The following is a 57,671-nucleotide window of genomic DNA, read 5'->3' on the forward strand; positions in this document are numbered from 1 at the left end:
GTATCAAACAGATAGAAAAAGAAGAGGCTACAAGACTAGAACATACACAGAATGGTGGTGAAGATATTGAGAGAAGATATCAAAGAACGTATTGAAATGATAAAAAGAGGAGAGGTGCCAGTAGGGTATAAGCAGACAAAACTTGGAATAATTCCTGAAGATTGGGCTATAAAGCAGATTGAAGACTGTCTGGAGCGTGTAGATAATCCTGTTAATGTTGAGTCAGACGAAGAATATTGTCAAATAGGAATTCGATCCCATGGAAAAGGTCTATTTTATAAAGAAGCTGTAAAAGGAAAGGATTTGGGCAATAAAAAAGTTTTCTGGATTGAACCAGATTGCTTTATAGTAAATATAGTGTTTGCTTGGGAGCAAGCGGTTGGAAAAACCACTCAGTCTGAAGTAGGGATGATTGCTTCACATAGATTTCCAATGTATAAGCCAATAAAAAATAGGGTGCTAATTGATTACCTTGTTCAATATTTTTTAACCCAAAAAGGAAAGGATGTTATGGAATATGCATCTCCAGGTGGTGCGGGGAGAAATAGAACATTAGGACAGAACAGATTTATGAAAAGTTATATTGTTTGTCCGAGCTGCAGCGAACAAGGTAAAATAGCTGAAATCATGAAACAGTGCAATGAATTAATCGTATTATATGAAAATCTTATTGAAGAAAAACGAAATCAAAAGAAATATTTAATGAAAAATTTGCTTACAGATAAGAAGTGTTTCACTGGTGGTAAATTTAATTGGAAAAAGGTTAAGCTTGGTAAATTGATATATGAGATAGATGAAAGAACAACTGAAAATGGTGAGTATCCTGTTTTAACATCTTCAAGAAAAGGTATTTATTATCAGTCAGATTATTTTAAAAAGCAGGTAGCTAGTGAGGATAATACAGGATATAAAATCATTAACAACGGAGAATTTACCTATAGAGCAATGAGTGATGATGGTAATTATACATTTAATATTCAAAATATCTGTGATAAAGGATTGGTAAGTCCGGCATATTCTGTGTTTTCAGTGGACGAAAAAGAGGCTGTTGCTGGATATGTATATTATATGATGAATGACAATTCGTTTAATAGATTTTTAAGAGTTTTACAACAAGGGGGGACAAGACAATCATTGAATTTTAGGAAGTTATGTGAAATTGAAATCATTCTTCCGAGCATTACTCAACAAAAAACTATAGCCCGAGTCCTTTCTGGCGCAGACAAGGAAATTGAACTACTAGAGGAACAATTAGAACAAATTAAACTAGGGAAAAAAGCCATGAGGGAGCTGCTCTTAACAGGAATTGTAAGAGTAAATGAATATTAGAGTGGAGGTGAGTGGATGGATAGCAATCTTTACTTAGAAGACAATATTAGCAAATATCCAGCAATTGAATTGTTAAAAGAACTAGATTATACATACATTTCTCCTGAGGAATGTATGTTACAGCGTGGAAGCAAATATCAGGTACTTCTTAAAGGAATTCTTCGGAATCAGTTGCGTAAGATAAATCGTTTTGAATTTGGTGGTGTGGAGCAGGAATTTTCTTCTGCCAATATTGAACGAGCTATGGATGATTTAGATGAGCCTTTATCGGATGGTTTGATTAAAACCAGTGAGAAAATATATGATGCACTTATGCTAGGAAAGAGTTATCAGGAAACAGTCGGTGGTGGAAAGGTTTTAAGTTTTGATTTGAAATATGTTGATTGGGATAATTTAGGAAACAATATATTTCATGTGACAGAAGAATACTCTGTGATCAGTAGTGATGGCGAGCATACAGCTCGCCCGGATATTGTTCTATTTGTAAATGGCATTCCTTTTACTGTAATTGAGTGTAAAGCACCGCATATTGATGTTGTGCAGGGAGTGGAGCAGATGATCCGGAACCAGCAGGAAGGTTATATTCCACAGCTATTCAAATTTGTGCAGATTGTTATGGCTACTAACAAAAATTTCGTAAAGTATGCTACTACTGGTACACCCAAGAAGTTCTGGAGTGTATGGAAAGAGGAGAATCAGGCTTTTTTAGATGGGGCTAAAAAGAAATATATTGTAGACAGAACTCCAACAGTGCAAGACGAAAATATTATCTCTCTTTTTACAAAAGAGAGATTAATGGAACTGACAAAGTACTTTGTGTTATTTGATGCTAATGTAAAGAAAGTATGCAGATATCAGCAATACTTTGCTATAAAGGAAATTATTAGAACCATTAATTCCTATGACACTCTTGGTAATCGCCAGAGCGGTGTTATTTGGCATACTCAGGGTTCAGGAAAATCATTGACAATGGTAATGTTGGCAAAATACATACTGTTGGAAATGGGAAAGTTGGAACCGAGGGTTGTTATAGTTACTGACCGTAAGGAGTTGGACAAGCAGATTGCCAAAACCTTCACTCATACCAGATGTAAACCGGCAAGAGCCTCAAGTGGAAAAAACTTGATTGATATTATTCATGAGGGAAAAGCAGATATTATCACAACGATTATTAATAAATTTAATACTGTTGAAAACAGCGGATTAAAAATGCCAGGCAGGGATATCTTTGTACTCGTGGATGAAAGCCACCGTTCAAATTATGGTGAATTAGCGACAAAAATGAGAGTAGTATTCCCAAATGCCTGCTATATCGGATTTACCGGAACACCGCTTATGAAAAATGAAAAGAATACTATGACGAAGTTTGGTAAGCTGATTCATAAGTATACAATTAAGAATGGTGTAGATGATAAGGCAATTGTACCTTTGATTTATGAAGGCAAATTTGTGGAACAGAAAGTGGATGAAGAGAATATTGACCTTTGGTTTGAACAAACTACAAAGAAGCTGAATAATAAGCAAAAGATCGATTTAAAGAAAAAGTGGAGTAGCATGAAGCACTTGGCTTCCACAGAAGCGCGAATCAAAAGAATTGCACTGGATGTGAATAATCATTTTATAGAAGGATATAAAGAAACTGGTTTTAATGCTATGCTTGCTACTAACCGAAAAAGAGATGCTGTTTCTTATTTAGCCTGCTTTGAACAGTTTGGAGACTTGAGGTGTGAGGTCTGTATATCCGCTCCTGATATGCGTGAAAGCGTGGATGATTTTTATGAGGGTACAGATGACAAAGTAATCGCTTACTGGAATAAGATGATGAAAGGATATGGAGATGCAGATACTTATGAGGATTCAATTAAGAACCGTTTCATTGACCGTGAGATTGATATTTTGATTGTATGTAGCAAATTTCTGACCGGTTTTGATGCTCCATTATGTCAAGTTCTTTATATTGATAAGGAACTAAAAGAACATGGACTCTTGCAAGCTATAGCTAGAACCAACCGTTTATATGATGGAAAAGATTATGGTTTGATTGTGGATTACAGGGGACTCATTCAGAAACTGGACGATGCCATGAATATGTATAGTGGCGCTGGATTGGAGAATTTTGAAGCAGGTGACCTAAAAGGTACAATTGTTGATATTCTAAGTGTTGTAGGAAAACTGCGCCAGTCATTTACAAGACTTGATGATTTATTTTTTCCTGTAATGAATAAGAAGGATACAGAGGGGATAGAAGTATTTCTGGCTGATGATAAGAAGCGTGAAGAATTTTACAATCTGCTTTGTGAGTTTGGCAAGAGTCTTTCTGTGGTATTAAATTCAGAAAAGGCATATGAAAATATGCCAAAGGATGAAAGAATCCACTATCATGAAGTCTTTACTTTTTATTCCAAGGTAAGACGTTCAGTAAAGATACGTTACAACGATGCAATTGATAATAGTGAATACGAACAGCAGATGCAGAATTTGTTGGATACGCATATGTCAGTTGTGGGATTAAAACGGATAACAGATCCAGTGGATATTCTGAATCAGTCTGATTTAGAAAAAGAATTGGAGGAGCTAGGAACCTTGCGTTCTAAGGCAGATGCTATACATTCTAAAATGACTAAAAGCATTAGCGAGAAATATGATGAGAATCCAGCATATTACGACAGCTTTTCTAAGAGAATAAAGGATACATTACAGCTGTACAAGGAAAAGATAATTACTGATGCTGAATATCTTACCAAAATGCGTTCTATTATGGCGGATTATGCAGCAGGTGTATCTGATGTGGAATATCCAGAAAAATTGAAGTACAATGTACATGCGCAGGCTTTTTATGGTGTCATTGGTGCAATATTAAATGATGAAATAGATAAACCAAGTAATGCTTATATGGTAGCAAATGGAATAAGTTACCAAGCAGGAACTAAACAAACCAAGCAGGATTTGATAGCTGATATTGCTATTGAAATAACGAATATTATAGAAAAGCACAGTATGGTCGATTGGTCAAATAACAAGACTGTCCATGATAGAATTGCTCAGGATATTGACGATCTGTTCTACATCTATGAGTGTACAGGGAAATTTAAGTTACCATTTGAAGTTATTGATAAGGTGATTGAAAATGTAAAGACTACAGCATTAAGGAGATTTAAAGGCTGATGATATTTAATTCAGAAATGAGAAGAGTTCCTTGCGAAAGTAAGGTATTAGAGTATCAGGTTACAAGGAAGGCAGTTAAAAACATTAATCTAAGAATAAAGCCTGATGGAAGAATTCTGATATCTGCTAACCAAATAGTACCGGTAGAGTTCATTGATGATTTTGTTCAAAACAAGCAAGAATACATTATCCGAGCCTTAAAGAAATACGAAGAAAATCGGAAATATGCAGCTTCCGTTCCAAGGCAATATGTCAGCGGAGAAAATTTTGACATATTGGGAAGGAGTATGCGATTGAAGGTAGTAGAAGAAAACTATGAAGTAGTTTGGACTGACGGTGTATTTATATTTCTTTCTGTTAAGAATAAGGATGATCTGAAGCGAAAAGAAAGGCTGGTAACAGACTGGCTAAAAAATCTTCAACTGGAGACATTTGAACAGATTTGCAAGGAAATCTACCAGATATTTAAAAAATATGATGTTCCATATCCACAATTGAAAATAAGATATATGACATCTCGCTGGGGTTCTTGTCAACCTAAAAGAGGTGTTATAACTCTTAATAGCAAGCTGATAGAAGCACCAAGAAACTGTATCGAATACGTTGTGCTGCATGAATTCGTACATTTCATACATCAGAACCATTCCAGAAAATTTTATGAGTTTGTGGCAATGCTAATGCCAGATTGGAAAGAACGGAAGATGGAGTTGGAGAAGAGAACGTAGAAAGAAAATGGAAAAAGAAAAAAGTATGAATTTTCAATACCCTGACCGAAGAACTGAAATTTGCGGCAATATTGGATATGAAATTTTGTGAAGATCGTTTTATGTCGAATATATTACATATCTAAGATATAGAAAATATAACGATGTATTAAAAAACTCTCAGATAGGTGGACCTGTTTTTCTGACAAAGAACGGCAGAGAACGATTTGTGGTTATGGATATCGAGGACTATGAGCATGAGAAAGTAGAGAAAAAACTACTGTTGAGATTGCAGGGAGCGCGAGAAGCTGTAAAGGACGGAAATGGTTGATTATCCTAGATGAATGAAAGTAACCGTAGGAGAATAAGTCATTATGAAACTACGGATTAACTCATTGGCTGCGGTGGACTTGAAAAACATTAATGAATATCTATGTCCAATTTAAGAATATATAGCAGCGCCCAAGCACAGTTACTGTATTGGCTACACGGGTCAGTCTTGAGACGGATTATATGTTGTCACACTAATTATGTAGTGCTATATAAAGTGGGAAAAGGATGTATTTAGATTTAATGGTTGGTGCATAGGTTTCAAGATATTATGAGTATATTTAATTGATTGACTAAAGGGGAAGGAATGAAAAAATTTATGGATAAGTGGAAAATATTTAGACAAAAGAATATTATTGTTTCGTTAGTAGTGGTGGTTGCTGGCTTAATTTGCTTAAGTATTTCAAATGATTATGTTCAAAGCATAGGTTCTATACTTTTAATTTCAGGAATATATTCCATTATCGAATCATATTATTTGAAAAAATCTATGATAGATGTGGTAATAGAAAAGGTAAAGCTTGATAATAGTATAAATGAGACTGGCTTGTTAGAAGTGGGGGCTAATTTAGGTGATATACATTATCAAGATTATTTTAAATCTGCAAATGCAAACATAGATATCTTACATGTATATGCGAGAACGTGGACTAATACCAACTATGATTTTATCAAAGAAGTGGTTGTACATAAAAAATGCAAGTTAAGGGTTGTCTTGTTAAATCCAGATTCACCATTTATTCCTGCTTTGGAGAAACATTATGAATACTCCGTAGGAGATTTGGCGAAGTACATCAATGAAGTGACACAGCAATGGAAAAGTCTTGCTAAAATAGTTGAAGAAAAGCATAAATTTTATACAGATAAGGCATATAGAAGAGCACATAGAATTTCATATAAAACAAAAGAGTATGGAAGTGTTGAGTTATATTATCATAATGGTCAACCTGCTAATTCATTATATCGGATTGATGATAATCTGATTACGGTAAGTACAAAAACTTCAAAAGATAGAAGTGTTCATATTCCTTATATGATATATAAAAAGAATAATAATGCTACTAGTATGTATGATATGTACTTATCTGAAATGGACAAGGTAATCGAGGAAGCTAAGAAAGTTAATTTATTAGGTGAAAATGAGGAACAAGTATGATGATGAATGTAAATAAGGTTGGAGAAGATTTATCAATAGAAGAATATGAAATGATATATAAAGATGGCAGTGTCGCAATAGATACTGAAACGACGGGCCTTAATTTTAAAAAGGATGAATTATGTACCATACAATTATATTCGAAGAATTGTATGGTATTAATTAGATATGATAGTACAACTAAATATACTAACTTGATTAAAATTTTGGAAGACTTAAAAGTTAAAAAAATCTTTCATAATGCTGTATTTGATGTTTCCTTTTTAATGAAAAATTTAGAAATTAATCTTATTAACAATATTATATGTACAAGAATTAGTTCTAAATTAGTTAATGGATTAAAACATAACAATTCGTTAAAATCGTTGTTAGAGGAATATTTAAATATTGATATTAGTAAGGAGTTTCAAATATCTAATTGGAGTGTAGAAACTTTATCTCAAGGTCAAATAGATTATGCGATGAACGATGTACGATATTTAAATGAATTATGGGAAAAATTGAAATGCAAATTAGAACAAGAACAATTGTTGTCTATGGCACAGAAGATTTTTGATTTTGTTCCTATATATGTTTTACTTCAAATGAAAGATATAGATAATATTTTTATTTATTAACAACAATTAATAGTGCGCTTGTGGCATTTATTTGAAATGAAAAATCTGATGAACCGTTTTGAATGTAAAGTTGATGAATAATATAACACTGAAATACAACCATTTTTACAGTGTTAAGGAAAATAGTGCTGAATTGAATAAAAATTTTGGGCCCGCAAAATCCTATATATAAAGGTTTACGGGCTTTCTTTATGTTATTTGTGATTTATTGAATATAATTATATATTCGATGCCTCCACCATAATACAGTAAGTCGTCCGAAAATGGCTTTTGTTTGAGATTGTAAATATCGGAATATTTAAAAATAATTTCGATATGATTTTTTTAAATTAAATCTTCAACAGCTTTTGAGATATACTTTGACGATCGCTTACTGAAGGCAGTATTACGAGTAAACAATTATGGAGTATTTTGTATTTCTTTAAACGCTGGCGGAACAGGGCTTAACTAACTGCCTAAATATGGTAATTCATTTTGACCATTGGTGAAATGTTGCGGTTCAGAATCAAGCTATCGACAGAGTACATAGCTCGGGTTAAAAAACGTGGTAAATGTTTACAAATTAATTACCAAGGGCACCAAAGAAAATATTATGAAAATTTAAGGGAAGTTAAAGGAATTGGGGATCAAGTTTTAAGTGAGTAGGGATGAATATAGGAAGCTAACGAGAAAAGAAATTACTGGATTAAATAAAATATATTTAAGATCAGTAAAATCATGTAATTTTCGGAAACTTTAAAAATTCACAATTTAATCACACCTCTTGGGGACACTATTTATAAATCAGTGCACTTGTTGTTTTTTTGGAAAGAGAGGATGCAAAATGAACAAAGCTAAGTTAAGTAGTTTTGCTATTGCCGGAGCGATTGGACTTGCAAGTCTTAGCCCGATTACAACCGTAGCAGCTGAAACAAAAATGGAATCAACAACACAAACAGAAATTAAGACTGACTGTAAAGACTGTAAAGATAAAAAAGCTGAATATGATAAGAAAATGAAAGCAGCAAGAGAAAAATGGAATTCCTTAAGTCAAACGCAAAAGGATGAAGTGTATGCCTTACTGGAAAATAATATGAAAGAGAACAACAAAGTTCTCGATAAATTGGTAGAGCTTAAAGTGCTTGAACAATCTGATGTTGATATTATTAAAGCGAATCAAGCAACAAAGTATCAAAAGATGAAGGAAAGAGGAGAATTTCCTCTGCTAAGAGGTAAGGGTATGGACAAGAATCATACACGTTAGATTTTAGTATCTGTAAATGTAGAAGAGTCAACAATAAGTGTACTGATTTTTTATTGACAGAACTACTAATAAAAGTTGCGATTGGATATGGTATATACATTGTACACTGTAAAAATCGTCTATTAACAGTGAAAAAATCAAAACTTGATGTGAGGAAGTAATTGTATAAAAAATAGTATCGGTGTAGGAACGGCAGGAATCAAATTTTGGGGTTCCTGCTTTTTTTAAAAATAGAAAAGCATTAGAAGCGTTAAGAAAATAGAAAAGAAAGTTAAATGCTGTAACTCTTGCAAATGAAAATAAAATAATTTTGTTATATTCAACTGTTTACATACATTAAGTTATATTGATTAAGCATAGCAATCTATAGGAATAATAAATAATAATAACCTAAAATAACGTTGATAATATTCCGATAAACTGCTATAGTATGTAGGAAAGAAGGTGAGATGAATGGAATATATGTCAGTGAAAGAGGCATCCTTAAAATGGCATATCAGTGATCGAAGAATTCGTGTATTATGTTCGGAGAGAAAGATTTTTGGTATAATAAAAGAAGGTAAAAATTATAGAATACCTGTAGATGCTCTCAAACCAGTGGATGGAAGAACATTAAGAGGGAAAGATATCCCACGGGAATACAAGGAAATATTTGCACGGATTGATGCAAAGAAGGTAGAGTTACAAAAAAGAAGGGTACTTACTCAAGGGGAATTAGAACGATTTAGAGAAGAATTTTTAATTGAGTTTACCTATAATTCTAATGCTATTGAGGGCAATACCTTAACCTTACAGGAGACAGCATTGGTGCTGGAAGGTATCACTATTGACAGAAAACCATTAAAAGATCACCTTGAAGTAGTAGGTCATAAAGAAGCTTTTCTATATGTGATGGATATGGTTTCAAAACAAGTTCCAATATCAGAAAAGGTAATAAAAGAAATTCATTCATTAATCTTAGTGGATAGACCTCATGATCGAGGTGTATATCGCCAGATACCAGTAAGAATTATGGGTTCAACACAGATACCGGCACAGCCATTTTTAGTTCCGATACAGATGGAAGAATTAATGATGAGACTCAATAAGATGCATTTGATTGAACGACTGGCAAGATTTCATATGGAGTTTGAACGAATCCATCCATTTATAGATGGAAATGGCCGTACGGGAAGATTATTAATGAACTTAGAATTGATGCAGCAGGGTTTTCCGCCGATCAATGTGAAATTTACTGATAGAAAACGATATTATGAATGTTTTGCTGATTATCATGAACATAATAATGCGAGTAAAATGATTATTATGCTTGCTGATTATATGGAAGAGGAACTAGATGGATATTTAACAATTTTAAGGTAGAAGTGTTTGATTAGATATATTTAATTTATAAACTTGTAGACGTGATATGTAAGTATGAACTCTATTAAAAGAAGAGGAGAAATTATGGCAGATAAGAATACAAACAAAAACGAGAAAGCCCTCACAGGACAACCCGCGGAGAATCAAGAAAAAACTCACAAACGACGGGAACGATACAAAGGAACTCATCCAAGAACCTTTAAAGAAAAATACAAAGAAAGACAACCTGAAAAATACTCGGATACCATTGAAAAAGTAATTCAGAAGGGAAGTACGCCTGCTGGTATGCACATCTCTATCTGTGTAAATGAAATCCTAGAGTTTCTGCAAATTAAACCTGGACAAAAAGGGTTAGATGCAACCCTTGGTTATGGTGGTCATACGAGAGAAATGTTAAAATGTCTGGAATCCCAAGGGCATATGTATGCGCTTGATGTTGACCCGATAGAAATTGTGAAAACAAGAGAACGTCTAGAAAACCTAGGGTTTGGTCCAGAGATTTTAACCATAAAACAACTCAATTTTGCTAACATAGATGAAGTTGTAGAAGAAGCAGGACTATTTGACTTTGTATTAGCGGATTTAGGAGTTTCTTCGATGCAGATTGATAATCCAGACAGAGGATTTTCCTTTAAGACAGACGGGCCATTGGATTTGCGATTGAACCCTGAGAAAGGTATCTCTGCGGCAGAACGTTTGAAGAGAATCTCACTAACGGAGTTACAGGGAATGTTGATTGAGAATTCCGATGAACCTTATGCAGAAGAAATCTCAAGAGCGATTGTAAATGAAATCAAAAGAGGAAATGAGATTGATACGACGACGAAACTTCGTGTCCTTATTAGTAAGGTACTTGTATTTATACCGGAAAGTGAACGAAGGGAAGCCATTAAGAAGTCTTGTCAAAGAACCTTTCAAGCATTACGAATTGATGTAAATAACGAATATGAAGTGTTATATAGCTTCCTCGAGAAACTCCCGAATGTACTTGCGAAAGGTGGACGAGTTGCAATCTTAACCTTTCACTCTGGAGAGGATAGACTTGTGAAGAAGTCCTTTAAGAATTTAGAACGAGAAGGCATTTACGATGAGGTTTCTGATGAGGTAATTCGTCCATCTGCAGAAGAATGCAATAGAAACCCACGTGCCCGTTCCACGAAGATGAGATGGGCTATTAGAGCATAATTCACCATTGGTTACTTCGTATACTCTACCTATGGCCGGTTGAAATGAGCGTTTGTTTGACGATAATAGTTACAACAGATACAAACATATGATATCATGATTTTATTACGAGTTAAAATGTCAGCTAAAAACCTCGGAGATACCGCATTATTATGGTTCTCCGAGATTTCTTTATACAATATCACATACTGTGAATACTTTTTTCAATAGCTTACGATTTTAATATACAGACCTAAGCAATTAAAACTAACATGATTAATAAGCTTTCTGTATTCTGTATAGCTACCACCACTTATTCACCTTTATAAATCACTTAAAATACTCCTTAAGCGCACTCCCAATAAACACAGAAGCCCCTTCTCCATACAAGCTATCATTCGCTTTGATAATGTTCTCATCATGAAGATGCCCCTCAATGGCCAAATCCCAAAAATTCTCACCCATATCAAATCCCTTATTAACTTCATGACTCAATAAAACCATTTCTTTTACCAATTCCTGAACCTCTTTAGATGCAACATCCAGTGTTAAGTCTTTCGTAAGCTTTTTATTTATCTCTTTTGACTTAGCGAGATAATCATTTTTATCATCTTTTAAACTCTGCAGTTTTTCCATTGTTTCAGGGAAGTTTTCTAGATTAGCTTTCATGGCTTCTATATATTTTTCAATGCTCCCATACTGTTGTATTGCCATTTTGGCAATCTCACTTTCTTTGTCTTTAAAATTCTCTAACATCGAGTCAAAAGCTTCTATACTACCCCAGTGTTTTACTACTTCATCTGTGTGATCTGATTTAAACTGATGTAGTGCTTGAAAATAGTCACTCATATCGAATTCCTCAAAACTCATACATTGTTCTCCTTTTTCTAACTTTTCCAATAGAGTTAGTAACCGGTCAAGTCTATCTCTCTTGGCACGAATTAATTCCTTTTGCTTCTTATAAGCAGTAAATTTATCATATTGTGGATTATCCATGATCTGCTTGATGTCCTTTAATGGAAAGTCCAGTTCTTTAAAAAATAGAATCTGTTGCAGAGTTTCAAGTGACATATCATCATATAGTCTGTAACCAGCGTCTGTAACAACGCTTGGTTTAAATAAATCAATTTCATCGTAATACTGCAAGGTTCTTACGCTGATTCCAGTTAATTCAGCTACTTGTTTTACTGTTTTCATAATTTATCACTCCTAACTCTGTAATAAGATAATGTAAGAAATATTTGCCGGCAGTTTCTCATTTCTGGATTATCTTTAAGAACATAGTACTCTATCACGGAACGTGAGAGTCAATAGTCTTTTATAAAACTTTTTATAAAACTCGAGTAAAATGTAAAGGTAAATTCTTGATTACGCTGCTAAGTTTGTGATTGACGATTTAGTTTTCCACTGAAATAATAAATCTGGTTTTTCACATATCGATCAATAAGAACTGTCATTAAAAATAGTTATGTGTTATGATAGGGTGAACTATTGCTTCATTCTATCACCCTATATTGACAGCCATACGAGATTTCATTATTCTATTATATATGAAATAAAGAGCGATAGTAATAGGTATATTAATAGGTGTAACAATGATATAATAGAATCGTATAAAATGAGAGATACATAGAATCTTCATAAGTAAGAAGTTTAAAGGAATGGTCAGCATGCAAAAGCAGAAACAGATTTCAGAATCATTACAATTAGGGATAATATTAGCACTTTCGGGTGGATTTATGGATGCATACTCTTATGTATGCCGTGGAAAGGTCTTTGCAAATGCTCAGACTGGTAATATTTTATTATGTGGTGTTAATCTTTCAGAAGGAAATTGGCAGCTTGCACTGAAGTATTTTTGCCCAGTCATAGCGTTTGCACTAGGACTAATACTTGCCAATGTGGTACAGTTTCATCTAAAAGATAAAAAAGTTATTCATTGGAGGCAAATTACAATTCTTTTTGAGGCTGCAGTATTGTTTCTTGTCGGCTTTATGCCTCAGAGTGTAAACCTATTGGCGAATAGCATTACTTCATTTGCTTGTGCAATCCAGCTAGAAAGTTTCCGAAAGATTAATGGAAATGGGATTGCTACAACTATGTGTATTGGAAATCTACGTTCTGCAACGCAATCCATTTGTGAATTTCTATATACGAAAGAGAAGAAAGCGGCGATCAGAGGAGTATTGTATTTTACAATTATAGGATTCTTTGTAGTAGGAGCTATTCTTGGGAATGTAAGTGTTAAGTTACTACAAGAAAAGGCTATTATTATCAGTTCTTTGTTCTTATTAGTTGGTTTTATCATGATGTTTTTTAGTGGGGAAGAAGAAAAAGTAATAGATTGAAATCATTGAGTGACAGTATCAAAACACCTATTAATAGTTAAGAAAGTAGAGAATATTAGGTTAATATATTCTTATATAGAAAGCTCATCAAAAAAAATATGACGAAAACAGTCACTTTTTTTGATGAGCTATATTAGTGCACTGGGTTTCAAGATAATGATTTATATAACTTACACAGTAGTAGTTTCTAAACCTTACAAGTTACACACTACAAAGAAATATTCTATCAAGAGTACCATGTTGTATACCCATTTGAATTCTTGCTGCATAATCTTTCGCTGCCTTAGCAAAATAAATCTGTGCGATATCATCCTCCAGTGGTAAAACTATCGTTTGAATCAACAGCTTTATTTTCTGTTCCATAGCACGAGCATCATCCCCTTCAAAATAAGCTTTTATCAAATCACAGTCGCTATATTTTAAAAGCAGAGTTTTTAATGGTTTTTTAGCAATGCAGCGACCTACTGCATTAAGTAAAACAGGGTAAGATAGGTTATCAAAATAAAGGGTTTGATAATCAGGTAAAATGTTTACTAATAGATTTCTAATTGAAAATCGATCAAAACAATGTAAGAAGTGTTGTTCTATGCGAATACCTTTTAGGTATGCTGAAATTAAATCAATTCCACAAAGATTAGGAAAATCTATGATCAGTGGATAGTCTAAGGTAAGTATATGGTCTTGGGGTTGAAATCTGGCGTCATAGCGAGTGAAGAAAGCAGGCATCCCCTTTAAAATAGTATCAATGTAATTCACGCAACCGTAATCTTCAAAATTTTCTATGATACTATCATGGAGATTTTTTGCTTCTTTCGTCTTTTCTATCACGAGAGTTAACCCTCGTTCATATAACAATGTAAGGTTTGGTTGATTTTCATCTACTAATGAATAATCGTTTTCAGCTTCAGCTTCATTCAAGCAATAAATAACAGCTTCCATAAGCATTCTGGCTGTCTCATACGTAACAGAGCTACTTTCTTTTGAAGTATATTTCTCGGTTAGCTTCGCCACAACTGGAAGCAAATCTTCTATTTTATATTCCATGTTAACTCCGTTTCTTCGCGAAAATTTACGCATATCAAATTTAACTAAGGATTGAAAGGTACAAACTTATGAAATACAAGCTAGAGTATCTGTACTCTGTCTTTTCGTTAGAGCATATTTCTACCTACCCTATTCTTTCATAACCATTACACATCGAAAGTTTGTACTGAGAAGAATATGTTACAAATCCATTCATAAAAGGGAAGAAAGGTTTTTTATTACATGATTACCTCCAGCACAACTCCCTTAATACTTCGAGATAGAGGTCCTTATCCCATCTTGCTTCTTCTGAAAAATGCTCGTACTCATGAGAGCCACCAGTCTTTTTATAACCTTCATATCCAGCTCGTATGGCGGTACAAAATCTCTCAAGGCAGGTACCGGAGAGATAATCAATATCACCAAAGCATACGGATTCAAACTGTTCTTTCATAAATGTAATTAATTCGTCGTCGGTCAATTTATCTTCGGATTCATTTTTAAATTCATAGAATATATCCTGAAGCTCTTCTAAGAGTTCTAGATAGTTATCTTGGCTAATGTACTGTGAATCACAAAATGCGAAGATTAGTTTGTCTAAGATACTATTATTAAATTCCACTCGTTTGTGTTTTCTAAGGCTATCATTTCTACATACCATTAATTCTTCCGCTTCCTCATTCGTTAAAATTAGTCCAAATTGCTCCGTTTTATCATTGCAGGATATAAGCGTTGACAGTTCGTTTTGCTTATTTTGTAATAGAATTAATTCAAAAACATTACTATCCATAGAACACTCCTTTCGATTGTAGTAGCTCATTATACGGCGACTGTAAAATCATTACAAGTCTTGTAAAAAAAGTGTTTTTGTGGTATGATATAGGTAGTAAGAGAGGTAGAATAAAAGTTCTATCTCTCTTTTTATTTAAAAAAATATGGAGGTTGAGGACCAACTGCGGCTGTACGTGATGAGGGAACTAGCTACTAGCTATCACTAAATGCCGGTATCCGATGAAATTAAAGTTAATAATAAAGAAATCCATATATTTAAAGAAATACTATCCAAACATCATTATAGTTATACGGTAAAGTATGGACCACCGATGGCTGTTATCGTAACTTAGTTAAACTAGATGAGATGGAAAGTAGGATTCTTAGCACTTGAATTGGCTACGAAGTTATAAATAAACTTGGACATGTGAGGAACGTGGCAAAAAGAGCATACTAGTTAGTGAAAAGGTATATATATAGGATGAGAATTACAATTTATCTACGGTCTTTGATTTGCTGAAAAGATTTTTCAATGATTCATTCGCCAAAAAAAGGGGGTGTACTCCATCAAAGAAATTCCTTTGTGGACGAAAGAGTACGTAGAAGAGTTATTTATACGTCGTAATACAAAGGATAAGAAACAGTTAAAAAACAGTATACTTTATTTTCTTACATGCACAATATTAGGGATTGCCGTTGGATTAATTGCAAATAGGACTTTGCGTTCGGAAGTGAATTCGAAGTTTTGGTTCATCGCGATTCTTTTTATATGGTTGGATAGAATTTTATTAATTGTGATACACGAAGCAGGACATTTCGTTGGAGGAATCATAACCTCTTATCGTTTTCAATCGTTTCGTGTTTTTTCTTATTGCATTGTTAAAGAAGATAATAAATATAAGATTGAGAAACGGAAGATACCAGGTACAAGTGGACAATGTTTGATGAATCCCCCTCCTAATTGGACTTTGGATTCTCCGTCTTTTTTATATCATGCAGGTGGAGGAATAGCGACCCTTCTTGCGTCAATATTTGCTGTTTTACTTTTTAAACGAACTTCATCACCACTTCTTCAAAATATATTATTTGTTTTCTTTAGTTATGGGATGATTGTAACTATTCTTAATTTAGTTCCATTTCAACTACCAGGATCAAATAATGATGGTGCAAATATATTAGCTATAAGAAGAGATAACACAGCGAAGGAAGCTTTTTTTAAGCAATTGGAATGTAATGCATGGCTTTCTGAGGGAAGAAAATTAGAAGACATCAGCGAGGATTATCTGAAACTTAGTGAAACTGCGGTATGGTCTGAGCCACTAAATTATTATCTAGAATGGATATTGTATAGTAAGTATCTAAAGGAAAGAGAAATTGATAAAGCAGAAGAGTTGTTAGCGAGAATGGAAGAATCCTATCACAATATGCTACGAAGTAAAAAGATTAGAATTGATAGTGAACGGCTATATCTACTAATAATTTGTCAGGCTGACCCGGATTGCATAAAAACCTTTTATGAGAACGTGGCAGAAAAACTAAGGATGAATAAAATGTGTACACCCGTACTTCGTACATTAATTACTTATGAAAGATACTCAAAGAATAATGCATGTGTGCTTGCACAATATCAAAGGATGTTTTATCGTGCAATGGAATTCTCTGCTTGCAAGCAGGAAGCTGAAGTTGATTACATATTAACATTTCAGGAGAAAGAAACTAGTGATACGGAATACAAGGAGTAGTGATTATGAAACTCATGAACTAATACTTGCAAGGAATATAAATAGGAGTGCCACATTATAGCTAATTCATAGCTATGGAGCGGCACTCCTTTTTTATTATTCTACGGTAATCATCCCTTTTACTATATCAAGGGCTTTTATCTTCACCATTTCCTGAAGTTTATAATTCTTACCATAGATTTCTACCTGATTATCAAAGTCTTCTTTTGTTTGACCTTGAGTTTCTAAGTAAGCAATATAATCGTCTTCTGTTACGGTTACACCTTCTTTTTCAAGGATAGCCTGATAGATTAAAGCAGCTTTTACTTGTTTTTCTGCTGGCTCTATTAAGGACTTATCGTATTCCTTTTCAGACACGCCAGTATATTCTTCAAAGCTTTTATAAGCTGGTGTACCTAAATTTTCAATATAATATTGATTCATAGAGTTATAGTAGCTTTGTTCACTAAATTTCAGAAGGCTCTTAGATTGTTTCACATACTTTTCTGGATAACTTGTAACAGTAGTGTTATCTGCTAAATACTTCACGATATAATTAGTTAAGTTAGTAGCATAATTTGTATCTTTTAAGTATTTCTTGTAATCTTCAACATTCGATGCTTGCTCAGATAAATTTTCTTTTACAAAGGCATCTGTAAATTCAGGAACATCATAAATTCCATTAATTTTAACCTTAAACTCTGCATCTTTCCCAGCTAATTCTTCATTTTTATAATCACTTGGGAAGGTTACTTTTACAGTTACCTCATCACCAATCTTATGGCCGATTAACTGTTCTTCAAAACCCTCAACATAAGTTTTAGATCCGATTTTTAAATCAGTTCCTTCTTCGTTTGTATTGCCACCTTCAAATTCTTTGCCGTCAACAGTACCAACATAGTCTATGTTAACAATGTTACCATTTGCAATAGCAGCATCTGTTTCTTTATTTAATGTCTTTTTCGCTTCTACTGCTTTCTCAATATCTTTCGCAACAGATTCATCACTGTATTCTATTTCAGATAATGGAGCTTTGATTGTTTTATAATCCACTAGAGTAAGTAAAGAGGATGCATCCACCCCATCGATAAACCCTTTGTCATTTAATTGTGCACTGAAATTGCTGTTAGGTGTAACTCTCGTTGCTTTGCGATGAATACTATATCCAATATAGGATACTAGACCAACACACAACACAGCGACAACGCAGATTGATACAATCTTTGAAATTATAGCATTTCGCTTCATTTGTTCAATTTCTTTTTTTCGAGCTATTTTTCGTTCCTTGCTCATACTCATTACGGGTTCTTTTTCTTTTTCCATGTTATCCTCCCTTTATGCTTCCCTTCATACGCGCGACTCCCCTTATGGTTTTTTTAGAATCGGGACAAGGTATGAAATACTTGTACTTGTAATTATACCAAATATTTATGTATGATGTGTGAATTTTTTATAACAAATTTTATAAGATTGTCTCGAAATATAGAAAATATGTAATTTCTTCGGGTAAATCTGGTATTTAGTTTGACACTCACATACTTTAAAAATATGATTTATGAAAAAATATTTTGGATATAAAATACAAAAAGTAACAAAAATTATAAAAATAAAATTAATTTATGACATGGACACCCAATATATGTAAAAATATCTTAAATTATTAAAATTATGGTAAAATATTAATGAAATATTTGTTATTTTGTGTTATATTAAAAGTTATATTAAATCAATTAGAGAAAGGATTTTATATGAAACGAAAGATGCTGGAGAAATTAAGTCACATGAGCTTGGCAAAAAAGATATCTTTTCTGATTGCTAACCTTTTGGCAGTCGTGTTTATTTTGTTTATCGTGGTATCCTCATTGATTTCTGGTCTGTCGATTGAAAAATCGGTACGAGGTGAAGTTTCTGTATTATCAGAAAAAAATGCATTAAAAGTTCAAGGGATATTTGATGATGCAAGCAGCGTTGCAGACATTATTTTAACCTATGTGGAAAAACAGTATATTAAAAGTTTAGCATTATCGGATATTGATAAGTTGCCACTTTATCAGGGGCAGGTATATGATAATAAGTTGTCAAAGATGGATTATGAGACAGAGAAATTTCAAAAAGTTCAATCATTAATTATCCGACCATTACTGGTGTTGGAGTTATGTTTGAACCATATGAATTTGATTCTAAAATTAAAAGTTATAGTCTTTACATAAAACAAGGATATCTGGAAGCAAAACCAGGGACATATGGTGATTATGAGAAATACTCTATTCAACCTTATTTTACCGAAGCACATACCAACTTAAAACCTGTTTTTACCGATCCCCAGGATTATAATGGAGTTACTTTTATATCTGCAACCTATCCAATTGTAATAGAGGGTGATTTTAAAGGGGTTATCGTAGTTGATATTGATATTACTAATTTTGAACAGTTAAAAATTCAAAATGATAATTTTAGTAGCATGTATACTACCATCTATAATCCGCATGGCTTAATAATTTACGATAGTGAGTCTCAAGTAAATACCGGGGATGATTTAGCAAATTACTTGGCAAGTGAAAAAGACCATAATAAGATGTTACAAAAATTTGAAGGTGAAGAAGCATTTACGATACAAACAAAACAAAAAAATGGCGGAAGCGAAATTCGATTTTTGTATCCAATCCAAGCAGGAAGTGAATGTTGGTGGGCACAGACATCGATAAGTATAATGGATATGTATAAGAGTGTTATAGGGACTGTAATTATACTGACTGTATTTACTTTAGCAGGGCTTCTTGTCATTACTTTATTGGTATCAAGATCGATGAAAAAGAGACTGGCACCGATTCAAGGTATTGTTGATGCTGCTGAAAAAATAGCACAAGGTGAATTTGATATTATAGTAGAGTCTAAGGATGATGATGAGATTGGAAAGCTTGCTAAATCATTTACAATGACAGCAAATACACTAAACCTAATTATTGATGATATCAATTATTTGCTTAATGAAATGGCAAAAGGGAATTTTGTAATTGAATCCTCTTGTAAAGAGAATTATGTAGGTGGATTTCAACCAATCCTAAAATCAGTGGGTCATATTAGTCGCCAATTAAGTAATACATTACATGAAATTAACGAGGCAGCCGATCAAGTGGCATCAGCTTCTGGTGCAATGGCGGATGGTTCTAGTTCTTTAGCCGAAGGATGTACAGACCAAGCAAGTTCCGTAGAAGAATTGGTTGCTACAATAACAAGTTTGGAAAATGATATTGAAGAGAATACAAATAATGCACTAGAGGCTAGTAAGAAGATGCAGAGAATTGGCGAAACAGCACAGGAAAGCGGAGTCAAGATGAATGAGTTGACACTCGCAATGGAGAAAATAAGCCAAAGCTCTGGTCAGATTGCTGAGATTATTGCTACGATTGAAGGAATTGCAGAGCAAACAAATCTATTATCTTTAAATGCAGCAATCGAAGCAGCAAGAGCAGGGGAAGCTGGTAGAGGATTTACGGTAGTAGCAGAGGAGATTCGAAAGTTAGCAAATCAAAGTGCGCTAGCAGTTCAATCAACAAGAGAATTAATAGAAGCAGCTCTCAGTGAGATAGAAAATGGAAATGCAATCACTAGTCAGACCCATGAATCATTACAACAGGTAGAAGTTGGGGTTATAGAGGCAATTTCATTAACAGAAAGTACCAAGGACGCATCTATTTCACAAGCCCAAGCTATGAAAGAGATAACTTCTGTCGTAGAACAGATATCTGTTGTTGTTCAGAATAATTCTGCTACAGCAGAAGAAAGCTCCGCAACAAGCGAGGAACTCTCAGCACAAGCACAAACATTGGCAGACTTGGTTGGTAAGTTTAAGCTTCGAAATGACTTGTAAAGTATTTGAAGTAAAATGAATTAAGAATATTTATTAATGAGATGTGGTAGTAAGTTTTATTACGCACATCAAAGGCAGGAATAAACGGATTACTATGAATTATCATAGAAATTACGTTTTCCTGCCTTTTTTGTTGATTCTCTCCGCGGGTTGTCCATTCACCCTATGGGTTCAAAGGCTAAGTGCCTTCACCCGGACAAAGTGTCTTTGGTTTAAGAAGAAAACAGAGAGACCTAGAGTGGTAACCCCACTTTGCGCTTAGGTTTTTGTTGCGAATTAAATAGGAATTATTCTATAATAGAGGAGACAAGGATTGTAAGTAAATGATAAATAAAATGCTATATGGGATTCGTTATTTTAGGAATTGGGGGGATTATATGAGAAATGTATTTTACTATAATACAATAATAGGGTAATTACGTATAGTGGAAGAAGATAATGTTATTGTTGGTGTATCAGGCTTTGATGGAAATAAATCAGAACAGAGAAAGGAAACTGAACAGAGAAAGGAAACCGAACTGATAAAAAGAACCTATCTGCAAATACTGGAGTATTTTGAAGGGAAGAGAACCACTTTTGATGTGCCAATCCGATTCGAGGGTACTAGCTTTCAAATGAAAGTTTGGGAAGAACTAAGGAAAATACCTTATGGAGAGACCAGAAGTTACGGTGAGATTGCAAAGCAGGTTGGTGTACCAAAAGGTGCACGTGCGGTAGGTGGTGCGAATCATAACAACCCAATTCTAATTATTGTACCTTGCCATCGTGTGATAGGCTCTAGCGGTGCATTAGTTGGTTTTGGAGCGGGTATCCCTGTGAAAGAGATGTTATTAAAGCTAGAAAATCAAGAAAAGTAACAATATGTTAACTAAAAGGAGCAAATCCTAGAAGTGCAGAAAGGAAGACACCAATGACAGAAGAGTTAGTAATCCGCATGGCAACGATTTTAGATGCTCCAAAGCTTCTAGAAATTTATGCACCTTATGTAAAAGAAACAGCGATAACATTTGAATATACCGTTCCAACAATCCAGGAATTTGAATCAAGAATAGCGAAAATCTTGACTCGTTATCCATATTTGGTAGCAGAAAAAGAGGGAGAGATACTAGGATATGCCTATGTGTCATCTTTTAAGGATCGAGCTGCATATGATTGGGCGGTAGAAACAACAATTTATATAAATCAAAATCAAAGAGGCAGTGGTGTCGGTAAAAAGTTATATTTAAAGTTAGAAGAGATTGTAAAAAGGCAGAATATTATAAATATGAATGCTTGTATAGCATATCCAAATCCAGGTAGCATTGCTTTCCATGAGCATCTTGGATATAAAACGGTGGCACATTTTACAAAGTGTGGTTATAAGCTAGATCGTTGGTATGATATGATTTGGATGGAAAAAATCTTAGAAGAACATCCGGAAAAACCAAAGGAGTTCATTCCAATTACTAAATTATCTATTGAATAAGCCAAGGATAAGTTAGTATACCGAATCATTCCATGAATTAAGCAAACTTTGGTTGTCAATTATGCAACGGTTAGGATATAGTGATTTATTTAGCGGTGACTTTTTAAAAGAGGCTTTGTTACATGTCACAGAAGCAACACCTTTTCGAGGACCTAATATTTATCGTAAGGATAGATATGGTTACCACAATAAAGTTAGCGGTGAATTATCTTGGTTCCATGGAAAAGAAGAAATCTATTGCGAGGATATATTAGTCTTTGAATGTATTTATCATGGTGGAAAGATTCGCTAGTAGCTAAAATTCGTTGCATGAACGAAGGCGACATTAGCGATATTACATACATTAAAATTGAAAAACTTAATAAAAATGCTTTTATGAAAGGCAAATCATTTTCTCACAGGAGGTAATTGTAATGAAAGAAATAGTATTATGTGACAATGGTGAATATTTAAGAGTTGCTAATTTATGTGAAAAATATAATCTTAATGTAGATATTGATGCATTCCATGATCCTGAATATCTTAATACTTATCCAAATGAAATAGAAAAACAATTAGAAACGTACAAAAATATAAAAGTCTGCTCAATCCATGGTTCTTTTACCGATTTGTGCTTTGGAAGTAAAGACAGTCTTATAAGAGAGGCGACAAAAAACAGATTTGAATATTCATATGAAATATCTCGTAAATTAGGTTGTAAAAACATAGTTTTTCACCATGGTTATGTACCTGGAACAAGTTATCCCCCTAATTGGGTTAAAAGAAGTAAAATATTCTGGGATGACTTTTTAAGAGATAAAGATGCTGAAACAGTTTTTTATATAGAGAATCAGCTTGAACATACTCCTGACTTGATTTCTGAAGTAGCATCAACAGTAAATGATAGTCGTTTGAATATATGCCTTGATATAGGTCATGCTCATTGCAATTCAAAAACATCCGTTTTAGATTGGGTTAAAAAACTTAATAAACAAATAGGATTTGTCCATTTACACAACAATTATGGACAACAAGATGAGCACTTAGGGTTTGAAAAAGGTACAATTGATTTTTTAGAAATCTGCAACGCTTTAGAGGAATATGCTCCAAACTCAATTTGGGGAATAGAATCAAATATAAATGATATGGAAAGTTCAATAATTTGGCTTATAGAAAATAATTTCTTAAAAGCAAAAGTTTAAATATGATTTACTCTGTATTTAAAGCACAATTTTAATGTTTTGAGCTATTATAAAATAATCCATTTATTTTTACCATATCAGCAATTTAGTCTAACAGAGCCAGAATAAAAAATCCTAGAAACAGTAAAGGTGGAATGTTCACCACATAACTGTTTTCAAGGATATTTATTCTTTACAAGGAAAATTACATTAAGTAAGCTTTTCTTGTTTCGGTAATTGTTTCATTAGATCAAATTGTCGAATTCCAAACCTTATACTGTGTCCACATCTTAGCTGGGCGTACCCAAAACTCATCATCCGATGGAATGCCAAGAGGTTGAAAAGCTGTCGACGCTAGGTATAGGCTACCAGAACAAATATAGCCTTCGCCATACTCAGGTTGTGATTTACATATACCGATGTTGTCTAATACCGGATTTGCCATAAGCAACATTTTGTGTAAAAAATCTTTACATTCATAATTAGTTTGCTCACCCTCTGTTATTTTTTCTTTTACCAGTAAGTACGGCGTAACGCCGTCGGAATATCAAAGTGAGCATAAAAATAATTCAACTGTGTAGTAAGTACGTTTTGGGCGTTAATACGTTTAACGCACTTAAAAAAGTTATATATTTAAAATATTATGATTGATAAACGTAATTTATTATGATTGTATGCACTTCTTGAGTAGAACACTTTATTTAACTCGTAAAGATTTCTTGTTATAGTACACCTTATTAAGATTGTATGGATTTTTTGGTAACATTACTTTATCAAGCTATGTGCATGATTTTCTTGTATTTTCGAATACTAATTTTAGAATCGCTTTTATGAAGCATTCTATTCATCCAATTATATATTTAAATTGATAGTTAGGTGAATGGTCATTCTTAACAAAAAGGTAGTTTTCTGTTTTTGTTGAAAGGAGGGATTCTTTGTGTCGAATCGTTTAGAGAAGTTAGATCCCAAGGTGGAAGAGCTTATGAGTACACACCCTAACTTAAGAAAAGCACCAGCGAATATCACGAATCATGTAGAACAGGAGCCTGGAATGATGACAAAACAGGGTTCTAGCTACGGTGCAAATAATAAATGTGCACCAGATAACAATATTTTTTATGAGGATAGAAGCAATCACCTATGTAGTAAAGGCGATTAGCTAACACGCAAAAGAATCTTTAGGTAAGATAAAAAGACCTCTCAAATCCGAGCTTTATATAAAACTGGGATTAGAAAGGTCTTTTTTTTAACTTATTACTTGTGATCCTTTTTCCTCATATGCCACTAAGACAACATCACTGCCAAACATATTTTTTATTTCATTTTCAAGATCAGTAATTTTTTTTCTGCAATCCTCTGTGATACTAGCCATTTGATAAGCTTCAAAATCTTTCATGAGAATCCTCCTATGTTAAGATTTACCTTAGAATTATTCTCCAATTTTGAAAGATTTATTCTATAACAGCATTCTTAAGGATTACAATGCGTTTTAATATTACAAACTGATGTTACAAACTGATGTTACAAATTGATATACAAAACTGATATACAAAACTGATATACAAACAGATATTATAAACCAATATTATAAATTAGCCTTTTGCCCCTTAGCTCCGCGCTTTCTATTACGCACTTTCTTGGCAGAGAGCTCTTTTCCTTGGAACTCAAAGAATTCAGTCTCAGGAAGGGCAACAGTAACATAAGCAACTTTATCCTTCTTCTCCAGAGTAATTCCTTTCACTCCCTTACTGGTTTTCTTTAACTCAGATACTTCAGTTAATGGGAAACCTAGAGATAGACTGTCTTCTGTTAACAGAATTACTTTGGAATCTGGGTTTGATATTGTATGGGCACTTAAGCAGAAAACGGATACCACATGATCGTTTTCTTCTAGTTTTGTTGCAGATATCATTGCACGATTGGTTTCAAATTCAATACCGGATACTAATTTTATAAAACCATTTTTCGTTGTGAAAAGTAATTGTGATTCAAATAAATCTTCGAATGCAATGTAGAGCAGGATTTCTTCTTTATCTACCTTACATAAATTATGAATTAAGGTACCTTTATCTTTTATTTTACATTTCGGTATTTTTTCCGCCTTTACTTGATACATGTTACCTTCTGCTGTAAAAAGACATAATCGGTCGGTATTTTTCATTTTAATGATATGAATAAAGTCCTTTAAACTGTCCTCGGAAACACGAGAAAAACTGGTATTATCGACGGATTTTGTATAGCCGAATTTGTCAATTAAGATATAAATATCCTCTACTTTGATTTCTTCTACGTATTCTGCAATTGCCATATTGGCAAGAACGGTATGTCTTGGAACGTTAAATTGCTTTTTGTATTCTTTTAAGTTACTTTTGATGACTTTAAAGAGCTCTTTTTTGTTTCCTAAAATACTCTGATATTGTTCGATGTTATCCAACAAACTTTGATTCTCTTCATGTAGTCTAAGTATCTCAAGACCGATCAATTTACTTAAAGGCATTGCAAGAATCGCATCCGCTTGTCGTTCTGTAAAATCGAGTTTTGCCGCTTTTTTTCTAGAAGCTTCTGTTTTAAAATTAATTTCTTCGGTATTTCCATGAATCAAACAATCCTTTGCCTGTTTAATGGAAGAGGAGCCACGTAGGATTTCGATAATTAAATCAATAACATCTGTTGCCCTAATTAAACCATCAACGATTTCCAATCGCTTATTTGCTTTATCTAATAGGTGTTCGTATTCTTTCGTATAGAGTTCTTCTTGAAAAGAAACAAACTCACCAACCATATTTTTTAGCTGGAATACTATTGGCTGTTGCTCTTTTACTGCTAGAAGGTTTACTCCATACGTATCTTCCATCGAGGTTTTTTTGTAAAGACCGTTTAATAGGTTATCGATATCACGGTCTTTTTTTACTTCAATTACAACACGAATACCTTCTTTTGAGGACTCGTCTCGAATGTCAAAAATCTCATCAAAGACTTTATCTTTCATCAAATCCACAAGGTTTTCGACTAATTTGGTCTTATTCCCCGCTACGGTATATGGAATTTCTGTAATTACAATGTTTTTTCTACCATTGTCAGAAGCCTCGATTTCAGTCTTTGCACGAACCTTTAGACGACCTTCTCCGGTTTCATATATGTTCTTAATATCTTCGCTATTAATAATTGTTCCACCGGTCGGGAAATCTGGACCTGGAATATATTTCATCAACCCTTCGGTAGTAATATCGGGATTGTCAATATAGGCTATGACACCGTCAATAACTTCGCTTGGATTATGAGGTGGAATATTGGTTGCCATACCAACTGCGATACCAGTAGTTCCGTTAATTAATAAATTTGGAAGCATCGCTGGTAAGACAGATGGTTCTTTCTCACTTTCATCAAAGTTTGGTACAAATTCGACGAGCCCCTTTTCAAGGTGGTCAAGTAAAGTCATCGCACCATCGGATAAACGTGCTTCCGTGTAACGCATTGCCGCTGCACCGTCACCGTCAATGGAACCAAAGTTACCATGGCCATCGACAAGAGGGATTTGCATCGAATAAGGCTCTGTCATATGAACGAGTGCATCATAGATAGAGGTGTCACCATGAGGGTGATATTTACCCATCGTATCTCCGACAATACGAGCACTTTTTCTGTGTGGCTTCTTTGGATCAAGTCCAAGCTCTATCATGGAATAAAGGATTCTACGTTGAACAGGTTTTAAACCATCACGTACATCAGGTATGGCTCTAGCCATGATAACACTCATCGCATAGTTACGAAATGAGGTTTTCATTTCTTCAGAAAAATCCAACTGTATTATATTTTCCGTTTCTTTTTTCATTTTAACTCCAATCCGCATGCTCTAGCACGCATAAAATTTGGAGGCTGATAAATCATTTTCTATTTTTCAACCTAATTACAACTCGCGTGCTTTTGCACACATATTAATTAAGATAACTCTCAATCGTGTGGCTTAGCACACGGACTAATCAAGAGTTTAAAAGCTATTCTATTTTTAAACCTAACAACCATTGCATCCTTTTCCTTCAAGGCGTAATCAAACCACTCATGGGCTTGCAAGAAAAGGTATGCCAAAGTAATAAGTGCAAAAGCTAGATATTAGTAGTGTTCCTAACGTTATTTTAATGAAGTGGTATTCTACTTAAATATCAAGTTTTGCATATTTAGCTTCGTTCATGATAAATGCACGACGTGGAGGTACATTATTACTCATTAGCAATGTTGTAGTTTCGTCTGCATCGACAGTATCTGTAATGGATACCTGTGCCAATACTCTTGTTTCTGGATTTAAGGTAGTTTCCCACAACTGCTCTGCATCCATTTCACCAAGTCCTTTGTAACGCTGGATATGAATTATTTTATGCTTGGTTGTTTTTCGAAACTTGTCCAATTCAAAATCATTGTAGATATATTCGAACTTCTTTTTCTTCTTTCCTTCCGAAGTCTCATATTCTACACGGTATAGTGGTGGAAGACCGCGATAAATTTTCCCCTCCATAATAAGTTTAGGCATAAATCGATAGAAAAAGGTGAGGAGTAGGGTACTAATATGTGCTCCGTCGACATCGGCATCGGTTAGGATAATAATTTTATCATAACGTAATTTTGAAATATCAAAATCATCACCAATTCCACAACCAAAGGAAGCAATCATGGACTTAATTTCATTATTTACTAAGATCTTTTCTAACGTAGCTTTTTCAACATTAATGATTTTACCACGCAGCGGAAGAACTGCTTGCGTACGACGATTTCTTGCTGTCTTTACGGTACCTCCCGCGGAATCACCCTCTACGATATATACTTCACATTCCTCTGGTTTTTTAGAGGAGCACGAAGCAAGCTTACTCTTGGTATCAATATCATTTAGTTGCTTTAGCACAGCGCTACGTGCTTTGTCACTGGCCTTTCTGGCCGTGTAGGAGCGCATGGAGTTTTCTAAAATAGCCTTTAAGATCTCCACGTTTTTATCGAAATATCTGGTTACTTCCCCTGAAAAAACATCCTCGACTGCACCTTTTGCATCGGTATTACCAAGCTTTGTTTTGGTCTGTCCCTCAAATTGAGGATCAGGATGCTTTATTGATATGATGGTTACAAGTCCATTACGAATGTCCTTGCCATCAAAATTTTCGTCCTTTTCTTTCAGTACGCCAAGTTCTCTCGCATATTGATTCATGACACGTGTTAAGGCGGTCTTAAAGCCGGTTACTAGGGTTCCGCCATCGACAACATTGATACGGTTACAATAAGCATTAATTTGCTCTGAAAAACTATTCGTATACTGAAGCGCAACTTCAACTTCGATGTCTCCACTCTTTCCTTCAATATAGATAGGTTCTTCGTGAATTACGGAAGCCTCCCTGTTAATGTAAGAAACAAAACTTTTAATACCGAACTCTTCACAATAGGTTTTCTTAAACCCGGTATTCTGATCGTAGAATACAATAGATAGGTTCTTATTTAAAAATGCTACTTCTTTTAGCTTTTTTGTAATGGTTTCTGCTTTAAATTCAACTGTTTCAAAAATAGTTGGATCAGGATAGAAGGTTACTTTTGTGCCGGTATCGGATTTGTTGCACTTTCCAAATACAGGTAACATTCCGCTCTCAAGTTCTACACATGGATGTCCACCATGTTCATATTCATCACGATATATTTTCCCGTCTCGTCTAATTTCAACGATCATACGAGCTGAAAGTGCATTTACAACGGAAGCACCTACGCCGTGAAGACCTCCAGATACTTTATACACGGAACTACCAAACTTACCGCCAGCATGGAGTATCGTATAGACAACTCGTGCAGTAGGTATTTTTTTTGTTGGATGAATGTCGACAGGTACTCCTCGACCATGATCAGCGATGGAGATTCCGCCATCTTTTAGTAAAGTAATCTCAATCTGGTTACAAAAACCCGCTAAATGCTCGTCAATACCATTATCAAGAATCTCCCATATAAGGTGGTGTAGACCTCTTGTACCGGTGCTACCGATGTACATACCAGGTCGTTTCCTAACGGCTTCTAAGCCTTCCAGTACTACAATTTGACTGCCATTGTATTGCTCCATAGTAAATTCCTTTCTATTTCAATATTCCTATTACTTTTAAATATATCAAATCCGTTAATGCGGACAAGGGGTGTAATAACGAAAAAATAGATGTGTAATCACATCTTTATCAAAGTATTATAGCATAAAACATCTGTTCTTATCAAGCAAAGTAAGTATAGTTTGTGTGTTACTAAGATTTTATCATAACCTAAATTTACCAGATATATTTTAAAAATTCTATGTTACGATAACTAAAGTGCTTTTATAGCAAAACAGGATAAAAAGTGATGATAAACGTAAGAAGCATAATTTTTTCGTTAAAATGGAAAAAGTATGTAAATAATAGAAGAAGGAACCCAATCGAAATTTAGGAAGAGTGCTTAAATGTAAGTAAAAACGCCTAGATTTCCTATTGAATAAGGTTTACAAAGGTTATATAATGAATTTAATGTAAAACTTTTGTAGTATCATAGGGATGTATGGAGGAAATACGGATTTCCTGCGGAAATTCGTATCCGATAACTTAGAATAGGATTGTAATGAGGAGGAAGTTCAATTGGCACAATGTAAGGTTAGTATAATTATGCCGGTTTATAACGTAAGTCGCTATTTGCGGGGCTGTCTGGACAGTATCGCCTCTCAGACCATGAAGGAAATTGAACTTATCGTGGTGAATGACGGAAGTACGGATGATAGTTTAAGTATATTAAAGGAATATGAAGCACAGTATCCAGAATGGATACATGTGTATACCACAGAGAATCGTGGTGTTAGCCATGCAAGAAATTATGGTATTGAACGTGCATCCGGGGAATATCTTTTGTTTGTTGATAGTGATGATTTCGTTGAACCAGAAATCTGTGAGAAATTATATGAAAAGGCAGCGAGAGATGATAATGATGTTGTTATCTGCCGTTATAACGATGTCTATGAAAATGCAGATAGTGAGATGCTAACTGTCAAACAGGGAAAAGCATTCGAAATCGTGATTGGTAGAAATTTTAATATTCATGAAACAAAATTTGAATTGACACATATTTCTCCATTCCCATGGGACAAGCTTTATCGAAGAAATTTATTTGAGACCATTCGTTTTCCTGAAAAGTTACGTTTTGAAGATCTTGCGATTATGTACTGCTTAATGACAAAGGCAAAGAGTATCGGAGTCATCGAAGACAGACTTTATAACTATCGTAGAGCTAGTGAAGGAAGTTTTCTAAGTAATTTTAGTGAAGGAACCTTAGATATTGTCACTTCGTTAAGACTTTTTTTGAAGCAGATGAAGGAGCAGGGCAATTATGAAGAATTTAAAGAAGAAGTCGAGTACATCTGTACAAGACATCTTTTAGTTCGTTATGATGCTATTTTTGATACTGCGACAAAAGGGAAATTGGACATAAAGAAGGAAATGATTGATAACTGTGTGGACTTCTTTCATGAATATTTTCCAAAATGGAGAGAGAATCGATATTTACTATATACTGCATCTGGAGCATCAAGAAAAAAGATGAGAAAGTATACGAGCAGAGGAAAGATGATTCGATCCGCAACATTATGTGAGTATACCCCAGTGTTTGTTACGAGTATTTTGCGTAAAAAGAAGAAGATACAAGGGAAAATAAAGAAAAAATGGAAGAAGTTCTCGAAATCAAAGAATAAGTTTCGTTTTATCTATAACCGTATCCCAGGAATCAAATTACTTCATCTTCCAAACGATGTTAAGTATACCATGTTCTATGAAAAACTTGCTGTGAATGATAATGATGTGCTATTTGAATCCAAACATGGTGATGATATTGCAGGTAATATCTTTATGATGTTACAGGCTATGGGGGATGATAAGTATCGTGATTTTCATATTATGGTTACCCTAAAGGAAGGAAATATCAGCTCATACAGTGCATTGCTTACACGCTACGGGATTGATTATGTAGATATCATTACCACAGATAGCAAGGAGTATCTAAAAGTTCTTGCAACTGCAAAATATCTAATAACAGATACTAGTTTTCCACCTTATTATATCAAACGTCCTGAGCAGGTATACTTAAACACTTGGCATGGAACTCCATTAAAGGCGATGGGACGTATTGTACCAAAGAGAGAGTATGCGCTTGGTAATGTTCAGCGTAACTTTTATTTGGCAGATTATCTTTTATACCAAAATAAATTCTCCAGAGATATTTTCGTGGAGGATTATATGCTTGCGCCTTTATTTCAGGGAAAAGTTATGTTATCTGGTTATCCAAGAAACTCCGCTTTCTTTAATACAGAGCGATATGAAGCAATTCGTAGCGAGCTTGGTGTCCAGGACATGCAGGTCATGGCTTATATGCCAACATGGCGTGGTTTATTAAATAAAAAGGAAAATAAAAAGCAAGTCTCTGAATTAATGAATTATTTTTATGAACTGGATATGTTACTTCGTGATGACCAGATACTTTATGTTAAACTACATCCATTTGTAAAATCGGAAGTTAATTATGACGACTTTACACACATTGTGTCATTCCCAGAAGAATATGAAACTTATGACTTCTTAAATGCTACGGATTTATTAATAACAGACTACTCCAGTATTATGTTTGACTATGCCGTATCGAAAAAGAAAATTATTTTATTTACTTATGATCGTGAGGAGTATCTAAACGACCGAGGCATGTATTTGGACTTAAATGAATTGGAATTCCCAATTGCGGATACCGTAGAACAGTTGGTGAAAGAAATTAAGAAAAATTCCACATATCCGAAGTTCCATGAAGAGTTCTGTAGTTTAGACTCTGCGGATACTGCGGAAGAAGTATGTGAGACATTATTCCTTAAGAAAGAGCCAAACTTCTCGTTAGAACCTATAGAGAGAGAGAATAAGAAAAAGGTATTAATTCTTATCAGTGGTCTTAGAAATAATGCAACCTCAGAGCAATTAATGGAGCGTATTAACGAATTAGATACCGACCGTTATGATATCTTCCTTTGTGCAAAAGCCTCCACGATTCGTAAGGCTACTTCCGTACTTTCTAAGTTAAGGGATGAAATTAACTATATTCCGTTAATGTTTGATGTAAACTATACGATCAAAGACCGTTTGGCTTGTGTTAAGTCCTTTAAATTTGGTTATAGTTCTAAGAGAACAGAAGGTTTAATCCGTCAGTTAGCAGAGCGTGAAAGAGTAAAGTACTTTGGATCTATTAATTTTGATATTGTAATTAACCTATCTTCTTTGGATAAAATTTTGTTCCATATGTGCAAATCCTTTGATGGAGTAAAGATATTCAATATGAAATCATTTGAATATAAGAAATATACACAGAACAAAGAATATTGTAAGTTTATGGATTACTTCCTGAATCGTTTGGACGGTTATGATTATGTTACGGGTACCAAACAGATTCTTAAGTTAAATCAGGCAGTATTTGAACAAAATCAGGTAAAACACCTTATTGACGATGAGCCAAAGCTTGAATTACCAGAGTTATTAAAGGAGGTTGATAGATAATGAAGGTAGGAGTTGTAACATTTCATAATGCACATAATTATGGTGCGAGCCTTCAAACTTGGGCTCTTCAAAAAGTATTGAAAAATCTTGGGACAGAGCCGGGTGTAATTCATTATCATCCTGAAATTATTGATAAGCTTTATGTTGCACCTAAGCTAGATACTACAAAGAAGAAGTTAAAATATTTGCTTAAGAAAGAATATCGTACCCGTATTCAGACACAGATATATAAAAACAAACGTTATTCAAAGTTTATTCGTGAAAAATTTCATCTGATTGGTGATTATAAGACATATGAAGAGCTATTAAATTCCAATTTATCTTTGGATGCATATATCACTGGAAGTGATCAGGTGTGGAACAGTGATCATACAGGAGGGTTTGACCCTGCCTATACTCTTGATTTTGCAAAACCTGGGGCTAAGAAAATTTCTTATGCAGCCAGTGTAGGAAGAGAGTATATTCTGCCTCAATATAGAGAACAATTTCGTCAGAGTCTTGAAAGCTATACTTCGATTTCGGTTAGGGAAGCTAGTGCAAAGCCAGCCATTGAAGCTCTGACTGAAAAACCAGTAGAGGTTGTTCTTGATCCAACCTTATTACTTGAGAGAAAAGATTATGAGGAATTAAAAAAACCTGGTAAGTTTAAGGGCCGTTATATTTTGGTTTATATGATGGAGTCAAATAAGGAACTTGTTCAGTTTGCAAATCGTCTATCTGTTGCAATCGGTCTTCCAATCATTCAAAGAAAATTACCTGGGGTATTTCGAAATGAACTTGGTTCTTATTACGAGGATACGGCTGCTGAATTTTTAGGTGAGATTGAGAAGGCAGAGTATGTGCTAACAAATTCCTTTCATGCAACGGTATTCTCTTTAATATATGAAAAACCATTTATCTCTATGCTCCACACGAGTACTGGAGCAAGAACGAGCGATTTGCTTAAATCAGTAGGGTTAGAGTCGCATCTGTTGTATCATATCGGAGATTTTCATGACATGAATCAATTTAAGATTGAGGATGTAGACGCGTTAAGACAGAGAATACGTGAATTAAGAGAATCTTCTATTAACTTCTTAAATCGCGCGCTAAAGAATAATTAGTAATGGATTCTTGGAGGTAGCTATGAAACGGTTAACGGCAATTGTACCTTGTTTTAATGAAGAGGAAGTTCTTCCGATGTTTTATGAGGAAATCATGAGAGTCGCAGAATGTTTGAAAAATGAAGTGGAATTCGAGGTATTGTTTGTTAATGATGGTTCCACCGATGGTACGTTACAGGAAATCCGAAAATTGAGAGAAAGAGACAAGCGGGTTAAGCTTGTCTCCTTCTCGCGTAATTTTGGGAAGGAAGCGGCAATGTACGCTGGCCTTGAACATTCCACCGGTGATTTCGTAGCTATTTTGGATGCTGATTTACAGCATCCACCTAAAATGTTAATTGAGATGTATCATGGAATTGTATTGGAAGGATACGATAGTGTAGCAGCAAAACGTGTCACAAGAGATGGAGAACCAAAGCTCCGCTCTTTTTTCTCTAAAAAATTCTATAACGTTTTATGTAAGTTAAGTAAAATTGAGATTGTAGAAGGCTGTGTAGATTATCGTCTTATGACGAGACAGATGGTAAAGGCTGTTTTATCCATGAGTGAGAGGAATCGCTTTACGAAAGGAATCTTTGGATGGATAGGTTTTCATACCAAATGGATCGCTTATGAGAATGTCGAGAGGGCAGCAGGGCAAACCAAGTGGTCTTTCTGGAAATTATTTAAATACTCTCTGGAAGGAATCATAGGGTTTTCAACAGCACCTCTTGCGATGTCTTCGATATTAGGACTTGCTTTTTGTGGTTTCTCCGTTTTGGCTATTATTTATATTGTTATAAAAACAATAATCTGGGGTGATCCAACAAGTGGTTGGCCATCCTTAGCTTGTATCATCTTGATGGTAAGCGGAATCCAGTTATTCTGTATGGGTATTTTAGGACAGTATATGGGTAAAACTTATATTGAAGTAAAAAATCGCCCAATTTATCTCGCAAGCATTGTAGAGACAGAAGAAGAACAAGATGATATATTATGCGAAACTAATCAAAAGTAAGATGATATGATGACGGAGACTAATCAAAAGCAAGATGATATGTTGTCAGAAACTATATCAAAAGCAACAAACAAGGAAATAACGAGAGTTGATAATAAACGACAGGATTAGGGATTAGAAAGGAAGGGCAAATAAAATGAAGAAAGTAATTACCTACGGTACTTACGATTTATTGCATGTTGGGCATATTAATTTGCTAAGAAGAGCGAAAGAATATGGAGATTACCTCATTGTAGTATTATCTTCGGATGAGTTTAACGCATTAAAGCATAAAACCGCTTATCATTGCTATGAAGATAGAAAAACAATTCTGGAAGCAATTCAATATGTAGATGAAGTAATACCAGAATATAATTGGGAACAAAAAATCAAGGATGTTGTAGATAATAATGTCGATGTATTTGTTATGGGAGATGACTGGAAGGGACAATTTGACTTTTTAAAAGATTATTGTGAAGTCGTATATCTACCAAGAACAGAAGGAATTTCAACATCAAAGATTAAGAATGATTTGCACAAGTAGCAAAATTTGTTTAAGGAAGAAGTAAGTTACAAAGAAGCTTTTGCTGGTATTGTAGCTTAGTTAACATGATTCAAGGTTAGAATATCAAAAGGTTAGAACAAAAAAGATAATTATATTAGTAGTAGACTTAATGTGCGCTTAAATAAGCGCAGGAATAGGAGTGTTAATGCTACGAAAAATCATGAAAAAGGGGATATTGGCTATATACAGAATCCTAAGATTTTTACCACTCCAAAAGAGAACCATATGCTTTATGAGCAACTTAGGAAGAAGTTATGGTGGAAATCCAAAAAGTATTTATGAAGAAATGGTACGAGAAGGACTCGATCAGGAGTATCGTTGCATTTTTTTCCTTGAAGATACGAATACACCAATTCCTGGAATAGCATGGAAAGTAAAGCTTTCTCGTTTTCGATATTATTATTTCTTAGCTGTAGCTGGTATCTGGGTGAGCGATACAAGATTTCCGAACTACATAAAAAAACGTAAGGGTGTTACCTACCTACAGACATGGCATGGTACACCATTAAAAAAGTTAGCTTTAGACATGACGTCATTAGCTATGGCTGGTGAGGAAACCTTAGATCAATATAAAGAAGAATTTAAGAAAAATTCTGCAACATGGGACTATCTTATTTCTCAGAATCCATTTTCCACGGAAACCTTCAAAAGAGCATTTGACTTTCAAGGGGAAGTATTAGAATATGGGTATCCAAGAAATGATGTCTTATTTCAAAAAAACAATTCTTATGACATTGACCAGATAAAAAAGAAACTAAATATACCTAGAGATAAAAAGATAATTCTTTATGCGCCAACATGGAGAGATAATGAATACCACGATAAAGCAAACTATAAATTTAATGCTCCACTTGATTACGATTATTTATACGAGCAATTAAAAGATGAGTATGTAATATTGCTAAAGTATCACTATATGGTAAGAGAGAAGCTTTCGTTGGGGCAATACCGAGGATTTTACAAGGTAGTGGAACAAGAGATTGATATTTCAGAATTATATCTTGTATCGGATATGTTGATTACAGATTATTCTTCCGTTATGTTTGATTATAGTTTGTTATACCGTCCAATGCTTTTTTATGTATATGATTTAAAGGAATATGAGGAGAAACTTCGAGGCTTTTATTTTGATTTTGTGGAGGAAGCTCCTGGGCCGTTGTTTACTTCCGTGGGAGAACTTGTTTCTATGATAAAGAATTATTATCCAGAAGACTACACCGATAAATACAAATCGTTCTGTGATAAATATCATTCATTTGAGAATGGAAATGCAGCGAAACGTACGGTTAGACTTCTAACCGCAAAGGGAATGAAATAATAGCTGTGCTATGTTAGATATTAGTATATAGAATGCTTTTCCTATTTAGAAAGAAGGGGCTGTTGTTAACAGTACCTTCTTTCTGTTCGTTCAATATGGAGAAGAGTGCTTTATCTGCATGATAAGAAAAAATTCCAGAAGTGTATTATCACTTGTAGAATGATTCGTAAAATGAATGGTAGATATCAATATAATCTATTTTACATAGGTTAAGAAGATACTTATAATGATACTGAGTATTTTGTGAAATATTGTGACATTATAAAATAGATTACCATAAAATGGAGAGAAGAATGTAAGAATCAATGATATGCTGTAGAATAGTGTAGTTTCTAGACGGTAATACAAGTAGATGATTTAGAAAACAAGTTTGCTTCTAGGAAATCTTTCAACAGCTTAAGAGGTGCTAAATATGCACAGAAAAGAGGTTATAGATGAAAGAACCGTTTGTTACGCTTGATAAAGTGAAAGAAATTGTTAATACACATAGTACACCGTTTTATATTTATGATGAAAAAGGGATTAGAGAGAATGCTAGAAGATTAAAGGAAGCATTTTCTTGGAACAAAGGGTTTAAAGAGTATTTTGCAGTTAAGGCAACACCAAATCCGTTTATACTACAGATTTTAAAGGAAGAAGGTTGTGGTAGTGACTGTTCTTCTATGACAGAGCTTACGCTAACGGAAGCTGTTGGAATTACTGGAAGTGAAATTATGTTTTCCTCCAATAATACACCAGAAGGTGAATTTACAAAGGCCAAAGAGTTAGGTGCTATTATCAACTTAGATGACTATACCCATATTGATTTCTTAAACGAAGAGTGTGGAATACCTGAAACCATCTGTTGTCGATATAACCCAGGTGGTGTTTATGAAGTAAGCAATGGTATTATGGATAATCCAGGAGATGCTAAGTATGGTTTTACAAAGCAACAGCTCATCGATGGATATAAAAAATTAATGGAGTTAGGTGCGAAAAACTTTGGTATCCACTCCTTCTTAGTAAGTAATACCGTTACCAATGATTATTATCCTGCCTTAGCAAGAACTTTATTTGAACTTGCAGTGGAGCTAAAAAATGAAACCAATGCGAATATCACGTTTATAAACCTATCGGGTGGAATAGGAATACCTTATTTACCAGACGAAGAGGGAAATGATATTATGGTAATTGGTGAGGGTGTTCGTAAGGCTTATGAAGAAATCTTAGTACCAAATGGTCTTGGTGATGTTGCTATTTTTACAGAACTCGGACGATTTATGCTAGCTCCATATGGCCACCTTGTAACGAAAGCAATCCATGAAAAACATATTTATAAAGAGTACCTAGGCGTTGATGCCTGTGCGGTAAACTTAATGAGACCAGCGATGTACGGAGCTTATCATCATATAACGGTACTTGGTAAAGAGGATGCTCCACTTGATACCATGTATGATGTAGCAGGTTCCTTATGTGAAAATAATGATAAATTTGCTATTGATCGTATGTTACCTAAGGTTGACATGGGTGATTATCTTGTGATTCATGATACTGGTGCTCATGGTTTTGCTATGGGTTATAATTATAATGGTAAACTAAAATCTGCAGAACTCTTATTAAAGGAGAACGATTCGGTACAATTGATTCGAAGAGCGGAAACTCCAGAGGATTATTTTGCAACGTTTGATTTTTGTGATATTTTGAAACAAAATAAGGTCGATTAAATGTAATATATTATCGGAACAAAACAAAAAGCATGTTCTGATAATCGAATTTACGGTGCGAAAAAACGCACCTTTTATGAGAAATAGCTACGCAATTTCTCATAAGTTATCTTATAAGTGGTTACAAGAATTTTGTTGGACTAAGTGACAACAGAACTCTTGTAACCATTTTTAATTATAAAATAAATAAGATTCTATCAGACCTTGTCGAATTATCTGGTAGAAACTAAAAATTACCGTTATTTCCTTTATATGTCCTAATGTAAACTTTATATTAGTACGATATAATAGCTGTTAACAACATGTAAGTATACACCATATACAAAAGAAACTAGGGAAAATAAATAATATAATGTATCTTACTTAGTATAGAGTAAAATAAGAAAATTACAAAAGAAACTAAGCATATAAAAGAAAAATAAAGTAATAAAATTATTCTTACTTATATAAAGAAAAAAAGAAAACTACAAAAGAACTAGGTATATAGAATAAAAATAAAGCAATAAAATTATTCTTACTTAGTATAAAGAAAAAGAGAAAACATCCGATAAATAAGGTAGATTGAAGTTATTGAAACGAAGAACGTGTTTCAATATCAAGTATTATTAGTTAGGGCGGTGAGTTGTATGCGTATTGATGCATTAAGTAAAATTAATCAACTTTATCAGACAAACGATACAAGAAAAGTATCCAAATTACAGAATGGAAATAAAAAAGACAGCGTGGAAATCTCACAGATGGGTAAGGATTTTCAGATAGCAAAGCAAGCAGTGTCTTCGGCACCGGATATACGTCAGGATAAAGTAGACGAAATAAAGAAAAAACTTGCGTCGGGTAATTATGAGATTAGCCTTGAGGAATTAGCAGACAAGATGATAAATGACTTCTTTGAATAGTGGTTATCACAGAAAGAAGCTTGTAAGCTACAGGTAGATCGGAGGTAATTCATTGGCAAGCCTGATACAGGAATTAATAACAACGCTTCGCGCAGAGGAACAGCTTTATCAAGAGATGATACCGATTGCAGCGGAAAAAACCAGAGTGATTATAGACAATGACCTCGCTTCCTTGCAGCAGATAACAGATGAAGAGCAAGTTACTGTAGAAAAAGTAAATGCTCTGGAGCGCAAGAGAGAAGAGGTTATTGTAAACATAGGAACAGTAATAAATCGAAAGCCAGAAACACTGACTATGAAAGCGATTATTACACTATTAGAGAATCAGCCAGAGGAGCAAAAAGAATTAACATTAATCCACGATTCTCTAACAAACACAATTAATCAATTAGTAGAACTAAATAAAAAAAATAAATCTTTAATTCAACAGTCCCTAGAGATGATTGAATTCAATATGAATTTAATTCAGAGTACAAGGATGTCACCGGGGAGCACCAATTATACCAAAGGAGCATCTCAGTTTGAGATGCCAGCTGCGCAGACAGGGATGTTTGATGCGAAGCAATAGGTAGAGATATAGCAAAGAAATGATGCAAAAGAGAGGTGAGATTCCATGAGCTTAATGAGTAGCTTATATGTAGGCGTATCTGGATTACAAGTCAGTCAAAATGGTCTGAATACTACGGGACATAATCTTGCAAACGTAGAAACAGAAGGTTATGTTAGGCAGCAAACAGTATTACAGACTTCTCAATATCGAACCATAGGACAATCGTATATTTCCCCAATGCAGTTAGGCCTCGGAGCAGAAACAGCTGCTGTTCGTCAGGTTAGAGATGTCTTTTTAGATAAATCATATCGACAAGAGCTTGGACGTCGAGGGTTCTATGATTCTCAATATGAAACAGTATCCGAGATTGAAAACTTAATGGGTGAGCTTGAAGGCGTTGCGTTTCAGGATTCCATTGCAAACTTTTGGAATAACTTACAGGAACTCGCGAAAGAACCAGATAGTTTAGTAAAGAGAGCTTCACTTGTAGAAACAAGTGTCAGCTTTATTGAACGGTCGGAAAATTTATTCAAACAGCTTCGGGACTATCAGTTAAATTTAAACTTGAAAATAACGAATACGATCTCTCGTATTAATGAAATTGGAGATCAAATTTCGAACTTAAATGATAGAATATGTGCTTATGAAAGTAATCGAGTAGAACACGCGAACGACTTAAGAGACACAAGAAATAAATTATTAGATGAGTTGTCTCAAATGGTTACCATTACATATCGTGAAAATGCAGATGGTAGAGTTACTGTAAATGCAGAAGGAGTTCCATTTGTAACAGAAGATGTTACACATCATATGGGAAGTATGACAGTAACACAAATCAGACAACGACAGCTTGACGCAGATGAATTTAATACAACTGGTATGGCGGAAAATTCTGATATGTTAATACCGATTTGGCCAACGTATGGCAATGTAGAAGTATTCAATCGAGATTTGATACCAAATCCAGCAGATAATTCTGATATTGGTTCTTTAAAAGGCTTAATTTTAGCGAGAGGAACAAAAGTGGCAAAAGCTACGGATATTCCGATAGCACCTAATAAAGATAATTATTTGGACGAGTTCGGTGACTTAAAGGAAGATGCCTATAACCTTGCTTTAAAAGAATATAAAGAGGCAGTTAAGACATACAACAAAACAATAGAACCATCCATTGTAATGTCAACTCAAGCACAGTACGATCAGTTAATCCATGGTATTGTAACTAAGATTAATGATATCTTATGCCCTAACAAAGAAGTAACTATCGCAGCAGGTACTACGGTTGAACTTTCGAATGGGGATACGTATACGTACGATAAAGATACGGTGATTAAGGTATTTGATGATGAAAATGCTCCAATTGGTATAAATGGTGAGGGTGGAACGGAGTTATTTAGTCGTAAATCCATGCCTCGATATACAGATTATCAAGAGATTACTTTGGCTAATGGGGATACCATTCTTGCTAGGATTTACAATGAGGAAGATGAGGCAAATAATTATTCCTTGTATACCGTTGGTGAACTGGTAGTAAATCAAGAGTTGATCGAGGACAAGTCAAAGATGCCATTAAGCCAGAATTCGAATACTGGAGATTATGACATTAAGACTACTGAGAAATTATTAAAAGCATGGCAGGAACCATTTGCAACTCTTTCTCCAAATACATTGACAAAATCAAATATTAATGATTATTACAATGCATTAATCGGAGGTATTGCGACTACTGGTGAGCGCTATCATACCATTGTTAAGAGCCAGGAAGGTATGGTAACAAGCATTGACAATCAGCGTCAATCAGTTCTTGGCGTAGCCTCAGATGATGAACTTACAAGCTTAATTAAATTCCAACATGCGTATAACGCAGCTGCTAGATATATAAATGTAATAGATCAAATGCTTGAGCATATTGTGACGAGAATATAAACAAGGGAGAGGTGAGTAAATGCCATCTACATTTTTTGGACTTTCCATAGGAAATAGCGGATTGTATGCTTCGCAGGCTGGTTTAAATACCACTGCTCATAACATAGCAAATATTGAAACTGAGGGTTTCTCAAGACAAGTGGCAAAACAACAGGCTGGAACAGCTCTTCGAGTAAATAGTTCCTATGGTATGGTTGGTACTGGTGTTGATATCAAGGGAGTAAGCCAGATACGTGACGAGTACTATGATTTGAAATTTATGAAGAATAACACGATGTATGGAGCGTACACCACCAAAGAGTATTATTTAACCTCCATTGAGAATTATTTTAATGAAGTAAAGTTGGAAGGCTTTTTGACTAATTTTGATAATATGTACAATAGCCTTCAGGAATTGAGTAAGCAACCAGAGGACCTTACCGTTCGTACTCAGGTTACAAATATGGCTCAAAGTACTTGTGATTATGTGAATTCACTTTCAACAAGCTTAGGTCGTTTACAGGAAGAATGTAATTTTGAAATTAAAAATCAAGTAGAGCGAGTAAACTCTTTGGCACAACAGGTTGCTATTGTTACAAAGCAAATTAATACGATCGAAGTTAATGGAGGTACCGCGAATGATCTTAGGGATCAACGTGCCTTAATGGTGGAGGAGCTATCCGGTTTTGCAACGGTAAGTGTTTCTGAGCGAATTGTTGGAGATGATGTCGGAGTTACGAGCTATACCGTTAAATTAGATGGTCAGACATTGGTTGACACCTATGAGGCGAGCCAATTAAAAGTCGTACCAAGAGATACTAAAGTAAATCAGTTGGATGCGAAGGGACTATTTAATGTTTGCTGGAGTAATGGACAACCTGTAGATCTAAATAGCCCAACCATGGGTGGAACGCTCAAAGCATTGCTTCAAGTACGTGATGGTAACAATAAGGAAGGTTATCAGGGTAAAGTAACAGCAAGTGCTGGTGATACAACGATTACAGTAACTTCAACAAATAAAAATAATGTAGAAGATTTAAATATTGCAACCAATGGTATTATTACAATAGGTAATAGAGAGTACCATTATAATGGTTTTGCTGTTACAAAGGATGATACCACGGGAGAGTTTATATACGAATTTTCCCTTGATGAAGAAATTAAAGTAGATGTGAATGAAGAAACTGCCCATATAGGAAAACAAATTGATTATAAAGGAATCCCTTACTATATGGCACAGCTTAATAAATTTGCCAGAACCTATGGTAAAGCATTTAATGATGTGCATAAATCAGGACAGGATTTAAATGGAGAACAAGGCTTAGATTTCTTTAATGGTGTTACAGGTAAAAACTTTATCTTTGATAAATCACCGTCAGATGAAGGAAATGGATATTTGTTTACCTCAAAAACAGGGGCTTATGCTGGAGATTATGTTGATGAACCAAATTTTGCGTCATATTATTTGCTCACTGCAGATACCTTCGGGGTTACAAAGGCAGTTTATACAGATCCTAAAAAGTTAGCTGCGGCATCCTCGATAGAAAATGGTGTTGCCAATGCTGATAATATTGAGAAGTTATTAGCATTAAAAGATGACGTTAGAATGTTTGGTCAAGGAAAACCAGCACAATTTTTCCAAACTCTAGTAGCAGAGATTGGTATTGATGCGAAACAGGCAGGTAACTTTGCGGAGAACCAAAAGAATATTTTATCAGCAGTTCAGAATCAGCGATTATCCATCAGCGGTGTAGATCAAGAAGAAGAGGCTATGGGCTTGGTGCGTTACCAAAAAGCTTATAACTTATCTGCTAAGGTAATTTCTGTTATGGACCAGATTTATGATAGACTCATCAATTATATGGGCGCATAGTACGGAGGTAGAGCATGAGAATTACAAATAAAATGATGACAAACAATGTTCTTTATAATATTAACAATAATAAAAACAGTTTGTCCAAAACAGAACAACAATACTCCACCGGTAAGAAGATACAGCGTCCTTCGGAGGATCCTATTATTGCAGTACGTGCATTAAAACTTCGTACCAATCTTACTGAATTAAATCAATATTATGAGAAGAATATTCCGGATGCCCTATCATGGATGGATTTGACAGAAAGTTCTTTACGTGGTATTAATGAGATTCTAACGAAGGTACACACATATTGCGTGGATGGTGCTAACGATACCTTAACGGAAGAGGATAGAAATAGCCTTGCAGTTAATTTAAATCAATTAAAGGATCAAATTTATCAGGAAGGCAATACAAACTATGCAGGAAGGTATGTTTTTAGTGGCTATAAGACGGATTCTAGCTTAGTTTTTTCTGAAAATACATCAAACTATAATTATTTGCTAACAGAGAGATTAAGCGGAACTAACTTAGATGTAGTTCAAAAAGCGGTTAATTCCTTCGAGTTATCCTCTTATAATCCAAATGCACCTTTGGATACTAGTTTTGATGAAAAACCGAATTATATTACTGCACACCGCTTAAGATTGGCATATAATAATCTCAAAAATTTGGATGATGGACAATTAAAGATCGAGATTGCTGATCAAGATTCCGATGGTAAAGTGATTCTTGACGGTGATGGAAATAGAACGTATACTGAATATGGTGGAATTATCGAATCGAGGTTGTCCACAGATGAGGACGCGTATATTCCGCCAGATGGAACGATTTACTTTCTAGCTGATACCGGAGAATTGATTTTACCGGAGGATGTATATCAAGATTTCCGTGATAAAGCTGATATTAAGGTTTCCTACGAGAAGAATTCATTTATGAAGAATGATTTAAAACCAGAGCATTATTTTGATTGCGTACAAACTGATTTAACAAGCGATGATCTGGTTGAACGTACCTTTACAAAACAGAATCAGGAAATCCGTTATGAGATAAACTTTAGTCAATCGATGGTGGTAAATACGCAAGGAAGTGACGCAATCACCCACACCATAGGAAGAACTATTGATGATATTATTTTTGCGGTAAACAATGTTATTGAAGTTGATAAAAAGATCTCTGAAGTAAAAAAGATGTTAGAAAGCGGAAATGTTACAGAAGAGCAAAAATCCACATTAAATCAAGCTTTAGAAGTATTAACGACTGAGAAGACTTTAAAAGATGAGGTAATGCAAAAAACATTTGGAAGTGCCCTCACAGAAATAAAAGGACAGCAAAACATTATCAATGTTGCAGTTTCTGATCTAGGTAGCCGATCCCTTAGAATACAGCTTACAGAAAGTCGTTTATCGATGGAGCAAGTTGACTTTGAGGATTTACTCTCAAAGAATGAGGATGCAGACATTGTAGATACGATAATTAAAATGAAATCACAGGAAACTGTATATAATTCTTCTTTAGCTGCTGCTGCTAAGATTGTAAAGAATTCATTATTAGACTTCATATAGAATGAAGTAGCAGCTCATTCTTAAGAATTCATTATTAGACTTCATATAGAACGAAGTAGTAGCACATTCTTAAGAATTCGTTATTGGATTTCCTATAGTTGTAATGGCAGAAAGGAAGTGTACTTATGGTAATAGCAACAAAACACTTTGGTGAAATAGAGTTAGAAGAAGATAAAATTTTAACCTTTGATCACGGGATATTTGGATTTGAGAATTGCAAACGATATACCATTCTATACAATGGAGAAGACGAGAATAGTAGCGTAATCTCCTGGTTACAAAGTATAGATGAGGTATCTCTTGCGTTACCTATCATTCAACCTAGCCATGTTATTGATGAATATAATCCAGTAATAGAGGATGAATTGTTGGTGTCTTTAGGTGACATCAAAGAGGAAAATATCGTTGTTTTCTTAACATTAACAGTACCTTCCGACTTAACTAAAATGACTACAAATTTGAAAGCTCCGATTATAATTAATACTGAAAATAAGAAGGGCTGTCAGGTTGTAATAGAAGACCCTATGTTTGTAGTTAAGTATCCTGTATTTGAAAAATTTCAAAATAGGGCCAAGAAGGAGGATGGAGAATGCTAGCTTTATCAAGAAAATTAAACGAATCCATCATGCTTGGCAATGATATTGAAATCACCATCCTAGAAATTAAGGGTGATCAAGTAAAAATAGGAATTAAAGCACCAAAATCGGTTCCGATTTATCGAAAGGAAATTTACCTTCAGATTCAAGAATCTAATAAAGAGGCTATTGACGGAGGCGTTTCCTTAGAAGCAATAAGTAAGTTATTTTAGCAAGTTATTCATTAAAAGAGAGAGAGTATTAGAAGTGCTTTATCTTATTCATTGCAATTTAAAAGTTCGAGAAGCATGCTTTTAATTATTGAAAGTTTATGTAATTTTAGTTTATTTACATGGCTTATTAAATAGGATTAGGATAATAGGATACTTAATATATGGGAGGGGCTTTGACGGTAAGGTTAGTACCAGTCATAGCCCCGTTTTGTTACAAAAGTAATTGACAGACTAAAAAATATTAAATCAATAATTTATATTGGAGAATAAAATTGCTATCATTATAAAAAGGCGTGAAAGCGCTAGAATTGAGGTATTGCGTGGAAAAGAATGAAACAATTAAGACTTATTTATGCGCGTTGATTATTAGTTTAGAAAAAAAGGAACAAGTACTAATTAATCTTATATCAATAACAAAAAAGCAAAAGATAGCGTTGGAAGCTCAACCTCCGAATTTAGAGGAATTTAAATCAGAAGTATCAAATAAAGAAGCATTAATAAAAGAAATTAATGATTTGGATATGCAATTTGAATCATTGTTTCATAAAGTGAAAGGCTATGTCTCAAATGTTGAAACTGATTACGCTTTAGAAATCAAAAAAATGCAAGAGATGATTCCAATCGTTGTTGAGCTTGGGGTTACTCTAAGAGGTTTAGAACAGCATAATAAAATGAAATTAGAGCTTATATCTACAACCAGGGGAAGAGAAGCTGTAAATACGAAAAAGAGTAGTAAATCTGTTGCAGAGTACTATAGAGCGATTCATAATTTAAAAGATAATAAGGCTTGGTTAGATCAAAAGAAGTAATTTTGTAATTTTATAAGATGTAGATTTGAAAGTGTGTAATTACCTAAAGTGTTTTTTCGTAAAAGGTGTGTTGATATCTGTGCGTTTGCGGTTGATCTATAAGGTTTCATGGATTTTTTTTTAATAACTCTTTACTAAAATGAAAAGGTGACGATATATACATAAGACAAAGTATATTTGCATAAAAAAGGATATTTATATAATTCACATGGAGGTGGAGTTATGGAGATGAAATCCATAAATGGAATAGCAAATAACGCAGTGTCACCGGTAGCAACCCCAACGACAGGGAAAACGGGAACTGCAGCAGTATCACCAATTCAGAGAAAAACATCAGCGGAAGGCATGGATATGCCGAACAAGCCGAATAATCAAACAAATGAGCAACAAATTAAGTCAGCTGTAGATAAAGCCAATCAGGCAATGAAACATACACAAACAAGATGTGAGTTTTCTTACCATGAGCCTACAAAGAGCATATCGATTAAGATAATAGATGAGCAAACAGATGAAATACTTCGTGAGGTTCCACCAGAGAAGGTTCTTGATATGATAGAAAAGATGTGGGAGATGGCTGGGTTACTTGTAGATGAAAAGAGATAAGGAGGGACAAGAATATGCCAATGCGTTTATCAGGATTAGTATCTAACATGGATACGGACTCTATGGTAAAAGAGCTAATGAAAGCTCAAGGATTAAAAAAAACAAAGGTTGAAAATAAACTTACAAAATTACAATGGACTAAAGATATCTGGAAAGACACGAACTCTAAGATTTATAAGTTTTATACAGGTCCATTATCAAAGTTAAAAACACAAGGTAGCTTTGAAATGAAAAAAGCCACCTCGTCCAATGAGAGTAAGGTTACGGTAAAGGCAGGTCAAGGAGCACCTACCGGTTCTCATAATGTACAGGTGGAGCAGCTGGCGAGTGCACAGTATTTAACCGGTTTTAAATTAGATGAAGCAGCAACTAAAATTAAGGATGTAACTGGGAAGACTACATTAAGAGAGCTCAATTTCGGTGTTGAAGATGTTGAAAGACCAGATGAAGAGATAGTAATAAAAATAAATGTTGGCGGTAAAGTTACAGAACTTTACGTAAATAAGGATACAACATTAAACGATTTTACACAAGCTTGTAGTAGTGCTGGTTTGAATGCAAGCTTTGATAATACACAAAAAAAATTGTTTATAAGTTCCAAGCAAAGCGGAGCGGAAAATACATTCTCAATAACAACAAAGACGGTTGGGATAACAGATGCAAGGAAAAATCTGAGAGAATCACTAGGGTACTATGAAGGCATGACAACAGGTACAGCTAGATTTGAAATGGATAAAGCCATTGATACTTATTTGAAGTTAAATGGTAAGACAGAAACAAAAGAAGATGAAAAAAATCTTGAGGCTGCTAAGAATAAGTTGAATGAATTCATGGTAACAAAGGTCTCCAGTGATTTACGAGCTGAGTATGACATGACTAGCGAGGATATCGTGGATGAGAAGATTCTTAATAGATTGAAAGCAGCAGATGTTAAAAGTGTAAAAGAAATAGAAGAAGAAATAAACGCTAATGATGATATCGTTAAAGATAAGAAACAAGATGCCATAAAAAACGCTGTCGCAGCGGAAAAAGCGAAATTAGTAAAGTATTATCAGAGTGAATATCAAAAGATTTTGTCTGATGAGGATAATTATGTAGATGAAAAAGCTACAAATCCATATTATCAAAAAAAAGAAGAAATAAAGACTAATATAGATGATGCTAAAGTGACTAATGTTGTGGAAGATGAACCAATTGGAGCATTAGCTAAAATAGGGTTAGGTACATTTACGTATAAAGATGAAAATAATAATGACGTTATAGTAAAATCTACAGAAGTTGCCTCTAAAAACAGTAAGATCGTTTATAATGGTGCCGAACTCGAAGGAAGTTCAAACCAAGTAACTGTGAATGGTTTAACATTTGAATTACATGGAGAAACAGTAGGTTCTGAAACTGTATCCTTAACCGTATCGAATGATATTGACGGCGTTTATGATATGGTTCGTGATTTTGTTAAAGGGTACAATGAACTCTTACAAGAGATGAATACTTTATATAATGCAAATTCATCAAGGGGCTTTAACCCATTAACAGATGACGAAAAAGAGGCCATGACAGACAGCCAGATTGAAAAATGGGAACAAAAAATTAAAGAATCCTTACTACGTCGTGATGATAAGTTAAGTTCTGTACTTACATCGATGAGAAATAATATGTCTGGAAGCGTTACTGTGAATGGTAAGAGTTTATCATTATCAACGTTTGGAATAGTAACTGGAATTTACACAGAAAAAGGCCTTTTGCATATAGCTGGGGATAGTGAAGATCCATTATACGCGGGTGATACTGACAAACTAAAAAAAGCATTGACAGATAATCCTGATGAGGTAATGCAGGTACTTTCGAAATTAGCGGATAATCTTTATCAAGACATTTCGAATAAGATGAAAAGTACTTCGTTAAGTAGCGCGCTGACTATCTATAACGATAAAGAAATGGATAAATTGGAAAGCAGTTACAAAAAGGATATAGCAACATTAGAGAAGAAATTAAAAGAGATGGAAAATCGTTACTATAAGCAGTTCTCTGCAATGGAATCTGCTATGAGTAAACTAAATTCTCAGTCTAGCCAGTTAGCTAGTATGTTAGGCTTATAAAAGATATGGATAAGTAGGAGGATTTTAATATGGCTCAAAATGCAGCTAGTATATATCAAGGAACTAAGATAAATACTGCATCACCAGCAGAGTTGACGTTAATGCTGTTTGAAGGGGCAATTAAGTTTTGTAATAAGGCAATGTATGGATTAGAACAAGATGATATTGCAAAAGTTAATGAAAATTTGCTAAAAGCTCAACGAATTATTACTGAGCTTCGATCTACCTTGGATTATAAGTATCCGATAGCAAGAGAATTTGAAACTGTTTATGATTACATTAATCGTAGATTAGTTGATGCTAATATTAAGAAGGATACTGAGATGTTAGAAGAAGGACTTGACTACATTCGTCAAATGAGGGATACGTGGAAAGAAGTTATGAAAAAAAATAATATATATGTTCAGTAAACATCATAGAGCCGTTGTGATAATGAGATTAAGCTCTCTTTATAACAACGGCTATGGTTATTCATGACAAGAAAAGTTCGTAAATCATGCTTTTTCTTGTTTTATAAGTATGTTGATCTGCTATACAATGAGGAGGCGGCTTAATGAGCGAGGAAATACTTCTTAGACTAAAAGATATGCTAAATAGAAAAAGGGAGTGTTTACAAAAAATTTTATACGTAGTCAAAGAACAAGAAAAGATTACGTTTAATAAAGAAAGTGACTTGGAAATATTTGAAGAATATATTGAAGAAAAAGATGATTTGATATTAGCGCTTTCTAAGTTAATTCAAGAAAATGAAGAATTTATACAAGCAGGTGAAGCTGACTCTGATAGGATTTATAAAGATATTAAACAGCAAATCAATTTGGTAAATCAGGAAGTAATCTCACTTAGTAAAGAAATACAAACTTTAGAGGAAAAAAGTAAAGATAATTTTGAAACTTATGTGCGAAAAGAGAGGGATAAGATTAAGAACTTTCGAATAAAAAATCAGATGACTTCAAATTACTATAAGAATATGATCGGGGGGCAATTAGAAGATTCTTATTTTATGGATAAAAGAAAATAAACAAGTATAAAGGTTAAAAAAATTAAGAAAAAATATAAAATAATGCTATTAACTTTATTACCTTTTTATTCGATATATAGAGTAAGTAAAGCAAATGCTTTTACTAATAGACGTTAAAAAAATCAGTGGCATGGATGCTGCTGAAAATTCAAGGAGGAAAAAAATATGATTATTCAACACAATATGACATCCGCTAATACTAACAGACAGTTAGGTATTACAACAGGAAATTTAGCAAAATCCAGTGAGAAGTTATCTTCTGGTTACAGAATTAACCGTGCTGGTGATGATGCAGCTGGTCTTTCTATTTCTGAAAAAATGCGTGGACAGATTCGTGGTCTTGATCAGGGTTCTACAAACGCTCAAGATGGTATTTCTTTAATTCAGACAGCAGAAGGCGCTTTAAATGAAGTTCATTCTGTTCTTCAGAGAATGAGAGAATTAACAGTTCAAGCATCTAACGATACTAACGTTACAGCTGATCGTTCCGCAATTGCTAAGGAAATTAATGCACTTGCAGACGAAATCACACGTATTGGCGATCAGACAGAGTTCAATACTCAGAAGTTATTTACTGGTGGTTTCTCGGATAAACAACTTCAGGTTGGAGCTAATGCAGGACAGACAATTAACTTCTCCATTAACTCTATTAATGCATCAGCTGTTGGTATTGATGCTGTTGCTGGTATAATTTCTGCAGGAGGAGCTGCTAGTATTTCAGATAATATTGATGTAGTTAATAACGCATTAGAGCAGGTATCTACTACACGTTCCGCTCTTGGTGCTTTACAAAACAGATTAGAGCATACTATTGCAAATGCAGATAATACATCTGAGAATTTACAGGCTGCAGAGTCCCGTATTCGTGATGTAAATATGGCAAAAGAAATGGTTAAATACTCTAAGGATAATATCCTTCAGCAGGCTGCTCAGTCTATGCTTGCACAGGCTAATCAATCATCACAGGGAGTTTTATCTTTATTAAGATAATTCATCGTAAAAAGTTGTCACATTTATGTGACAACTTTTTTTTTGTTAAATTTTATAACTCAATATTAATTCAAAATGGAACCTCATCAATTGGATTGAACATTAGAAAAAGAGAGATTTAATCAGCTTTTCTTATATATACCGATAATGTGGTATCACATGTTACTTTGAGTTGTATTTTATATAACCAAAAGTTATCAAAATTATTTAGAATTTTTAGATTTGTATAAAGAAACTGTGGTATAATCCGATATAATTAGTAGTTACCGTTTATTGAGTAAACTTTTATAAGAATAAAATATGTTTAGTATATTGGAGAAAAGATGAAAGAGTTAATAATAGTTTTAGAAAATTTAATAGATAAGTTAGATTTTATTTCATTAAAACTTTATCAGGATAAAGAACATGAGGGTTATGTAGAATTTACAAAAAATATTGGAGAAATGACCAATATTGTAACCCTTATTTTTCAAATGAAAGAAAGTAATAGTGAATTACCATTCGATGAGACATTATTCCTAGAAAAATTAGCTTTATCAGTAAAAGCATTAGAGCAGAAAGATGCAGTTTTATTAGCAGATATTTTATATTATGAGGTCTCTTCACAATTAAGAGATTTTTCTGCTTATATTAGTAACATGGAATAAATATTGAGTTGGAGGATTTTATGAATTTTTTTCTGGAAAATAAAAAAGCTATTATTAATAGAAATTTAAATTTGGATATTTTATTTAGTGATGATATTGAACTAAACCAAGATCTTAAAGTATATACAGAATTAACTTTAGATGGAGATACCTGTATAGCGATAGAGAAGGACGGAGATAAATATAGATTGAATAGTACTTATAGCCCGTCACAGCAGGCAATGTTTTGGGTTAGTCAATTTAAATATAATAAGGAAAGCATTGTAACATCAATGTATGGTTTAGGTAACGGATATATTGCTAAAGCTATCGCAAGTAATATGGGAAAAAGTGATTTTATTATTATAATTGAACCTTCTAAAGAAATTTTTTTATGTGCTTTACAAAATTATGATTTAACCGATTTAATATCTAATCCACGAGTGATGATAGCCATTATGGGTATTAATAATGATAAATGGAGTGAGTTTTTTGGTTTAACAGTTAATTGGGAGAACATTAGTGACCAGATATATTGTTCGCATCCAGGATACACAAAGGCATTTCCGATAGAAGCTAAAGAATTTCAAGAAACAATACGAAAAAGCAATGAAATAGTAATAATATCTAAAAACACATCTGCCTATTTTGGGAAAAAGTTCGTTTTTAATATGCTTGATAGCCTTCATTGTTTACCTAAAATGAATTCATTAGAAGTATGGAAACATATTTTGACAGGAGATATTCCAGGAATTATAATTGCTGCAGGTCCTTCTCTAGACGAAAATGTTTTAGAATTAAAACATGCAAAAGGGAAGGCTATTCTTTTTGCTACGGATCGTGCATTACCAACATTATTTAAAAATGATATTATACCAGATTTTATAGTAACGGTAGATCCAGATAAAGCAGATGCATGTTTTGAAAATCCTATAAGTAAAGAGTTACCTTTGATATGCCCGGCGCACGCAAAACAAGAAGCATTAGAAAAACATCAAGGTAAAATTTTTCTTGCCTCATGTTATGAATATATAGGTAAATTATTTAAAAAACTAGGAAGTGATATTCCTGTTTTAAACACGGGATATTCAGTTGCAACGACTGCTTTCTCTATATGTTTATATTTGGGATTGAAAAATATCATTTTAGTAGGCCAAGATCTTGCATACAAGGGTGAAATCAGTCATACTGGTGGTGAGATTGAACAGGTTGGTTTTAATGAAGAAAGATATGTAGAAGGTGTAAATGGGAAACTTGTAAAGACTAGATTTGATTGGGAAAGCTTTCAAATTTGGTTCGAGAATAAAATTAAGACCCTTGATAAAGAAATAAATGTTATTGATGCTACAGAAGGTGGTGCCCTAATTCATGGAACAAAAGTAATGACTTTACATAATACGATAGAAAAGTATTGTAATGTAAGTATTGACTTTGAGGAAATGTTGAACAACATACCTATATTTTGGTCAAAGGAAAAAGCTCACATATTATATGATTATGTAATGCAGAGTATTTACGAGTGTAATACACTAATAGAAAAATCAGAAGAAATAATTGATATCTGTCAAAGATGTAAAGAAATTTTAGGCCTAAAGCAATTAGATAAAGAAATTTTAAACCTTAATAAACAGAGAATACTTGAGACAAATGAATATTTAAAGAGTTTAAGTATCTATTCTTTGATTGATTTGGTTATATTCAAAACAGCTACTGCAAAGCATAAGGAACTTAACATAAATCCAGATGATGAATTTGAAGTTTACCTACAAGTATTTAGTATTTATGAGGAAGTCTATCATGAAATGCTTGATATGGTAAAAGAAATGAAAGCAAGATTTGAAAAACAGTTAGAAATAATACAGGAGGATTAATACAGGAATTGTATTAGCACCATGATGAAAAAAATTTTAGTTACAGGATCCGATGGATTCATAGGAAGTCATTTGACAGAGGAGCTAGTAAAGAAAGGGTATGAAGTTAAGGCATTTGTATACTATAACTCCTTTAATACATGGGGATGGCTTGATACTCTGCCAAAGGATATCTTAGAGTCTATAGAAATTTTTCAAGGTGATATTAGAGATCCTAATGGCGTGAGACAAGCAGTAGATGGTTTAGATGCGGTATTTCATCTTGCTGCATTAATCGCAATACCATTTAGTTATCATTCACCAGATACGTATGTTGATACAAATATTAAGGGGACTTTAAACGTATTGCAAGCGGCGAGAGATTGTAATACAGAACGTGTATTAGTGACCTCTACTTCAGAGGTTTATGGAACAGCACAGTACGTACCAATTGATGAGTTACATCCATTCCAAGGGCAATCACCTTACTCTGCAACAAAAATAGGAGCAGATCGTCTTGCCGAGTCGTTTTATCGTTCCTTTCAGCTACCAGTAAGCATTGTTCGTCCATTTAACACCTATGGACCAAGACAGTCTGCACGTGCTGTGATTCCAACAATTATTACACAGTTATTGGCTGGAAAGAATGAAATAAAATTAGGGTCATTAACACCAACCCGTGACTTTAATTATGTAAAGGATACAGTAAATGGATTTATTGAGATTTATAAATCAGACAGAACGATAGGAGAGGAAATTAATATTGCTACACAGCAAGAAATCTCTATAGAACAATTAGCAAATGAGTTGATACGTCAGATTAGGCCATCAGCACGAATTATTACAGAAGAACAAAGATTAAGACCAGAAAAAAGTGAAGTAAATCGTTTGCTAGGAAGTAATCAAAAAATTAAAAGTTTAACAAGTTGGAAACCTAACTATACATTTGAAGAAGGTCTTTCTGAGACAATAGAATTTTTTAAACATAATCTAGATAAATACAAGGTTGATATTTATAATCTGTGAGAAGATAAGGAGAAGAGAGAAGGATGTCAGAATCATTTATCCCACTTTCTGTACCAAATTTAAAAGGAAATGAACTTGCCTATGTCACAAATGCGGTACAAACAGAATGGGTATCTACAGGTGGACCCTATGTAAATGAATTTGAAAACAGAATAGCTAGCTATGTGGGGGTGAAGGGGGCAGTATCTTGCCAAAATGGTACCTCAGGTCTCCATGTTGCACTATTATTAGCAGGAGTAAATAGAGAGGATGGGGTAATCGTCCCAACCTTAACTTTTATTGCAGCAGTAAACCCTATTCGTTATATTGGAGCTGAGCCAATTTTTATGGATTGTGATGATTCCCTATGTATGGATGCTAAAAAACTTCGCAGATTTTGTGAAGAAGAATGTAACTACGACAATGGGAAATTAATTGAGCGTCAGACGGGACGTTGTATTAAAGTAGTTGTTGTCGTTCATGTCTTTGGAAATATGGCCGATATGGAAGCTATTATAGAGGTAGCATCAGACTATCAATTAAAAGTGGTAGAAGATGCAACCGAAGCTTTAGGAACTTATTATACAGAAGGAAAATATAAAGGATGTTATGCTGGAACTATTGGTGATGTTGGTGTTTATTCATTCAATGGAAATAAAATTATTACAACTGGTGGAGGTGGTATGATTGTTTCTCGTCATACTGAATATTTAGAGAGGGCAAAACATCTTACAACACAAGCAAAATCGGATGAGCTATATTATACCCATGATGAGATTGGCTATAATTATCGAATGACAAATCTTCAGGCAGCATTAGGTTTGGCACAGATAGAACAATTAGAAAAATTTATAACTATTAAAGCAAATAATTATAATTTATACTGTGAGGCTTTTTCTAATTCAGGTAAGATAAAGATATTAAAGGCTCGTGAGAATATCAGGTGGAATTGCTGGTTTTATGCCCTTCTTTGTAAAGAAGGAAAGGAAGCAAGAGATACATTAATTCATGAACTGGCAAAGAGAAAAATACAAACAAGGCCTATCTGGGGACTGATTCATGAGCAACTTCCATATGAGGGAGCCAAAACATATCAAATAAAATGTTCAAAATTTTATATAGATCATATTGTGAATATTCCATGCAGCAGTAATTTACAGGCTGAGGATGTAGAACGAGTGATTTTAGAGGTTAAATCAATTGTTTCTTAATATACACAGGAAGTAAGAGGTGTGCTATGAAGCTAAGTGAGATGATAATAACAGAAACGATGACGATACTAGAAGCAATGGAACGTCTCGACAAGAATGGAACAAAGGTACTTTTTTTACAATCTAATGGTAAGCTTGAAGCAGCGCTCACAGATGGTGATATCAGAAGATATATCTTAACTGGAAAAGAGCTAACGGCACGGGTTAGTGAGGCAGCCAATTATCAACCGAAGTATTTAGAGGTACAAAATCGACGAAGAGCAACTGTATTCATGAAACAACATCATATAGAAGCAGTTCCTATTGTAAATGAGTCCATGGAAATTGCATCTATTTCTTTACTTGATAGTAGCATTATAGTGACAACAAAGGATAAAGTGGACATTCCAATAGTGATGATGGCGGGTGGATTAGGTACAAGGCTTTATCCATATACTAAAGTACTTCCAAAACCATTGATTCCAGTTGGGGAGAATCCAATTGCAGAAATTATTATTAATAAGTTCTGCAATTATGGATGCCACCGTTTCTTTATGATAGTGAATCATAAGAAAAATATGATTAAGGCATATTTTAATGAAATAGAAAAAAAGTATGAATTAGAATTTATTGATGAGAATAAACCGCTCGGTACAGGTGGTGGATTAAGCCTTATGAAGGGAAAATTGAAGGAGACTTTCTTTTTATCCAACTGTGATACCCTAATCGAGGAAGATATTGCGAAGATATATGAGCTTCATAAAAATGAAGGAAATATGATCACTATGATATGCTCCTTAAAAAATTTTACAATTCCTTATGGTGTTATTGATATTGGTGAAAACGGAGATATTGCTAATATACGCGAAAAACCAAATCTTACTTTCTTTACAAATACAGGTTGTTATGTTGTTGAGCCCGAAGTATTGGAGTATCTAGAACATGATACCCCTATCGGTTTTCCTGATATCTTAGAACGCTTAAAGAAGGAAGGGAAAAAAGTTGGTGTCTATCCAATAAGTGAGTGTTCATGGATGGATATGGGGCAATTGGACGAGTTAGAGAAAATGAGAAACAGACTTGAATTACAATACTAAGAAATAAGGGGATATTATGAATTCTATTGCAATCATTCCTGCCCGCAGTGGCTCTAAGGGTTTAAAAGATAAGAATATTAAATTACTAGAGGGGAAACCGTTACTTTCTTATACAATCCATGCTGCTATTCAAAGCAAGCAGTTTGAT

Annotated in this window: 51 protein-coding genes (1 of these 51 running past the window's edge); 43 read left to right on the top strand and 8 right to left on the bottom strand. The window is 34.1% G+C overall.

Annotated elements, in window-relative coordinates:
* Positions 1 to 66: 66 nt before the first annotated feature.
* From RTP52_RS01100 to rsmH, 9 genes are all read left to right on the top strand, one after another.
* On the top strand, positions 67 to 1,329 hold the full coding sequence (locus RTP52_RS01100; protein ID WP_312368654.1) for a restriction endonuclease subunit S: 1,263 nt from the start codon (positions 67 to 69) through the stop codon (positions 1,327 to 1,329).
* 15 nt (positions 1,330 to 1,344) lie between these two features.
* A complete protein-coding gene (locus tag RTP52_RS01105) occupies positions 1,345 to 4,494 on the top strand; it encodes a type I restriction endonuclease subunit R (RefSeq protein WP_312368656.1) in 3,150 nt (1,049 codons plus the stop codon).
* The gene (locus RTP52_RS01110; RefSeq protein WP_312368658.1) at positions 4,494 to 5,219 is read left to right on the top strand and encodes a M48 family metallopeptidase; all 726 of its coding nucleotides are present in this window, start codon (positions 4,494 to 4,496) and stop codon (positions 5,217 to 5,219) included. The genes RTP52_RS01105 and RTP52_RS01110 overlap by 1 nt, the downstream gene beginning before the upstream one ends.
* 112 nt (positions 5,220 to 5,331) lie before the next feature.
* Positions 5,332 to 5,529, top strand: a complete 198-nt coding sequence (locus RTP52_RS01115) for a type II toxin-antitoxin system prevent-host-death family antitoxin (protein WP_312368789.1) — start codon at positions 5,332 to 5,334, stop codon at positions 5,527 to 5,529.
* 306 nt (positions 5,530 to 5,835) lie between these two features.
* The gene (locus RTP52_RS01120) at positions 5,836 to 6,684 is read left to right on the top strand and encodes a hypothetical protein (RefSeq protein WP_312368660.1); all 849 of its coding nucleotides are present in this window, start codon (positions 5,836 to 5,838) and stop codon (positions 6,682 to 6,684) included.
* Positions 6,681 to 7,301 (top strand): ribonuclease D, encoded by a 621-nt coding sequence (locus RTP52_RS01125; RefSeq protein ID WP_312368662.1) that lies wholly within the window; start codon positions 6,681 to 6,683, stop codon positions 7,299 to 7,301. The genes RTP52_RS01120 and RTP52_RS01125 overlap by 4 nt, the downstream gene beginning before the upstream one ends.
* 823 nt (positions 7,302 to 8,124) lie before the next feature.
* A complete protein-coding gene (locus RTP52_RS01130) occupies positions 8,125 to 8,544 on the top strand; it encodes a hypothetical protein (RefSeq protein WP_312368664.1) in 420 nt (139 codons plus the stop codon).
* 453 nt (positions 8,545 to 8,997) lie between these two features.
* On the top strand, positions 8,998 to 9,906 hold the full coding sequence (locus tag RTP52_RS01135) for a Fic family protein (protein ID WP_312368666.1): 909 nt from the start codon (positions 8,998 to 9,000) through the stop codon (positions 9,904 to 9,906).
* 84 nt (positions 9,907 to 9,990) lie between these two features.
* Positions 9,991 to 11,091, top strand: coding sequence for a 16S rRNA (cytosine(1402)-N(4))-methyltransferase RsmH (gene rsmH / locus RTP52_RS01140; protein WP_312368668.1), 1,101 nt, complete (start codon positions 9,991 to 9,993; stop codon positions 11,089 to 11,091).
* 309 nt (positions 11,092 to 11,400) lie between these two features.
* Here rsmH and RTP52_RS01145 read toward each other — a convergent pair whose 3' ends face one another.
* On the bottom strand, positions 11,401 to 12,267 hold the full coding sequence (locus RTP52_RS01145; protein ID WP_312368670.1) for a MerR family transcriptional regulator: 867 nt from the start codon (positions 12,265 to 12,267) through the stop codon (positions 11,401 to 11,403).
* 473 nt (positions 12,268 to 12,740) lie between these two features.
* Here RTP52_RS01145 and RTP52_RS01150 point away from each other — a divergent pair, with 473 nt between their 5' ends.
* On the top strand, positions 12,741 to 13,418 hold the full coding sequence (locus RTP52_RS01150) for a YoaK family protein (protein WP_312368672.1): 678 nt from the start codon (positions 12,741 to 12,743) through the stop codon (positions 13,416 to 13,418).
* 201 nt (positions 13,419 to 13,619) lie between these two features.
* Here RTP52_RS01150 and RTP52_RS01155 read toward each other — a convergent pair whose 3' ends face one another.
* Entirely contained in the window at positions 13,620 to 14,462 is an 843-nt protein-coding gene (locus RTP52_RS01155; protein ID WP_312368674.1) for a DUF6179 domain-containing protein, read from the bottom strand.
* Between the two features lie 226 nt (positions 14,463 to 14,688).
* Positions 14,689 to 15,231: a DUF6323 family protein gene (locus RTP52_RS01160; RefSeq protein ID WP_312106741.1), complete on the bottom strand. Its 543-nt coding sequence runs from the start codon at positions 15,229 to 15,231 to the stop codon at positions 14,689 to 14,691.
* Positions 15,232 to 15,793: 562 nt separating this feature from the next.
* Here RTP52_RS01160 and RTP52_RS01165 point away from each other — a divergent pair.
* The gene (locus RTP52_RS01165; protein ID WP_312368676.1) at positions 15,794 to 16,954 is read left to right on the top strand and encodes a hypothetical protein; all 1,161 of its coding nucleotides are present in this window, start codon (positions 15,794 to 15,796) and stop codon (positions 16,952 to 16,954) included.
* Between the two features lie 96 nt (positions 16,955 to 17,050).
* Here the strand turns inward: RTP52_RS01165 and RTP52_RS01170 are convergent, their stop codons facing one another.
* Entirely contained in the window at positions 17,051 to 18,256 is a 1,206-nt protein-coding gene (locus RTP52_RS01170) for an FKBP-type peptidyl-prolyl cis-trans isomerase (RefSeq protein ID WP_312106743.1), read from the bottom strand.
* Between the two features lie 425 nt (positions 18,257 to 18,681).
* On the opposite strand from RTP52_RS01170, the gene RTP52_RS01175 reads away from it, so the two are divergent.
* The 6 genes from RTP52_RS01175 to RTP52_RS01200 all read left to right on the top strand — a co-directional run bounded on the left by RTP52_RS01175 (position 18,682) and on the right by RTP52_RS01200 (position 23,450).
* On the top strand, positions 18,682 to 19,143 hold the full coding sequence (locus RTP52_RS01175) for a hypothetical protein (protein WP_312368678.1): 462 nt from the start codon (positions 18,682 to 18,684) through the stop codon (positions 19,141 to 19,143).
* Complete coding sequence (locus tag RTP52_RS01180; protein ID WP_312368679.1) at positions 19,089 to 20,804, top strand: methyl-accepting chemotaxis protein; 1,716 nt, start codon at positions 19,089 to 19,091, stop codon at positions 20,802 to 20,804. The genes RTP52_RS01175 and RTP52_RS01180 overlap by 55 nt, the downstream gene beginning before the upstream one ends.
* A 425-nt stretch (positions 20,805 to 21,229) precedes the next feature.
* The gene (locus RTP52_RS01185; protein WP_312368680.1) at positions 21,230 to 21,661 is read left to right on the top strand and encodes a methylated-DNA--[protein]-cysteine S-methyltransferase; all 432 of its coding nucleotides are present in this window, start codon (positions 21,230 to 21,232) and stop codon (positions 21,659 to 21,661) included.
* Between the two features lie 53 nt (positions 21,662 to 21,714).
* Entirely contained in the window at positions 21,715 to 22,269 is a 555-nt protein-coding gene (locus tag RTP52_RS01190) for a GNAT family N-acetyltransferase (protein ID WP_312103511.1), read from the top strand.
* A 61-nt stretch (positions 22,270 to 22,330) separates the two neighbouring features.
* On the top strand, positions 22,331 to 22,561 hold the full coding sequence (locus RTP52_RS01195) for a DUF5680 domain-containing protein (RefSeq protein ID WP_312368682.1): 231 nt from the start codon (positions 22,331 to 22,333) through the stop codon (positions 22,559 to 22,561).
* Between the two features lie 121 nt (positions 22,562 to 22,682).
* The gene (locus tag RTP52_RS01200) at positions 22,683 to 23,450 is read left to right on the top strand and encodes a sugar phosphate isomerase/epimerase family protein (protein ID WP_312103515.1); all 768 of its coding nucleotides are present in this window, start codon (positions 22,683 to 22,685) and stop codon (positions 23,448 to 23,450) included.
* Between the two features lie 229 nt (positions 23,451 to 23,679).
* Here the strand turns inward: RTP52_RS01200 and RTP52_RS01205 are convergent, their stop codons facing one another.
* Positions 23,680 to 23,874 (bottom strand): DUF2264 domain-containing protein, encoded by a 195-nt coding sequence (locus tag RTP52_RS01205; protein ID WP_312368683.1) that lies wholly within the window; start codon positions 23,872 to 23,874, stop codon positions 23,680 to 23,682.
* Positions 23,875 to 24,366: 492 nt separating this feature from the next.
* On the opposite strand from RTP52_RS01205, the gene RTP52_RS01210 reads away from it, so the two are divergent.
* Positions 24,367 to 24,588 (top strand): hypothetical protein, encoded by a 222-nt coding sequence (locus tag RTP52_RS01210; protein ID WP_312103523.1) that lies wholly within the window; start codon positions 24,367 to 24,369, stop codon positions 24,586 to 24,588.
* Positions 24,589 to 24,675: 87 nt separating this feature from the next.
* Here RTP52_RS01210 and RTP52_RS01215 read toward each other — a convergent pair whose 3' ends face one another.
* The 3 genes from RTP52_RS01215 to RTP52_RS01225 all read right to left on the bottom strand — a co-directional run bounded on the left by RTP52_RS01215 (position 24,676) and on the right by RTP52_RS01225 (position 29,511).
* Positions 24,676 to 24,825 (bottom strand): hypothetical protein, encoded by a 150-nt coding sequence (locus RTP52_RS01215; RefSeq protein WP_312368685.1) that lies wholly within the window; start codon positions 24,823 to 24,825, stop codon positions 24,676 to 24,678.
* A gap of 189 nt (positions 24,826 to 25,014) precedes the next feature.
* The gene (locus RTP52_RS01220; RefSeq protein WP_312368687.1) at positions 25,015 to 27,261 is read right to left on the bottom strand and encodes a DNA gyrase/topoisomerase IV subunit A; all 2,247 of its coding nucleotides are present in this window, start codon (positions 27,259 to 27,261) and stop codon (positions 25,015 to 25,017) included.
* A gap of 321 nt (positions 27,262 to 27,582) precedes the next feature.
* Entirely contained in the window at positions 27,583 to 29,511 is a 1,929-nt protein-coding gene (locus tag RTP52_RS01225; protein WP_312368688.1) for a DNA gyrase/topoisomerase IV subunit B, read from the bottom strand.
* Between the two features lie 538 nt (positions 29,512 to 30,049).
* Here RTP52_RS01225 and RTP52_RS01230 point away from each other — a divergent pair.
* The 25 genes from RTP52_RS01230 to RTP52_RS01350 all read left to right on the top strand — a co-directional run.
* Positions 30,050 to 32,989 (top strand): bifunctional glycosyltransferase/CDP-glycerol:glycerophosphate glycerophosphotransferase, encoded by a 2,940-nt coding sequence (locus tag RTP52_RS01230; protein ID WP_312368689.1) that lies wholly within the window; start codon positions 30,050 to 30,052, stop codon positions 32,987 to 32,989.
* Positions 32,989 to 34,092 carry a polysaccharide pyruvyl transferase family protein gene (locus RTP52_RS01235; protein WP_312368690.1) on the top strand — a complete coding sequence of 368 codons (1,104 nt, stop codon included), beginning with the start codon at positions 32,989 to 32,991 and terminating at the stop codon, positions 34,090 to 34,092. Before RTP52_RS01230 ends, RTP52_RS01235 begins: the two co-directional genes overlap by 1 nt.
* A 22-nt stretch (positions 34,093 to 34,114) precedes the next feature.
* Positions 34,115 to 35,089 carry a glycosyltransferase family 2 protein gene (locus RTP52_RS01240; protein ID WP_312368693.1) on the top strand — a complete coding sequence of 325 codons (975 nt, stop codon included), beginning with the start codon at positions 34,115 to 34,117 and terminating at the stop codon, positions 35,087 to 35,089.
* 136 nt (positions 35,090 to 35,225) lie between these two features.
* Positions 35,226 to 35,612: a glycerol-3-phosphate cytidylyltransferase gene (tagD, locus tag RTP52_RS01245; RefSeq protein ID WP_312103542.1), complete on the top strand. Its 387-nt coding sequence runs from the start codon at positions 35,226 to 35,228 to the stop codon at positions 35,610 to 35,612.
* 166 nt (positions 35,613 to 35,778) lie between these two features.
* Positions 35,779 to 36,951 (top strand): CDP-glycerol glycerophosphotransferase family protein, encoded by a 1,173-nt coding sequence (locus RTP52_RS01250; protein WP_312368694.1) that lies wholly within the window; start codon positions 35,779 to 35,781, stop codon positions 36,949 to 36,951.
* Between the two features lie 434 nt (positions 36,952 to 37,385).
* On the top strand, positions 37,386 to 38,654 hold the full coding sequence (locus RTP52_RS01255) for a diaminopimelate decarboxylase (protein WP_312103547.1): 1,269 nt from the start codon (positions 37,386 to 37,388) through the stop codon (positions 38,652 to 38,654).
* A 626-nt stretch (positions 38,655 to 39,280) separates the two neighbouring features.
* The gene (gene flgM / locus RTP52_RS01260; RefSeq protein ID WP_312106711.1) at positions 39,281 to 39,550 is read left to right on the top strand and encodes a flagellar biosynthesis anti-sigma factor FlgM; all 270 of its coding nucleotides are present in this window, start codon (positions 39,281 to 39,283) and stop codon (positions 39,548 to 39,550) included.
* Positions 39,551 to 39,602: 52 nt separating this feature from the next.
* Entirely contained in the window at positions 39,603 to 40,118 is a 516-nt protein-coding gene (locus tag RTP52_RS01265) for a flagellar protein FlgN (protein WP_312368696.1), read from the top strand.
* A 45-nt stretch (positions 40,119 to 40,163) separates the two neighbouring features.
* Positions 40,164 to 42,026, top strand: coding sequence for a flagellar hook-associated protein FlgK (gene flgK / locus RTP52_RS01270; RefSeq protein ID WP_312368699.1), 1,863 nt, complete (start codon positions 40,164 to 40,166; stop codon positions 42,024 to 42,026).
* A gap of 19 nt (positions 42,027 to 42,045) precedes the next feature.
* Positions 42,046 to 43,878: a flagellar hook-associated protein FlgK gene (gene flgK / locus RTP52_RS01275; RefSeq protein WP_312368700.1), complete on the top strand. Its 1,833-nt coding sequence runs from the start codon at positions 42,046 to 42,048 to the stop codon at positions 43,876 to 43,878.
* Between the two features lie 14 nt (positions 43,879 to 43,892).
* Positions 43,893 to 45,425 (top strand): flagellar hook-associated protein FlgL, encoded by a 1,533-nt coding sequence (gene flgL / locus RTP52_RS01280; RefSeq protein ID WP_312368701.1) that lies wholly within the window; start codon positions 43,893 to 43,895, stop codon positions 45,423 to 45,425.
* Positions 45,426 to 45,550: 125 nt separating this feature from the next.
* Positions 45,551 to 46,021, top strand: a complete 471-nt coding sequence (gene fliW, locus RTP52_RS01285) for a flagellar assembly protein FliW (RefSeq protein WP_312368703.1) — start codon at positions 45,551 to 45,553, stop codon at positions 46,019 to 46,021.
* Complete coding sequence (csrA, locus tag RTP52_RS01290; protein WP_012198339.1) at positions 46,015 to 46,233, top strand: carbon storage regulator CsrA; 219 nt, start codon at positions 46,015 to 46,017, stop codon at positions 46,231 to 46,233. Before fliW ends, csrA begins: the two co-directional genes overlap by 7 nt.
* A 320-nt stretch (positions 46,234 to 46,553) precedes the next feature.
* A complete protein-coding gene (locus RTP52_RS01295; RefSeq protein ID WP_312368705.1) occupies positions 46,554 to 47,042 on the top strand; it encodes a hypothetical protein in 489 nt (162 codons plus the stop codon).
* Positions 47,043 to 47,264: 222 nt separating this feature from the next.
* The gene (locus tag RTP52_RS01300) at positions 47,265 to 47,645 is read left to right on the top strand and encodes a flagellar protein FlaG (protein WP_312368707.1); all 381 of its coding nucleotides are present in this window, start codon (positions 47,265 to 47,267) and stop codon (positions 47,643 to 47,645) included.
* 14 nt (positions 47,646 to 47,659) lie between these two features.
* Entirely contained in the window at positions 47,660 to 49,744 is a 2,085-nt protein-coding gene (gene fliD / locus RTP52_RS01305) for a flagellar filament capping protein FliD (RefSeq protein ID WP_312368709.1), read from the top strand.
* A gap of 29 nt (positions 49,745 to 49,773) precedes the next feature.
* Positions 49,774 to 50,154 (top strand): flagellar export chaperone FliS, encoded by a 381-nt coding sequence (fliS, locus tag RTP52_RS01310; protein WP_312368712.1) that lies wholly within the window; start codon positions 49,774 to 49,776, stop codon positions 50,152 to 50,154.
* 143 nt (positions 50,155 to 50,297) lie between these two features.
* Positions 50,298 to 50,765 carry a hypothetical protein gene (locus RTP52_RS01315; protein WP_312368713.1) on the top strand — a complete coding sequence of 156 codons (468 nt, stop codon included), beginning with the start codon at positions 50,298 to 50,300 and terminating at the stop codon, positions 50,763 to 50,765.
* Positions 50,766 to 50,930: 165 nt separating this feature from the next.
* Positions 50,931 to 51,755 carry a flagellin N-terminal helical domain-containing protein gene (locus RTP52_RS01320; protein WP_312368714.1) on the top strand — a complete coding sequence of 275 codons (825 nt, stop codon included), beginning with the start codon at positions 50,931 to 50,933 and terminating at the stop codon, positions 51,753 to 51,755.
* 323 nt (positions 51,756 to 52,078) lie between these two features.
* Positions 52,079 to 52,402: a hypothetical protein gene (locus RTP52_RS01325; RefSeq protein WP_312368716.1), complete on the top strand. Its 324-nt coding sequence runs from the start codon at positions 52,079 to 52,081 to the stop codon at positions 52,400 to 52,402.
* A 20-nt stretch (positions 52,403 to 52,422) separates the two neighbouring features.
* Complete coding sequence (locus RTP52_RS01330; protein ID WP_312368718.1) at positions 52,423 to 54,252, top strand: motility associated factor glycosyltransferase family protein; 1,830 nt, start codon at positions 52,423 to 52,425, stop codon at positions 54,250 to 54,252.
* Between the two features lie 24 nt (positions 54,253 to 54,276).
* On the top strand, positions 54,277 to 55,257 hold the full coding sequence (locus tag RTP52_RS01335; RefSeq protein ID WP_312368791.1) for an NAD-dependent 4,6-dehydratase LegB: 981 nt from the start codon (positions 54,277 to 54,279) through the stop codon (positions 55,255 to 55,257).
* 23 nt (positions 55,258 to 55,280) lie between these two features.
* A complete protein-coding gene (locus RTP52_RS01340; RefSeq protein WP_312368720.1) occupies positions 55,281 to 56,447 on the top strand; it encodes a LegC family aminotransferase in 1,167 nt (388 codons plus the stop codon).
* Positions 56,448 to 56,473: 26 nt separating this feature from the next.
* Positions 56,474 to 57,523 carry a nucleotidyltransferase family protein gene (locus RTP52_RS01345; protein ID WP_312368722.1) on the top strand — a complete coding sequence of 350 codons (1,050 nt, stop codon included), beginning with the start codon at positions 56,474 to 56,476 and terminating at the stop codon, positions 57,521 to 57,523.
* A 16-nt stretch (positions 57,524 to 57,539) separates the two neighbouring features.
* Positions 57,540 to 57,671: the beginning of an acylneuraminate cytidylyltransferase family protein gene (locus RTP52_RS01350; protein ID WP_312368724.1), read on the top strand. 564 nt of this gene lie beyond the right edge of the window; the window shows 132 of its 696 coding nt (coding positions 1-132); the start codon lies at positions 57,540 to 57,542; the stop codon falls past the right edge of the window.

The sequence above is a fragment of the Lachnoclostridium sp. genome, from assembly GCF_031997925.1.
Classification (GTDB): Bacteria; Bacillota; Clostridia; order Lachnospirales; family Lachnospiraceae; genus Lachnoclostridium.

Coding starts and splice junctions, on each gene's coding strand:
- RTP52_RS01105 (WP_312368656.1), top strand. CDS start 1,345: ATGGATAGCAATCTTTACTTAGAAGACAATATTAGCAAATATCCAGCA.
- RTP52_RS01110 (WP_312368658.1), top strand. CDS start 4,494: ATGATATTTAATTCAGAAATGAGAAGAGTTCCTTGCGAAAGTAAGGTA.
- RTP52_RS01120 (WP_312368660.1), top strand. CDS start 5,836: ATGAAAAAATTTATGGATAAGTGGAAAATATTTAGACAAAAGAATATT.
- RTP52_RS01125 (WP_312368662.1), top strand. CDS start 6,681: ATGATGATGAATGTAAATAAGGTTGGAGAAGATTTATCAATAGAAGAA.
- RTP52_RS01130 (WP_312368664.1), top strand. CDS start 8,125: ATGAACAAAGCTAAGTTAAGTAGTTTTGCTATTGCCGGAGCGATTGGA.
- RTP52_RS01135 (WP_312368666.1), top strand. CDS start 8,998: ATGGAATATATGTCAGTGAAAGAGGCATCCTTAAAATGGCATATCAGT.
- rsmH (WP_312368668.1), top strand. CDS start 9,991: ATGGCAGATAAGAATACAAACAAAAACGAGAAAGCCCTCACAGGACAA.
- RTP52_RS01145 (WP_312368670.1), bottom strand. CDS start 12,267: ATGAAAACAGTAAAACAAGTAGCTGAATTAACTGGAATCAGCGTAAGA.
- RTP52_RS01150 (WP_312368672.1), top strand. CDS start 12,741: ATGCAAAAGCAGAAACAGATTTCAGAATCATTACAATTAGGGATAATA.
- RTP52_RS01155 (WP_312368674.1), bottom strand. CDS start 14,462: ATGGAATATAAAATAGAAGATTTGCTTCCAGTTGTGGCGAAGCTAACC.
- RTP52_RS01160 (WP_312106741.1), bottom strand. CDS start 15,231: ATGGATAGTAATGTTTTTGAATTAATTCTATTACAAAATAAGCAAAAC.
- RTP52_RS01170 (WP_312106743.1), bottom strand. CDS start 18,256: ATGGAAAAAGAAAAAGAACCCGTAATGAGTATGAGCAAGGAACGAAAA.
- RTP52_RS01175 (WP_312368678.1), top strand. CDS start 18,682: ATGAAACGAAAGATGCTGGAGAAATTAAGTCACATGAGCTTGGCAAAA.
- RTP52_RS01180 (WP_312368679.1), top strand. CDS start 19,089: ATGTTTGAACCATATGAATTTGATTCTAAAATTAAAAGTTATAGTCTT.
- RTP52_RS01190 (WP_312103511.1), top strand. CDS start 21,715: ATGACAGAAGAGTTAGTAATCCGCATGGCAACGATTTTAGATGCTCCA.
- RTP52_RS01195 (WP_312368682.1), top strand. CDS start 22,331: ATGCAACGGTTAGGATATAGTGATTTATTTAGCGGTGACTTTTTAAAA.
- RTP52_RS01200 (WP_312103515.1), top strand. CDS start 22,683: ATGAAAGAAATAGTATTATGTGACAATGGTGAATATTTAAGAGTTGCT.
- RTP52_RS01205 (WP_312368683.1), bottom strand. CDS start 23,874: ATGGCAAATCCGGTATTAGACAACATCGGTATATGTAAATCACAACCT.
- RTP52_RS01215 (WP_312368685.1), bottom strand. CDS start 24,825: ATGAAAGATTTTGAAGCTTATCAAATGGCTAGTATCACAGAGGATTGC.
- RTP52_RS01220 (WP_312368687.1), bottom strand. CDS start 27,261: ATGAAAAAAGAAACGGAAAATATAATACAGTTGGATTTTTCTGAAGAA.
- RTP52_RS01225 (WP_312368688.1), bottom strand. CDS start 29,511: ATGGAGCAATACAATGGCAGTCAAATTGTAGTACTGGAAGGCTTAGAA.
- RTP52_RS01235 (WP_312368690.1), top strand. CDS start 32,989: ATGAAGGTAGGAGTTGTAACATTTCATAATGCACATAATTATGGTGCG.
- RTP52_RS01240 (WP_312368693.1), top strand. CDS start 34,115: ATGAAACGGTTAACGGCAATTGTACCTTGTTTTAATGAAGAGGAAGTT.
- tagD (WP_312103542.1), top strand. CDS start 35,226: ATGAAGAAAGTAATTACCTACGGTACTTACGATTTATTGCATGTTGGG.
- RTP52_RS01250 (WP_312368694.1), top strand. CDS start 35,779: ATGCTACGAAAAATCATGAAAAAGGGGATATTGGCTATATACAGAATC.
- RTP52_RS01255 (WP_312103547.1), top strand. CDS start 37,386: ATGAAAGAACCGTTTGTTACGCTTGATAAAGTGAAAGAAATTGTTAAT.
- flgM (WP_312106711.1), top strand. CDS start 39,281: ATGCGTATTGATGCATTAAGTAAAATTAATCAACTTTATCAGACAAAC.
- flgK (WP_312368699.1), top strand. CDS start 40,164: ATGAGCTTAATGAGTAGCTTATATGTAGGCGTATCTGGATTACAAGTC.
- flgK (WP_312368700.1), top strand. CDS start 42,046: ATGCCATCTACATTTTTTGGACTTTCCATAGGAAATAGCGGATTGTAT.
- flgL (WP_312368701.1), top strand. CDS start 43,893: ATGAGAATTACAAATAAAATGATGACAAACAATGTTCTTTATAATATT.
- fliW (WP_312368703.1), top strand. CDS start 45,551: ATGGTAATAGCAACAAAACACTTTGGTGAAATAGAGTTAGAAGAAGAT.
- csrA (WP_012198339.1), top strand. CDS start 46,015: ATGCTAGCTTTATCAAGAAAATTAAACGAATCCATCATGCTTGGCAAT.
- RTP52_RS01300 (WP_312368707.1), top strand. CDS start 47,265: ATGGAGATGAAATCCATAAATGGAATAGCAAATAACGCAGTGTCACCG.
- fliD (WP_312368709.1), top strand. CDS start 47,660: ATGCCAATGCGTTTATCAGGATTAGTATCTAACATGGATACGGACTCT.
- fliS (WP_312368712.1), top strand. CDS start 49,774: ATGGCTCAAAATGCAGCTAGTATATATCAAGGAACTAAGATAAATACT.
- RTP52_RS01315 (WP_312368713.1), top strand. CDS start 50,298: ATGAGCGAGGAAATACTTCTTAGACTAAAAGATATGCTAAATAGAAAA.
- RTP52_RS01320 (WP_312368714.1), top strand. CDS start 50,931: ATGATTATTCAACACAATATGACATCCGCTAATACTAACAGACAGTTA.
- RTP52_RS01325 (WP_312368716.1), top strand. CDS start 52,079: ATGAAAGAGTTAATAATAGTTTTAGAAAATTTAATAGATAAGTTAGAT.
- RTP52_RS01330 (WP_312368718.1), top strand. CDS start 52,423: ATGAATTTTTTTCTGGAAAATAAAAAAGCTATTATTAATAGAAATTTA.
- RTP52_RS01335 (WP_312368791.1), top strand. CDS start 54,277: ATGAAAAAAATTTTAGTTACAGGATCCGATGGATTCATAGGAAGTCAT.
- RTP52_RS01340 (WP_312368720.1), top strand. CDS start 55,281: ATGTCAGAATCATTTATCCCACTTTCTGTACCAAATTTAAAAGGAAAT.
- RTP52_RS01345 (WP_312368722.1), top strand. CDS start 56,474: ATGAAGCTAAGTGAGATGATAATAACAGAAACGATGACGATACTAGAA.